Below are 57,671 nucleotides of genomic sequence, written 5' to 3' on the forward strand. Positions count from 1 at the left end.
AGAGGATGCATAATAACCGAAACGGAACAGCTAAATTCGGTTTTTGAGGTTTTACCGGAAGTTGATTTTGAAACTCAAATGATTGTATTTGTTTTTTATTCAAAGACAAGACATTGGAAAGATCGTTTTTGGGGAGTTAAACAAGAAGGCGACAATTTAATCGTCATAATAAAGGAAGAGCGTTATAAAAATTCTGTTAGCTCGAACCCTGACTGGGCTCAAACGGTAATTGGATTGGTTTTAGACAAACTGGACGTTAACAAGGTTACAGTGGAAATTATTAAATAGCAAAGGAACTGAAAAGGGAGACTCTTAATAAATAATAATAAATATATCTATCACTGTATTTTGTAAAACGCTTGACATCGCGTTTTGCGGTGGGTATAATAAAACAGCCTATGCAAATAGGTGAATTTTTGATATCGACAAAATAAAGTGAGGATATAGACTATGAAAAGAACTTATCAACCCAAGAAAAGACACAGAAGCAAAGTCCACGGTTTCCGTGCGAGAATGGCGACCAAAGGCGGAAGAAACGTCCTTGCGAGAAGACGTGCGAGAGGCAGAAAAGTTCTTTGCGCGTAAAGACGTAAATGCATAAGCAGAACAGGCTCCAAAGTTCCAGAAGTTTCGACTATATTTATAAGCACGGCGCCTCGTTTAAGGACGGGCTTCTCGTGCTGTTCGTCGTTAAAAGCAAGATCAAAGAGCCGAAGGTCGGATTCTCGGTCGGGAAAAAAGTCGGAGGCAGCGTCCGAAGAAACAAGACGAAACGCCGCTTGAAGAACGCCCTTTACAGGGTGTTTACCCGCGTCAAGAAAGGGAATAATTACGTCGTCGTCGCGCGCTCCGGAAGCGCGGACGCCTCGTTTAAAGCTCTTTTTGAATCCCTCGTTTCGCTGTTTACGCAAGCGGGATGCCTTTCCGAAAAAACGGAGGTAATCGATGAATAAAGCGGCCAAATCGCTTCTCGGTTTTTATAAATCGAGCATATCGTCCGCTCTTCCGAATCGCTGTATTTACACCCCGTCTTGCTCGTCCTACACCTATCAGGCGATCGAAAAGTACGGAATTTTTCGAGGCATTATCAAAGGTTTTCTGCGTATTTTGCGTTGCAATCCACTCGCCAAAGGCGGGTTCGATCCCGTCAAAGAGAATTATAGAGGAAAAGCCAAATGGTTACTGTAACTGCGTTTTTCGTTTCAAGCGCGCCCACGATCACGAACTGGATCGGAAAATTGATCTTTCTGATGTATAAAGGCATCGGAAATTTCGGTTGGACGGTCGTCTTGTTTACCGTCGCGCTGAAACTCATTTTGTCTCCTTTGGATATTTGGCAAAAGCGCACGACGATGAAAAACAATCGTGCGATGAAGCTCATCCAGCCCGAACTCGATAAACTCAAAAAGACCTATGCGTCCTCGCCGGACGTCCTCCAACAAAAGCAAATGGAGCTTTATAAGAAGCACGGCTATTCGATGACGGGCGGCTGTTTGCCCGCTCTTTTGACGCTTGTGATCTTCTTCGTCGTCTTCTCCGGGTTCAACGCCGCCGTTCGTTATGAAAACGAGACGATCGTCTATAACCTGACGACGGAGTATCAAGCCGCCGTCGCTGCGGATCCCGACATTTCGTCCGAGGAGCTCGACGCAAAAATGGTCGCGGCGTATAACAAAGAAAAGCAAAGCTGGCTTTGGATCAAGAACGTCTTTATGCCGGATACCTACGCGAACCCCGTCCCCACCGAGGAAAAATTCGTCGGCAGAGGTCTCGGTCAGATCAACGCGAAGCTTCCCGAAGAGACCAAGGGGCTGAATCTCAGACATTCGCGCTATAACGACGGATACGACGCCGTCTTAAAGCCCGCGATGGAATCTTACAACAAGAATAAGTTCTTCGATATGAAGCATTGGAACGGATATTTCATCCTGCCGATTTTGTCGATCGCGCTTTCGATCCTCTCGGTCAAGTTGAGCAAGCAGAATCAACCGATCGCGCCTCAGCAGACGGATGCGAGCGGCAACCCCGATAAAGCGGGGCAGGGGATGATGAAAGCGATGAACTGGTTGATGCCCGCGATGATGGGCGTGTTCGCGCTGTTTTATTCTTCCGCGTTCTGTATCTATATGGTTATGAACTCTTTGATCACGGTCGCTTTCAACGCCGTTTGGAACGTGATCCAAAAGAGGGCGGACGCGGCGGAAGAAGATCGCCGTTTGCAGGCTACGTTCAAGAGATAATTTAATTTAGGCGGCGCGCGCCGCCCGGAGGATATATGATTACTATTGAAAAGAAAGCGGAAAGCGTGGAGGAAGCCGTAAAACAGGGTCTGATCCAGCTCGGAATGGATGAAAGTCAGGTGGATGTCGAAGTCGTCTCCGAAGGCGGAAACGGCGAAGAGGCGATCGTCCGTCTCTCCACGAAATGGTCGGAAGAGGACGGCGTTCTCGATTTCGTCTGCGGGCTTTTGGACAGAATGGATCTCGATTGCTCGCTCGACGTCGAGCCCATCGAATCGGGATACCGCGTAACGATCAGCGGAGAAGACGCTTCTTTCGTGATCGGTCACAGGGGCGAAGTCTTGGACGCGATCCAATATCTCGCGCAGATCGCGATGAACCGCGACAAAGACAGCTACACGAAAGTCGCCGTCGACGCGGAGAATTACAGAGTCAGGCGCGAAACGACGCTCCGCGCTCTTGCGAAACGCCTTGCGGATAAAGCCGTTCGCAATCGTCAGAGAGTCGAGCTCGAACCGATGAATCCTCACGACAGAAAGATCGTCCACGAGACGCTCGCCGATAACGACGACGTCGTTACGTTCTCGACCGGCGTCGAGCCCAATCGCTTCGTTACGATCGATCCGAAGGAGCCGGAAAAGACGTTCGGGACGCAAAGTTCCTTCCGTAAGTACGGAATCAAGACGAGAAGTTTCGGCGCGAAAAGAAGAGGTTTCTAAAATGGACACCATCGCGGCAATTTCGACCCCCGTCGGGGAAGGCGCGATCGGCATCGTCAGAATTTCCGGAGAGCAGGCTTTACCGCTTGCGCTCCGATTTTTTCATTCTCCCCGCATAAAGTCGATCGAAGACGTCGTCCCGAACGATCTCCGCTTGGGGCTTTTTTCGGACGGCGCGATTCAAGAAAAGTGCATGATGGTGTACTTTCGCGCGCCGCATTCTTACACGGGGGAAGATATGGTGGAGTTTCACGTTCACGGCGGCTCGTTCTTGGTCAAAAAGGTGCTGAGCGCGCTTCTCGGAGCGGGCGCGAAAATGGCTGTCCCGGGAGAATTTACGAAGCGCGCGTTTTACGCCGGCAAACTGACGCTGGACGAAGCGGAAGGGGTCTCGGCGATGATTGGCGCGGAGAGCGAGGCGGAGCTGCGCGGCGCGTACTCTTTGATGAGCGGCCGTTTCGACGGGCGCATCGCGGCGCTTGCGGACGAACTCACGAAGACGCTTTCCACGATGGAAGCTTTTTTGGATTATCCCGAAGAAATGGCGGACGAAGCGGACGACGCGCGGGAGCGCGCCCTCGCCGTTCGCGAGAAAATGAAATCCCTTCTTTCCTCGTTTAAGGAAGGGAAACTCGTCAAAGGCGGGGTCACGGTCGCGATCGTCGGAAAGACGAACGTCGGCAAATCCTCTCTTTTGAACGCGATCGTCGGTCACGCCCGCGCGATCGTGACGGACGTCCACGGGACGACGCGCGATATTATCGACGAAACGATGATCCATAAGGGCGTCAAACTTCGCTTTTTGGACACGGCGGGGCTGCGCGAAACGCAGGATCTTGTCGAGCATATCGGCATCGAGCGTTCTCTCGCCGCGGCGCGCGGCGCGGACGTCGTCCTGTACGTCGCGGAAGCAAACGCTGCGACAGATGAAGAGGAGCTTGCGCTGATCCGCAGTTTCTCCAAAAAGGTGATTTCGGTCAGCAATAAGGTGGACGTGTACGGCGTCTCGGAGCAGGGACTGAACGTCAGCGCGAAGACGGGCGAAGGAGTCTCCGTTCTTTTGGATGAGATCGTTCGCGCCGCGATCGGCGATTTCCGCGCGGAAGACGCTTTGACGGAAGAGCGTCACGCGGATTGCCTGCGCCGCGCGTTGAAAGCGCTGGAAGACGCGCTTGCTTCTTGGGAAATGGCGAATGCGGAATGCGTGCTTTTGGACCTTCGGGAATCGATCGGCGCGCTTTCGGAAATATCGGGAAAAGGGGCGACGGAGAGCGTCATAAACGACGTGTTCAGCCGCTTTTGTGTGGGAAAATGAAATACGACGCGATCGTGGTCGGAGCGGGGCATGCGGGCGTGGAAGCCGCGCTTGCGCTCGCCAGACTCGGAAACAAAACTTTAATCGTTACGTTGTCGAAGAAATCGGTTTCGCATATGGCGTGCAATCCGAACGTGGGCGGCACGGGCAAAGGGCATCTCGTTCGCGAGGTGGACGCGCTCGGCGGGCAAATGGGATTGAACGCGGATTCTTCGCTGCTTCAAATCAAAATGCTGAATAAGAATAAAGGCGCGGCGGTGCAGAGCTTGCGCGGGCAGACGGATAAAGAGATCTACCACGAGAATATGCTCAAAACCCTGCTTTCTCAGCCCAATCTGACCTTGCTCGAAGGCGAATGCGAGGATATCCTCGTCGAAGACGGAAAAATCGCGGGCGCGGTCGTAAGCGGGGAGAAGATCGAATCGACCGTCGTCGTCCTCTGCACGGGGGTCTATCTTTCTTCGCGGACGATTACGGGCGAAGAGATCCACGAAGCGGGTCCCTACGGCTTCGAAAACGCGAAAAAGCTTTCCGCGGCTCTCGTCGAAAAGGGGCTTCCGATCCGTCGCTTCAAGACGGGTACGCCCGCGCGCGTGTACGCGGACAGTATAGATTATTCGGTGATGGAAAGAGAAGACGGGGATTACGATATCAACTGCTTTTCTTTTTTGACCAAGGGGAAACTGCTGGAACAGGTCCCTTGCTATTTGACCTACACGAACGCCGAAACGCATCGGATCATCCGCGAGAATATCCATCGCGCGCCGCTTTATAACGGGACGATCCACGGCGTCGGACCGAGATATTGCCCGTCTATCGAGGACAAAATCATGCGCTTCGCGGATAAAGAGCGTCACCAGATCTTTATCGAGCCCGAAGTCAAGGACGGGGAACTTATGTACGTGCAGGGAATGAGCAGTTCGCTTCCGAAAGACGTGCAGGAGCAAATGTATCGGAGCGTCAAAGGACTGGAAAACGTCCGTTTCGCGCGCTATGCGTACGCGATAGAATACGATTGCATCGACCCCTTAGCTTTGACGCCCGCCCTCGAAGTCAAGACCATCAAAAACCTTTTTTCCGCCGGACAGTTCAACGGAAGCAGCGGCTATGAAGAAGCGGCGGCGCAAGGAATCATGGCGGGAATCAACGCCGCGAGAAGACTGAAAGACCTTCCGCCCGTCGTCCTCGGGCGCGATAAGGCGTATATCGGAGTTTTGATCGACGATCTCGTGACGAAAGGCACGAACGAACCCTATCGCATGATGACCGCGCGCGCCGAGTACCGCCTTTCGCTCAGGCAGGATAACGCGGATAAACGTCTGACTCCGCTCGGGCGCGAGATCGGACTCGTTTCGGACGAAAGATGGGAGAGTTTCCTCGAACGAAACGAAAAGAAGGATGCGATCTCCGAGGCGTTTAAGGCAAAAGTCCCGATGAAAGAAGTCGCGGCGCTCTTCGCGGAAAAAGGAGAATCGTCCCCCGTCGGAATGACGATCGAAGATATGCTCAAACGCTCGTTTATTTCCGCGCGCGATATTTTGCGCTTCCTGCCGGAGAATCTTCGCGACGAAGACCTCGCGGAAGAGGTTGCCGTGGACGTCAAGTACGGCGGTTATCTCGTCAAGGAAGCGGCGCACCGCGATGAAATGCGGAAAATGGAAGAAAAGAAATTGCCCGAAGGAATAAACTATCTTTCGATGGGGAATCTTCGCATCGAAGCGCGCCAAAAGCTCGACAAGATCCGTCCGATGACGCTCGGGCAGGCTTCTCGCATCAGCGGCGTCAGTCCCGCGGATATCGCGGTTTTGATCACGTACCTTGTAAAAGGGAACCAATAGCGGCGGTTTTTTATGTTAAAAGATATTTTGGGAAAAATGAAGATCGAGATCGGGGAAAGAGAGGAAAGGCTCTTCGATCTTTACTACGCCAATTTGATCTCTTGGAACGAGAAGTTCAATTTGACCGCGGTCACCGAGCGAAACGAAGTGGACGTCAAGCATTTTGCGGATAGTCTCGCGGCGCTCGACCTTTTCCCGAAAGACGCGCGTCTCGTGGACGTAGGAAGCGGCGCGGGATTTCCCGCGATCCCTTTGAAGATCGTTCGCGACGATCTCGATATAACGATGCTGGACGCTTTGAATAAAAGGGTCACGTTTTTGAAGGACACGCTCGCGGTTTTGGAACTTCCCGGAACGGCGCTGCACCTTCGCGCGGAAGAAGCGGCGTACACGTCGATGCGCGAGAGCTTCGATGCGGCGACGGCGCGCGCGGTCGCGAAGATCAAAATTTTGGCGCAGTATCTTTTGCCTCTTTTAAAAGTAGGGGGTAGGGCGGTTCTCTATAAGGGCGGCGACGTAGAAGCCGAACTCAAAGAAGCCGAAGGCGCGATCAAAGCGCTCGGCGGCGTCGTAACCAAAGCCGAGCGGCGCGATTTCGAAGGGTTCGGCAGAACGATCGTCGTCATCGATAAAGTCTTTTCCACTCCGAATTGTTATCCGAGAAGAAAGATCAAATAAAAGTCTTTTCGGTTCGTCCGCCCCTCCGCTCGGGGCGGAAATTTTTTTCTTTACGGTTTTTTGTAATGCGTGATATAATAAAATTACCATCGAAAGGAGTGGAATCTATGAAGACGATGAAAAAAGTTTTTTTGGTAGTGACGTTCTTGGTCGCGTTCGTTTGTTTGTTCGTTTTGGTCGGATGCGACGACGTGAATATCGATAAGGACGGAAACGACGAAACCGTCGGTATTCGGATCGAAGGCGCCGCCGATTTTACCGAATCCGGTCGGCTGATCGCTAAAACGACGTTTACTTCCGAATCGGAGATCGCTTCCACGATCGAAACCGCTTCGGGCGGAATGGTGACGGCGAATATGCTTTCCGACAGCGTCGTCGTGCAGGATAGCGCGATTTATAAAATCGAATTGACGGGGATCCCGAGCGGGACCGACGCGCGCGCCTATCTCGAACGCGTAAAAAGAGAGTACGCGGCGTCGCTCGGGAGTTGGACGGCTTTCCCCAATTCTCCCGCTTTTTACTCGACTCAAAACGGGAAAGACGTCGTCGTTTTTCTCGATTCTTCGGTCGATAATGCCGAAATCGACGTCTACGTTCTGTACTTTGAATCGGGGGCGGTCAGCGCGATCGCGGCGAGGTTCGACGATCAGAGCGGAAACGGCGGCTCGGGCGAAAACGGTTCTTCGAGCGGTGGCAACGGTCAGCAAGGCAACGGAAGCGTAATCGTTGACGGGAGCGGTAAGACGAACCAAGGCGGCAACGAGGGCGGCGGTGAAAACGGCGGTGAAAACGGCGGCGAAAACGGCGGCGAAGACGATCCGAACGGCGAAGGCGACGAAAACGGGAAAGACGATCAACCGCCCGCATACGTTCGCTACACGATTGTTGACGTGGACAAAGAGGGAAATCAATCTAACTATATGTCCGATACCGTATCGTACGGTGCGGAGTTCGCTTTCGATTGGTGTGATTACGTGGTATTCCGCGACGCGGAATTCAAGGAGGAGATCGACCCCAATGAAAAGATCGAGATGACGAGCGATCTGACGGTCTATCGCAGAGATAATTGCGACAAAGTCCCCGTCTTCGTCAACATTCATTTCGTCGTCAACGGGATAGAAAGGACGGATATCGTCGGTTTTCGGACCTTTTTTAGGGGTCAGATCGTGACCTCGTCCAATCTCGGCGGCAAAGAGTATGAGTACTATCGAGGCGCCAATGGCGAAAAAATGTTCGCCTCGGGGCTGGACGTGATCCGCGAGGAAGACGATAAGCTCAATATTTACGGTTACCGTGAGGATCCTTTGTATCACAAGGTGACCTTCAAAATCGGGGGAAAGGAGCTCGGGAGCGGTTTGGCGTACGAAGGCACCATATTCGGGCGCTACTCCGCGATCGATTATCTCGGCGGGGCGACGCAGTATGAGATCTTGGACGATCCGATCAACGTTGTAACCGACGGAGCGGGCGACTTCATCGTCAGCATTAACGATTACAGAGTCTATCATTATTTCCCCATCACCGTGCATTGCTGTTACGAAGGGGATGTAAAATACAGTTACGTCGATTACACCGGATCGGACGGCGAAGAGGTCGAGATCAGCAAAGAGATGAATTTGTACACCGACGCCGGATGCAAGTCCCGCTTCGTTGGTTACATTACAAGCGCCGCTACTTTCTATTCTCCCATCACGGTTGATCTGTCATAAAGAAGATCGTATTCCGTTTTTTTTGCAATAAACGAAAAGGCGACGGTTTCCCCGTCGTTTTTTTTCTGAATTCGGTCAAAAGTTTTTGGGTTTGATCTCGGAAGGTTTTCTTTTCTTGTCTTTACAGTTTCTTCAAAAAAAACTTTGACAAGGTCCTGTTTATGTGATAATATTATATAGCATTTCCGAGATTGGCATGGAGAAGTACCCAAGAGGCTCAAGGGGCTCCCCTGCTAAGGGAGTAGTACGTGTGAAGCGTAGCGAGGGTTCGAATCCCTCCTTCTCCGCCAGTTGGGAAAAGCTCGCTCTTAACGGAGAGATTCGAACGAGAGCGTTAAGAAAACAACAAGGGGTTTTGTTGTTTTCAGCGATTGACCGAAGGAATGCGAAAAGCATATAATTAAGAACGATCGTTTGCTTTGAGCATTGCGAGAACGAGATCCCTCCTTCTCCGCCAAATGAGGCACGCACGAAACTCGGCAGGTAGGATTCGAAAAATATGGATAATATCGGGGTGTAGCGCAGTTGGTACGCAATCGTGAGGTTACCTCGGTTAAACGCTTATAAGAAACGGTTCGCGTTTCTCAATAAGCGACTGCGGCGTGTTCCCTTCGGTCATATGCGCGCAGCGCGCTCCCAACCTAAATAAAAAGCGGTATCTGGGAGCGTAAAAGAAAAACTGAATAAACTATATCGGGGTGTAGCGCAGTTGGTAGCGCGCATGGTTCGGGACCATGAGGCCGGAAGTTCAAGTCTTCTCACTCCGACCAAATCTATTGCAGTGATTGATACGAAAGTCAGTCACTGCAATAGTTTTTTTATGCTCGAAAACGCCCCTGTCGCAAATATCGTTTCAAGGACAAGGGTGCTTCTGCCAAACGCTCTTCTGCGGTAGGCGTTTCTGTTACGCCTGAATACCGCTTTCCCGGCAATTTGCCGACGATAGGTGGGTTCATCGTTTCATACCGTTTCATAAAGAAAAAGCCTGGAAATACTGACTTTTCAGTACTTTCGGGCTATCGTTCTATTAAACCATTCATAGAGTTTTGGTGATCTCTTTTCCGTTCTTGAAAGCGAATACGGGCCGTTCGTCGGCGCAGACCGTGACGTGGTCGACTACGCTGTTCCAGAGGTTCTCCGTGAACTCGAGTTCTTCGGTATGCCCCGTGCAGAGGATGGCGGTGAACCGCCTGATCTCCTCGGACTCGGCGAAGCGTATCTTCTTCGTTTCGGAGAGGGCGTCGAGTTTCTCTTTCGCTGCCTCGAACTGCTTTTCCAAACGGGCGAATTTGCTTTGGTACTCAGCCTGGTCGAGCGCGGTGACGGCGTTCTCGGCTATCATCCGTTCGATACGTACGGAGAGCGTCTCCTTTTCATCACTGAGGGCGTCGCATTCCGCGCCTATGTCGGAGAAGTCGGCAAGCGCGTCCGACATGAAGATGCAGTCCTCAAGCAGGGCGTCGCTCTCGGCGAAGAGTTTACCGACTGCCCGAAGAAACAGTTTCACGATCTCCTCTTCGGTAAGGTGGGGCGTTTTGTAGCGTCGTTCACCTTTGTACTTGCCGTTACACTGCCAGATGGTACGGCGGTACTTGTCGGTGCTGTGCCATACCTTGCTGCCGTAGAAGTCTCCGCAATCCCCTCAGACCAGCTTTGCCGAGAACGGGCTGAGGCTGTTGTGATGCTTGCTTTTCGCTTTCCACTTCGCCATCTCGCCCTGGACCATTTCCCATTCGCCCCTGTCGATGATCGCTGGGTGGCTGTTCTTCACGTAGTACTGAGGGACTTCGCCTTCGTTGAGTTTCATCTTCTTCTGTAAGAAGTCTACGGTGAATTTCTTCTGAGAGGAGCGCGTCGCCCTTGTATTTCTCGTTCGTAAGGATGCTCTCCACCGTGGACGTCTACCAGACCGTCTTTCCGCGGGGTGTGGGAACGCCCATCTTCATCAGTCGTTTCGTGATGGCGTTGAGCGTTTTGCCTTCCATGAAGAGTTTGTAGATCAGGCTGACGGTCTATTCTTAAAAGTCCCTTTAGGGCAAAAACTTGACAAAAAAATGCTCTATAGAGGGTTTTATGAAACGACCGGCATTGACCGTCAGCCGGGGATCTAAGGTTCGTCTTTCAGCCGTAATCCGTAAACGAAGCTGCCTTTTTCCGTTTTCCGGCGTGTGAACCCAACGAGGTCTATCGCGGCGTAAAAGTCGGTGGTGGAGCGTGTGTGTTCGTCGGTCCTGGTGCAGTAGGCGCGATACGCGGAATACAGATCGCCGGACTTTCGCTGAAGCGGTCGTCGAAATCGCAACGCTCTCCAAGGAATTTATCCAGCTAGTCGCTGTTCTCCCTGTAGAGCGCCGTGGCTTCTTTCACGCATTTCGGCTGGACGGTACGGAAGTTGTCCGCGATGACCTTCTCCGCACCCTCTATCATCCAGGCGAGGACGGCGGGACCTGCATTCTCGAAGATGTGGTCGGCGTAGTTCTTGACGTCGCCGTTGCCTTCTATCTTCGCGTTGAAAGGGACCACGATGAGACGTCGCAAGGTGCCGGGGTCGTTCGCGCCTACTTTCGGCATATGGTTCGTGTAGAGGACGAGCGTGTGGCAGGGCGTGAACGCGAACGGGTCTTTGTACTTCTTCTCCGCGAAGATCTGATCCGTGGAGCAGAACTGTTTGACTACCGAGGTGTTCAGTCTCATGCCTTCCTCCAGTTCGGCCGCTATCAGCAGACGCTTGCCTTTCGTCTCGGCGAGTTCCGGCTTGACGTTCCGCTTGTATCCGACCGCCAGCGCGTCCGCCGATATGTTTCCGCTGTAGGAGCCGAAGGCACGGGACAGTATGTTCCAGAAGGTCGATTTGCCGTTTCTGCCGTCGCCGTGGGCGATGATGAGCGCCTCGACGTAGACGTGACCGATGACGGCAAGCTCGGCCATGTGTTGCACGTAATCCTCGAGTTCGGTATCTCCGCAGAAGAAGGTATGCAGAGCGTTTTCCCACAGGTCTCTGCCTTTTTCACCGGGAGCTACAGCAGTGCATTTGGTGACGTAGTCTTCCGCTCTGTGTAGAAGTTCGGCTCCAGTCCGTAAGTCGACGGTGCAGTCGGGCGTGTTCAGCAGAAAGTCGTCCGTGTCTCCGTCTGGGATGACGATTTCCTGCGGCAGTTCCCATGGGTCTTGATAGGTCAGTTTCATTTCGGTTCCTTTTCGCCCGAAACGGAAAAGAGCCGGAACGCATTACGACCACAGATAAAAGAGCCTGATCACGGAAATAGGGCGCAGTTATCCAGGGGTACCCCCGTTCCCGTCCTTGCGGATGGTGAATAGGTATGTATCCCGACCCTATACGTAATCAGGCTTTCGATATTATGTTTTATATTTGAGCGGAGCAGACGCTCCGGTACTCACGAGAAACAGACGCCTCTACAGGTAGCTCACGGGAAAGGCGAAATTGAACTCCCTCAGCCGAAAAAAAGACCCTTCATAGGTAGTTCACGGGAAGGGCAAAAATTAAGCCCCTTTTTGCGAAAAATATTTTTGCCCTCACAGGTAGTTCACGAAAAAGGAGAAATTAAACCCCCTCTAGGCGAAAAAGGCAAAAAAACAACTGCTCTCGACTTTTTGCCGAAAGCAGTCCAAAACGGCGACGCGATTATTAGTTGTTATTAGCAGTTGTTAGTAATAAAACACAATAAATATAGATAAAAGGACTTGATTTATTCATCTTGTTGTGCTATAATATTGTGATAGATATGGAGGTATCAAAATGCAAGAAGAAAAATGGGTTTCTATGGAAGATCTCTGCAAACATCTTGGATGTAGCCGTGATACAATAAAGAAGATGATAAAACAACAAGGGCTTCCTTCTTACAAGATAGACAGAAAATGGAAGTTTAAAATTAGCGAAGTTGACTCGTGGATGCGCGATAATAACAGGGTTATACTCGCAGAACACGAGGTGAAAGATTAATGGCAAAAAAACCTTTTACGTATATTTCCTTGTTTAGTTGTGCAGGCGTCGGCTGCTATGGCTTTAAGCAAGCAGGATTTCAATGTGTAGCAACAAACGAATTATCTCCTCGCCGTATTGCTGTTCAAAAGTATAATCATAAATGTGATAGGGGCGAAGGATATATTTGTGGCGACATTACGCTTGATCGCACAAAGCAATTAATTTTTGATGAGATTAAATGGTGGAAAGAGAATAAGCATGTTTCTGAAATTGATGTCGTAATTGCCACTCCTCCGTGTCAAGGGATGTCTATATTCAATCACAAGAAAAATGATCGAGATATCGAACGTAATTCATTGGTCATTGAATCCCTAAAACTTGTAAAAGAAATTCAGCCAAAGTTTTTTGTGTTTGAAAATGTCCCGGCATTTATGGATACCGAATGTATTGTTGACGGTGATCAGCGATGCAGCATAGGTGATGCTCATCAACTTCTTCTGGCCGATGACTATTTCTATTACGCTGATACTATCAATTTTAAATATTATGGTTCCAACTCGAGCAGAACAAGGACGCTTGTTATTGGTGTTCGTAAAAACCTGGTTCAGTATATTTCACCAATTGAGCTTTTCCCCAATAGAAAAGAAGAACACACATTAAGAGAAGTTATAGGCGATTTGCCTTCATTATCAAAAATGGGCGAAATATCCGATTCGGACATCTACCATTCTTTCCGAGCCTATCCTAAATATATGAGAGATTGGATTACGGGATTAAATGAAGGGGAATCTGCATTTGACAATGCTGACCCCGTAAAGCGCCCATATAAGATAGGAAAAGATGGTAGCATTATTCAAAATGTTAACAAGACTCGCGATAAATACAAACGTCAAGTTTGGGAGAAGACAGCTCTTTCTGTTCACACGCGCAATGATCAGTTAGCAAGTCAAAACACAATACACCCTTCTGATGATAGAGTATTCAGCATTAGAGAATTAATGAGAATGATGACCATTCCGGACGATTTTGAATGGTCAGATTTGTCGTGCGCTGTATTGTCAGCCTTGCCTATAGAGAAAAAAAGAGCGTTCTTAAAGAAAGAAGAAACTAACATTCGGCAGTGTATAGGAGAAGCAGTGCCAACTGCCATATTTAGAAGTATAGCCGAAAACATCCGGGCGTTTTTATCCGTCAAGCATTATTCTGATGGTCATATTCGCACAATAATTAAGAACAATTCTTTAAATAATGTAGACATATTGCTTGAATATATCAAAAATAGAGGCGTGGTAGGTTGTCAAAGCGAAGAGCTGTCTGTGTCGACTTTATCAAGAGTAGCCGAATTGTCAAATAATGCTCGAGTAGAGAATGCTGCGTATTATACTGGCAAAGATACTTTGACAGAGGTTTTTCAACACCTTCCCAATTTTGAAAAAGATGACATTCGCATTTTAGAGCCTGCGGTAGGTTCTGGTAATTTCATTCCGTTTCTTATCAAAAAATATGCGTACGCCAAAACCGTTACAATCGATGTAATGGATACTGACGAGGATGCACTTAAAATATTTAATGCCCTCCTTCAGCTCCAAGTTGTTCCACGAAATGTGTCTATCAATGTAATTCAAGACGACTATATAACCCATGATTTCAGCGGTTTGCATTACGACTTAATCATTGGCAACCCGCCATATCTCAAGCTTTCAACAAAATCATCGAATTTGGGAAACTATCGGAAACTGCTAAATGACGATAGTGGCAATAATCTTGCGGGTTTCTTTATTAGTAAGAGTTTGAATATGGGTGACTATGTAGCATTAATTCTGCCAAAAAACATCCTTTGCAACGCTGAATATCAGATTACCCGGACAAGAATAGCAAACAAGAGAATTGTAGCTTTGATAGACTTTGGCGAAACAGGTTTTAGGGGGGTTCATATCGAAACCATTTTTATGGTCATAAACACCCTAAGCCATCCTGGGAAACTATTAGTTAAATCGATTCCTCGAAAAGAACAATTACAGCAAAAGCAGCGGTATATTACGGACAAAAAATTACCCAATTGGGTTATATACCGTAACGATTTATTTGATAGTGTATTGCAGAACAAAAGGTTTTCGGTTTTCTCTGCCTTTAGAGATCGTCAAATCACAAATGGTTCCGCTTCTGAATGTGATGGAATATGGGTGATTCGATCAAGGAACATCCCAAGAGACGGCAAAACCATTCTGCACATAGACGGATATGATATGTATATAAAGCAAGAAGAGGTTAAGGATCAGGAGGTAATTAAGTTTCTTGATAGAGATGATGTCTATTTGGTGCCAAATATGACCTATTATCCGAGGATGATCAAGAAGCCTCGTGGGATTTTGACAAATGGATCTGTTGCTATTCTCATTCCAAACGAATGTGTAATTGTTAGCGAGTCGGATGTTGAATATATTGCAAGCGCAGAATTTGAAGAATTCTATAGGATAGCGCGAAATCACGCAACAAGATCGTTGAATATTGACAACGTATCTGTCAAATATTTCTGCGTTAGCAAATGAAATGTAGTCGCTGGTTGCATTATAACCCGCGACTACATTTTTTGAATATTTGAAAAATATAAAAGAATAATGCCGAAATATATTGACAATTAAAATTTTGCGCTGTAAAATTAATACAAATCAACGCACGGAGGATAATAATATGGCAGAAACTAAACGCGAAAGATTTGTAAGGATTGTAGAAAACAGGACGAACAAGATTCTTGATATGCTTCGTCTGTTAGCAAACTGTGCAAACAAATCGAATTATGATTATAATGATGAGGATATTAAACAAATTTTTTCAGCCATCGATAAAGAGGTTAAGGCTGCAAGGAACGCTTTTTTAGGTATTGACTCAAAAGAGGAGCGGTTTTCTCTCAAAGAAAAGGAATAAGGGGATAAAGATATGGACAACAAATCTCTTGCCATAGCCTTGGCAGCTTGCGAAAAAGAGGAAGAAATCATTTGTCTTCTTAAAGCAGAGGGCCTTTGGGATGATCCTACTCGATGGAGAAACTTTGGAGACAATGAAAACAACTGGTCAACTATTGGTAATCAGCAAAGCGATGCTGATGCTGCCTTAGTTGAAAAAATAGTTAACTCTGTAGATGCATTGCTCATGAAAGAGTGCATGGTACGAGGCATTTCTCCTTCTTCGGACAAAGCACCTCGAAGCATCGCCGATGCATTGGAGAATTTTTTTGAAATCAAAGGTGGAAAAATTCAAAATTTGACCGAAACACAAAGAACAAGTCTCGCTCAAAAAAACATCATATTAGCTGCTACCGGGGAAAAGGATAGCCCTGATATTGTAATAGTTGATCGAGGCGAGGGACAAACGCCCCGGAAAATGCCTGATACCATATTGAGCATTAACAAGTCAAACAAGCTTAAAGTTCCGTTTGTCCAAGGAAAGTTCAATATGGGAGGAACAGGTGCTCTTTCTTTCTGTGGCAATGAGAATTTTCAATTGATAATCAGTAAACGCTGCCCTGACATCAAGGAAGATGATGATACTCATGATTTGTGGGGCTTCACAATTGTTCGGAGAGAGAGACCATATGCAGGAACAGGACTTCGCAGTTCAAAATTCACATATTTAGTTGGGACCGATCAAAACGTATTGAGCTTTGCAAGTGACCCGTTACCGATTATTCCTACGTCAGAAGGCAAAATGGATGACATGGAATATGGTATGTTCTGTAAAATGTTTGAATACAATTTGCCGAGCAGAATGAAAACGAACATCAACATGGGTCTATATGCACGGCTTTCTATGCTATTGCCAAATCTGGCATATCCCGTTTATTTGGACGAATGCAGGGATTACAGGGCTCATACATTACATCGTACACTGTCTGGTTTGAATGTGCGCTTAAGTGATCAGTTTGGCCAGGAAGATAGCAGTATTGAAGAAAAAGTGCCGGTTAGTTTTGCCATTAACGGTCAAAAAGTGGATGCTGTGGTCTATGTTTTTAAATCCAAAACGAGGAGTGGAACCAAACTGGATATGTCCCAATATCGAGGGACAGAGGGTGTCCTCATAACTCAAAATGGGCAAACACACGGCAATTACGATAAAAAATTCTATAACAGAACTTCCGTTGGATTGAGCTATCTGTCTGAATACCTCCTCACAATTGTTGATTGCTCCGGCATTGATGAGGCCACCCGTGAAGAGCTATTTATGAATTCGCGCGACAGAACGCGTAGTAGTAGTTTTGCAAATAAGCTTGAGTCTGATTTGGAAGAATTTTTGAAAGAGAACGAAACACTAAAGCAAATTCAGGCTAAACGTAGAGAAGAAGCGATTAGCGATAAACTTGACGATGAAAAGCCTTTAGAGGATGTCCTCTCCAGCGTGTTTAGAAGTAGTTCTGTCCTTTCAAAGCTGTTTATTTTGGGCGAAAAGTTAAAAAATCCAATCAATTTGGGACCTGCAGCCGAAGCAGATGCTTTCGAGGGAAAGTATAATCCCACTTTTTTCACTATCATTCGCACAAAGAAAAACACAGAAGTCCCGTTTAAACGAGGGGCACAACTGGGTCGTAAATGTAGGATACGCTTTAAGACTGACGCGTGTAACGATTTCTTTACTCGGGAGAAATATCCCGGAACTTTTTCTCTTTCCAGGGATGGCGGTCCTTGTGAAGATCACTTTGTAAACCTTAGAGACGGTATTGCGGCTCTAAACTTTGAACTACCTGCCGACGCAAAAGAAGGCGATGAACACACCTACATTTTTACTGTAACTGACACAAATAATGACAATCAATTTGAGGAATCATTCGTTATCACAGTTGTTCCTGCTCAAGAAACAACTGGCGGTGGCGGTTCCAGAACTCCTCCAGATGATGGAGAGAAAGGTAAAAACACATTCACTCCTGCCGGGATCAGTCTGCCTAATGTAATAGAAGTTACCCGCGAAGAATGGGATAATCATAACTTTGACAGAGAATCGGCACTTGATATTGTACGAGCCGAAGACGATGTGTGGGATTTCTTTGTCAATATGGAGAATATTCATCTTGAGTCTGAGATAAAACCGATTGCAAAGAACGAAGCAAAGATGAAACTTCTAAAAGCGCGTTACAAGTACAGTATGGTCCTCATCGGGCTAAGCATCTTGGGATACGATAAGAACCATCCTAAAGACAAAGCCGAGCAGAAAGGTGAAGATGACATTCAACAAACCGTTCGACTTATGACAGCGATGGTTTCTCCGGTAATTCTCCCGATGATAGCTGTTATGGGCGATGATTTGGGTGAAATAATTGACTGAAGCTGTTAGATTCAAGTTGTATTGCTTAAAAAACGCGCCCTTTGAACCCCGAGTATTCATCGTATCAGATGCCGGGTTCAGTCACAAAAGGATCGCAAGATGAGCGATCCTTTTTTTGTATTTTAGCTTGTCTTGATGAAGGAAGATATAAGGAAAAGAATAAAGACATAAAAAACACGGCGCTGAAAGGCCGTGTTTTAAGAACTTTGAACAGTTGTCGATTCGATCGCGTCGGCTGCGTTACTTGCGATAGGTCGCCGGGCTGAACAAAACGATCAACGGGAAGATCTCCAATCTGCCGAACAGCATTTCGAGCGAAAGGACGATTTTGGAGAAAGAAGAATATCCCCCGAAGTTTGCCGCAGGACCGACGAGGTCGAAGCCGGGACCGATGTTGCTGATGCAGGAAAGAGACGCGGAGAAATTCGTCAGGAAGTTTCCGAAGCCTTCGATAGAGACGAGCAGGGTGCAGGCGATGAGGATCGCGACCCAGGTCACGAAGAATACGCGCACGCTGTTTATAATGCCGCTTTCGACGGGTGCGCCGTCGAGCTTGACCGTTATGATTTCGCGCGGATGCACCATTTTGCGAAGATCCGCCGCGGTGGATTTAACGAGGATCAAGATCCTTGACATTTTCATACCGCCCGCCGTGGAGCCCGCCATACCGCCCATCGTCATCAGGAAAAGCAGGATGACTTTCGAAAGGGTGGGCCAAGAATTATAGTCGATCGAAGAAAAGCCCGTCGTCGAAGACAAAGAGAGGACTTGGAAGGAAGAATGACGAAGCGCTTCGCCGAAGGAACGGATCGCCGTTTCCGCGGAAAGGTAGACGTTGACCGCGATCGCAAGCATACTGACGACGACGACCGAGACGTAGACGATCGCTTCCTCGCTCTTCAAGGCTTTTAGGACGTGACCGGTCAGGAGCAGGAAGTACAGATTGAAATTCAGAGAGAATAAGAACATAAACGTCGAAACGACGATCTCGATGTAAAGGCTGTTGTACGAAGCGATGCTCGCGTTGCGGACGCTGAATCCGCCCGTTCCCGCGTTTGCGATCGCGGTCGTGATCGCGTCGAAGATCGGCATTTTCCCGATCGCGAGGAAAGCGAATTCGATCAAGGTCAGCGCGATATAGATCCCGTACAGGATGCGCGCGGTGTGCCCCATCTTCGAGGTAAGTTTGCCGACGGAAGGTCCGGTCGCCTCGGCGCGGAAAACGTGCATCATTCCCGAATTGCTCTTCGGAAGGACGGCGAGAATGAAGACGAGGACGCCCATTCCTCCGATCCAGTTCGTAAAGGAGCGCCAGAAAAGGACGCTGTGCGGCAGGCTTTCGATGTCGGAAAGGACGGACGCGCCCGTCGTCGTAAAGCCCGAGATCGTCTCGAACAGGGCGTCCACGTAGTTCGGGATCGCTTTGGTCAAGACGAAAGGCATCGCGCCGACGAGGGACATCGCGAGCCAAGAAAAGGCGACGATCGCGAAGCCTTCTTTCGCATAGATATTGTTTTCCACGCCTTCGGTCTTCAAGAGGAAAGAGGGAACGGACAAAAGGAGTAAAACGGCGATCGGGATCGCGAATCCGAGGAAGGTGGATTCGCCGTAGATCGCGGCTACAATCAAAGGAAAGAGAAGCATAACGGCTTCCGCGATCAAGATCTTTCCGAGAGTTTTAACGACCGTTTTCCAGTTCATAATCAGCGTAAAATCTGTTTGAGTTCGGCGACTTGCTTTACGGCGGTGACGACGAGGACTTTATCTCCGAGAAGGAGAGCCGTGTCGCCCGAGGGGAGGATGAATTCGCCGCCGCGGACGATCCCGCAGAGAAGGACGTTCGCTTTGATCTTCAATTCTTTGATGGGAACGCCGATCTTCGGGAAATCTTCGCCGACGGTAAATTCGATGGCTTCGGCTTTGTCGTGGATGCGATAGAGCGCGTTGATGCCCGCGCCGTCTTCGACTTGGTGCGCGCGCACGAATCGGACCAAGTGATCCGCGATGACTTCGCGCGGGGAAAGGACGGTGTCCAGCCCGAGCTTCATGACCATTTTCGCAAGCGGGGTAGACGTGATCTTCGTGACGACTTTCGCGCCGCCGAGCGAGGTCGCGTAAAGGGAGACGACGGCGTTTTCTTCGTCCACGCCCGTCAAGGTGACGATGGCGTCCGCTTCGCGAATGCCTTCTTCATCAAGGACGGCGGTATCCGTCCCGTCCGCGCAAATGACGGTGGCGTGGGACAGCGCTTCGTCCAAATAGCGGCAACGGTCCTCGTTGATTTCGAGGATCTTGACTTTGACGCCGTTTTCGAGAAGTTCTTTCGCGAGATAGTAAGAGATATTTCCGCCGCCGACGATCATGACGGATTTCGCGCGTTGCTTGAAGATCTTCATCTTTTTCGAAAAATCGAGAAGTCCCGTTTCTTCCGCGGCGACGTGGACCAGATCGCCTTCTTCGATCACGAAGTCGCCTTTGGGGATCACGACTTTTCCCGCGCGGGAGACGACGGCGAATAAGAGCGCGCCGCCCGATTTTTTCGCCGCGTCCATAACGGTCAATCCCGCGATGGGGCTGTTCGGCGCGATGCGGAATTCCGTCAGCGCGACTTTTCCGGATTCAAAAGAATCCGTCGAAATGGCGGAAGGAAACTTTAAGATCTGGGCGATCTCCATCGCCGTCCTGTGTTCGGGGTTGAAGATCATATCGACGCCGAGCTCGGACGTCAAACTTTCGAGGGATTTTAAGTACTCGGGATCGCGCGCTCTCGCGACGACGTGTTTCGCGCCCATCTTTTTCGCGAGGACGGAAGAAAGGATATTGAGCTCGTCGCGCAAGGTGCAGGCGAAAAAGCAATCGGCTTTATCGACTTCCGCTTCTTCGAGAACGCTTCTGTCGAGACAGTTGCCGACGACGCCTTTCGCGTCCGACTTATTGACGAGGTCTTCGACCGTGGCAAAATCTTCGTCCACTACCGTTACGTCGTGATTTTCTTTAATAAGGCGGGTCGCGAGCGCTCCGCCGATCTTTCCGATACCAACGATGACGACTTTCATAATAGTTGTATTTTACAACAATTCCTTTTTCCTGTCAATTACAGCGAAGCAATGACTTGAACGGGCGGCGAAAACTCCGTCTTTTCGCCCGTCTTCCTTAATATACGCGCGCGCGTTCGAGCGCATAAAACAAAATTTTGAAAAATCGTTTGACAGTTCGTGGGAATCGTGGTACGATACACTTACAACAGAATAATCATTCAAAGGCTGTGACGAAGTCCGTCTTGATCGAAAACTTCTTTCAGAGATCCGGTGGTTGGTGCGAACCGGTAGAAACGATCGTAGATTATCCCTTCCGAGCCGAAACCCGAAAGCTTTGTCGTGCTCCACGTCGGCGGCAGTAAAAAGAGCGAGTAGGCGTTTCCGTGACGCTGCGTTAATGCTAAGGGATTGATAGATTCCGAAAAAGAGAGGCGAATTTCGGTTCGCAATTTGAGTGGTACCGCGGGATAACACCCGTCTCAAAGCAGATGTTTTGAGGCGGGTTTTTGTTTTTCCTCGAAACGGACGCGCTATCAGCGGTGCCGCAGCGCATGGATCGCTTAATAAAACGGGAAACCGATGCGCAAAACCAAAAGGAGGAAAAAAGTATGACTACCAACCAAAACCGAAGGCTTTCGGAGATCGCAGAGCGCATCAAGGAGCTTCGTGAGATTTTCGGTTATTCCGAAGAGGAAATGAGCGAAAAGACCGAAGTCACGATCGCCGAGTACTCGATGTACGAGCAGGGGCAGCTCGATTTCCCGTTTACCTTTCTTCACAAATGCGCCCTTGCGTTCGGGATCTCGATCACCGATCTTCTCGAAGGTCAAAGCGCCCACCTTTCGAGCTATACCGTAACGAGAAAAGGAATGGGAATGGAGACCGCGAAAGAGCCCGGCATCGACATCCAAAATCTCGCGCCGCTTTTCCGCAGCAAGATCGCCGAACCCTATTACGTCCGCTATGAGTACGACCCCTCTCTTCAAGAGCTTCCGATCCACCTGACGAAGCATTCCGGGCAGGAATTCGACTTCGTTATGAGCGGGAAACTCAAAGTGCAGGTCGGCGAGAACGTCGAGTACCTCGAAGAGGGCGACAGCATTTATTACAACAGTTCCACTCCGCACGGAATGATCGCCGTCGGCGGAAAGGATTGCGTCTTCCTCGCGGTCGTTCTCCCCGGCAAGGATCAGGAAGAGACCGTGATCCGCGACACGCTGAACCCGAATAAGACGGTGTCCGAGCCGGGCGTCGCTGCCGATTTCATCACCGTAAAAGAAGATGATCGCGGCTATCCGCTGTCGATCGATTTCCATAACGACGACGCGTTCAATTTCGCGTTCGACGTCGTGGATAAGATCGCGGATAAGGATCCGAATAAACTCGCGATGCTTCACGTCAGCCGCGATAAAGTCGAGCGCCGCCTGACCTTCCGCGATATGAAGAGGGCGTCCAACCGTTGCGTGAATTACTTCAAATCGCTCGGGATCAAGAGGGGTGATCGCGTCCTTCTCGTCCTGAAACGCCACTATCAATTCTGGTTTGCGATCCTCGCGCTTCATAAGCTCGGCGCGATCGCGATCCCCGCGACCTGCCAGCTTTTGTCTCACGATTTCGAGTATCGCTTCCAGGCGGCGGGCGTTTCCGCGATCGTCTGCACGGCGGACGGAGCCGTCGCGGAGCAAGTCGAGATCGCCGAAAAGACTTCGCCGACCTTGAAGATCAAAATGCTCGTCGGCGGCAGCCGCCCCGGTTGGCATGATTTCGACGAAGAATATCCGCTGTTCAGCACGCATTACGCGAGACCCAAGGACGCGCCCTGCGGCAACGATCCGATGCTGATGTTCTTCACTTCGGGGACGACCGGATATCCGAAGATCGCGGAGCATTCCTATAAGTACCCGCTCGGTCACTATATGACGGCGAAGTATTGGCACGGCGTCAGCGAAGGGGGATTGCATTTTACGATCTCCGACACCGGCTGGGGGAAGGCTCTTTGGGGCAAACTGTACGGGCAATGGCTTGCGGAAAGCGCGGTCTTTACTTACGATTTCGACCGCTTCGACGCGAGCGACATCCTGCCGATGTTCGCGAAGTATCATATCACGACGTTCTGCGCGCCGCCGACGATGCTCCGCATGATGATCAAACAAGACCTCTCGAAGTACGATTTTTCCTCGCTCCGTCATATGACGACGGCGGGCGAAGCTTTGAACCCCGAGGTCTACTATCAATTCGAAAAAGCGACGGGATTGCAGACGCACGAGGGCTTCGGTCAAACCGAGCTGACATTGATGATCGCGAACCTGATCGGCGCGCCGCATAAAGTCGGTTCGATGGGTCGCCCCGTCCCCGGTTACGACGTTACGATCCTTTCTCCCGACGGGACTCCCGTTCCGGACGGCGAGACGGGCGAGATCTGCGTAAAAGTTTCGGAAAAAGTGCCGCGCGGCTTGTTCCTCGGCTACTATCTGAACGAGGAAAAGACCAAAGAAGTCTTGCACGACGGCTACTATCACACGGGCGACACCGCTTGGCGCGACGAGGACGGTTTCTACTGGTACGTCGGCAGGGTGGACGACGTCATCAAATCGTCGGGCTACCGTATCGGGCCGTTTGAGATCGAGAGCGTCATCATGGAGCTTCCCTACGTCGTCGAATGCGGCGTTTCCGCCGCGCCGGACGAGGTCAGAGGGCAGGTCGTCAAAGCGAGCATCGTCCTGACGAAAGGCACCGAGCCGACCGATGAACTCAAAAAGGAAATTCAGGATTACGTTAAGAAGCACACCGCTCCTTATAAGTATCCGAGGATCGTCGTCTTCCGCGACGAACTTCCCAAAACGATCAGCGGGAAAATACAAAGAAATAAACTATAATTTTCCGGAGAGGTAAAATGGAAAAAACAGATTTGGACGGAAAGATCAAGGAGATGGCGGAAAGGATCCGCGAGCTGAGAGAGATCGAAGGGCTTTCGGTCTCCGATATGGCGGAGAAGACCGGCGTTTCCGAAGAAGAGTACGCGAAGTGCGAAAGAGGGGAAAGCGATTTGAACTTTACCTTCATCTATCGTTGCGCGAAAGCGTTCGGCGTCAACGTTACGGATATCATCGAGGGCTATTCTCCGATGCTGAATTCCTACACCGTAACGCGCGTCGGATCGGGGCAAAAGATCGCTCAGGCGCACGGGATGACCTACTATAACCTTGCGTATGCTTTCCAAAACAGGATCGCCGAGCCGCTTTTCGTAAAAAGCGTTTACGATGCGGATAAAGCCGCGAAGGGAGAGATCGAGCTCACTTCTCACGCCGGGCAGGAATGCGACGTCGTGATCGACGGCGCCCTGATGGTCCAAGTCGGCAGCCATACCGAGGTCCTCTACCCCGGCGACAGCATTTATTACGACAGCGGCACGCCGCACGGCATGATCGCGGTCGGCGGCAAGGACTGCACGTTTTACGCGATCGTCCTGAATCCGAGCGGTGAGCCCATTCCCGAGCTTACGCCCGTCAAAGCGATCGTGGACGAGAACGTCCAAAAGGGCGACGATAAGGATCGCGCCTATAAAAAGTTCATCGACGTCGTCGAGAACGAGCACGGAACGCCTACTTTCATTAAGTTTAAGAACACCGAAAACTTCAATTTCGCGTTCGATATCGTGGACGAGGTCGCGAAGCGCGAACCCAACAAGATGTGTATGCTCCACGTCTCGAAGGATATGACCGAAAGGCGCTTCACCTTCCTCGATATGAAAAAGGCGTCCAACCGTTGCGCGAACTATTTTAAGTCGCTCGGGATCAAGAAGGGAGATCGCGTCCTTCTCGTTATGAAGCGCCACTATCAATTCTGGTTCGCGATGCTCGGACTCAATAAGCTCGGCGCGATCGCGATCCCGGGAACCAACCAGCTTTTGGAACACGATTTCGAGTATCGCTTCAATTCGGCGGAGATCGAAACCGTGATCTGCACCGCGGACGGTGATACCGCGCACCAAGTCGATCTCGCCGCGCCCCGTTGCCCCTCTCTCAAAAACAAACTCATCGTAAACGGGACGAGGGAAGGTTGGCGCAATTTCGACGAGGAATATCCTCTGTACAGCACCCACTTCGAGCGCACGGAGTCTTCGCCGGGCGGCGACGACACGATGCTGATGTTCTTTACGTCGGGAACGTCGGGATATCCGAAGATCGCGAGACATAACTACAAATATGCGCTCGGTCATTTCCATACCGCGAAATATTGGCATAACGTCGATCCGGACGGCTTGCATTTTACGATCTCCGACACCGGTTGGGCAAAGGCGATGTGGGGCAAACTGTACGGGCAATGGCTTTGCGAAGCGGCGACCTTCGTTTACGACTTCGATCGCTTCGACGCGGCGACCATTCTTCCGATGTTCGCGAAGTATCATATCACGACGTTCTGCGCGCCGCCGACGATGCTTCGCATGATGATCAAGCAGGATATTTCGAAATACGATTTTTCTTCCGTCCGTCATATGACGACGGCGGGCGAAGCGCTGAACCCCGAGGTCTATCGCCAATTCGAGAAAGCGACGGGGCTTCAAATCCTCGAAGGTTTCGGCCAGTCCGAAAGCACGATGATCATCGGCAACCTCGTCGGCGCGCCGCATAAGATCGGATCGATGGGTAAGCCCGCTCCGATCTACGACGTCGCTTTGATGGATTCCGAAGGAAAGATCGTCGGCGACGGCGAGACGGGCGAGATCGTCATCAGCCTGAAAAACGGTTCGCCGATCGGTCTCTTTACCGAGTACTACCGCGATCCCGAAAAGACCAAGGAAGCGCGCCACGACGGTTATTACCACACGGGCGATCTCGCTTGGCGCGACGAAGACGGCTTCTACTGGTACGTCGGCAGAGCGGACGACGTCATCAAGTCGTCGGGTTACCGCATCGGACCGTTCGAGATCGAAAGCGTCATTATGGAGCTTCCCTACGTCTTGGAATGCGGCGTTTCCGCCGTTCCGGACGAGGTCAGAGGGCAGATCGTCAAAGCGAGCATCGTCCTGACGAAAGGGACCGAGCCGTCCGACGAACTCGTCAAGGAGATCCAAAATTACGTCAAGCAACATACCGCGCCGTATAAATATCCGAGGGTCGTCGTCTTCCGCGACGAACTCCCGAAGACGACGAGCGGAAAGATCCAAAGAAACAAACTTTGATCTCTTCGTGCGCGCGTCGGTTGACAAGAAAACGTAATAAGTTTTATAATAACAAAATACGCCGAAGGCGGTGAAAAAAAAGGGGAAAACAATGGTCGAAAAGCGAATCACGATGATCTTGGGGCATTACGGAAGCGGAAAAACGAATATCGCCGTAAACCTCGCGCTCGCGCTGAAAAAGGCGGGGAAAAACGTCGCGATCGCCGACCTTGATATCGTCAACCCGTACTTCCGGACGAAGGACAGCCTTTCCGTCCTCGAAGAGGCGGGCATTCGCCTGATCTCCTCCGAGTACGCGAATACCAACCTCGACATTCCCGCTCTTCCGCAAGATATGTATGCGGTGACGGACGATAAGAGTTTGACCTGCGTCCTCGATATCGGCGGCGATGATCGCGGCGCGCTCGTCCTCGGCAGGCTTCGCCCCGGCATCGTGGAAGAGGGAAATTACGAGATGCTCCTCGTTATCAATAAATACCGTCCGCTGACCCAAGACGCGCCTTCGACCATCGAAGTCATGGCGGAGATCGAGGCGGCGGCGAATATGCGTTTTACGGGGATCATCAATAATTCCAACCTCGGCGCGGAGACCACTGCGGAAACCGTTTCGGATTCCCTCGAATATGCGCGCGAGATCTCGAAATTGACTTCGCTCCCGATCGTTATGACGACGGTGAAAGAAGAATTGATCAAAAAGCTGGAAGGAAAAGCGGAAAACCTCTTTCCGCTGACTTTACAGAAAAACTTTATAGAGAGTAAAATTTGAAAAAGGAGATGGCTTATGGCAAAACTGACTTTCAAAACCGACTACTGTAAGGGCTGCGGACTATGCGTGGACGTTTGCCCGAAAGACGTTCTGCGTCTTGCTCCCGACAAGATTAACAAAAAAGGGCATCATCCCGTTGAAGCCGCGAAACCCGATCAATGCGTCGGATGCGGTTCCTGCGCGATCATGTGCCCCGATTCTATTATAAAGGTGGAAAGGTGATAGTATGGCAGATAAAGTTTTGATGAAAGGTAACGAAGCGATCGCCGAAGCGGCGATCAAAGCAGGTTGCAGACACTATTTCGGCTATCCCATCACGCCGCAGACCGAAGTCGCGGCTTATATGGCGAAGAGAATGCCGAAGATCGGCGGGACCTTCCTCCAAGCGGAGAGCGAGATCGCCGCGATCAATATGGTGTACGGCGTGGCGAGCGCGGGATTTCGCGCGATGACCTCTTCTTCCAGCCCGGGTATCTCCCTGAAAGGCGAGGGCATCAGTTACCTCGCGGGCGCGGATCTTCCGGCTCTCGTCGTTAACGTTCAGCGCGGCGGTCCGGGGCTCGGCGGTATCCAGCCCAGCCAATCCGATTATTTCCAAGCGACGCGCGGCGGCGGCCACGGCGACTATCATATGATCGTCCTCGCGCCTTCGTCCGTTCAGGAAATGGCGGAGCTTACCGTCAAAGGGTTCGAACTCGCGGATAAGTACAGAATGACCTCGATGATCCTTGCGGACGGAACGATGGGGCAGATGATGGAGCCCGTTGATCTGAATTTCACCGTCGCTCCCGCTCCCGAAAAACCGTGGGCGACGACGGGAACCAAGATGCAGCGCAAACACAATATCGTGAACTCCCTGTCCCTCGTCCCCGAAGAGCTTGAAAAGCTCAATATCGCGCGTTTCGAGCGTTACGACCTCGTCAAGAAGAACGAGACGATGTACGAAGAGTATATGATGGACGACGCGGATATCGCGATCGCCGCGTTCGGTATCGCCGCGAGAGTCTCGAAGAACGCCGTCAAAGAGGCGAGAAAGAGAGGGATCAAGGCGGGTCTTATTCGCCCGATCACTTTGTGGCCGTTCCCCGACGCACCTTTCAAGAAGGCGGCGGAGCACGTCAAAGAGATCATCTCGGTGGAACTTTCGATGGGACAAATGATCGAGGACGTTCGCCTCGCTTCGGAATGCAAAGTCAAAGTTTCGCTGTGTAACCGCGTCGGAGGTATGATTCCTTCGCCCGAGCAGGTTTTGGACGCGATCGTTAAAGCAAGTAAGAACGGAGGTAAGGAATAATGATAGTTTACGATAAACCGCACGCGCTTTTGGACGTGCCTCTCCATTATTGCCCCGGCTGCACGCACGGTATTGTGCATAAACTGGTGGCGGAAGTTATAGACGAACTCGGCATCGAAGGCGAAACGATCGGTATCGCTCCCGTCGGTTGCTCGGTTATGGCGTACGATTATTTCGCCTGCGATATGATCGAAGCGGCGCACGGAAGAGCGCCCGCGGTCGCGACGGGCGTCAAGAGGGCGGATCCCTCCAAAGTCGTCTTTACCTACCAAGGCGACGGTGACCTCGCTTCCATCGGTATGGCGGAAACCGTGCACGCCGCGGCGAGAAACGAGAACATCACCGTTATCTTTATCAATAACGCGATCTACGGAATGACCGGTGGTCAAATGGCGCCGACCTCCCTCGTCGGGCAGGTCACGCAGACATCTCCTTACGGCAGAGATCCCAAACTTTGCGGTTACCCGATCAAGGTTTGCGAGCTTCTTTCCGAGCTCGAAGGTCCGGAATATTTGGAGCGCGTCACCGTAAACAGCATTCCCCATATCCGCGCCGCGAAGAAGGCGATCAAGAAAGCTTTCCAAAACCAGATCGAAGGGAAGGGCTTCTCTTTGATCGAAGTCGTCTCTTCCTGCCCGACGAACTGGGGTATGACGCCGCAAAACGCGTTGAAGTGGATCGAAGAAAAAATGCTTCCGTACTATCCGCTCGGCGTGTATAAAGACAGAAGCGCAAGCGAGGAGGACAAGAAATAATGAGCACGAGACAATTTCTTTTTTCCGGTTTCGGCGGACAAGGTATCCTTTTTGCGGGAAAATTCATCGCGTATAAAGGCTTGATCGAAGATAAAGAAGTCAGCTGGCTCCCGTCCTACGGCCCCGAAATGCGCGGCGGCACGGCGAGTTGCAGCGTCATCGTTTCGGATGAACCCGTCGGTTCCCCGATCGTCAACACGCCCGACGTCCTCGTCGCGATGAACCTTCCTTCTCTCGACCGTTTCGAGAGCAAGGTCGCGCCCGGCGGCATCATCTTTTTGGATTCGTCCCTGATCGAGCGCAAAGTCGAAAGGACGGACGTTACCGTCTTCGCTCTTCCCGCCACGCAAATGGCGTCCGATAACGGATTCCCGACTTTGGCGAATATGATCATCGTCGGCAAGATCCTCAAAGAGCTCGGGGAGTACAGCGACGAAAGTTTGAAAGCCGCGCTTGCGAAAGTCATCAGCGCGAAGCACGCCGATATGATGGAAGTGAACCGTAAGGCGATCGACCTCGGCGCGAACTATTAAGGAGAGAATTATGGAAATCAAATACGTTAAAACGCAAAATCCCAAGGCGATGCCCCCGGAGGACACGCTCGGGTTCGGGAAATATTTTACCGATCATATGCTTATGATGGATTGGTCTTCGGATCAAGGATGGCACGATCTCCGCATCGTCCCGTTCGCGAATCTTTCGATCCATCCCGCCTGCACCGCGCTTCATTACGGCTCGGAGATCTTCGAGGGCTTGAAGGCGTACAGGAGAGCGGACGGCGAAGTCCAACTCTTCCGTCCGATGGAGAATATCCGCAGAATGAATAACTCCGCCGAAAGGCTTTGCCTCCCCGAGATCCCCGAAGATCTCGCGCTCAAAGCGCTTCTCGCGTTCGTTTCTTCCGAAAAGGCTTGGACGCCGCATAAGAAGGGAACTTCTTTGTACCTCCGCCCCTTTATGTTCGGAAACGACGAGACCCTCGGCGTGCACGCCGTCCATCACGCGACCTTCGTGATCATCGCGTCTCCGGTCGGCAGCTACTACAAAGAGGGCATCAACCCCGTCAAGATCATGATCGAATCCGAAGACGTTCGCGCGGTGCGCGGCGGCACGGGCTACGCGAAGTGCGGCGGTAACTACGCGGCTTCCAACCGCGCCGGAAAGAAAGCCGAAGATAAGGGCTATTCGCAGGTCCTTTGGCTGGACGGCGTCGAAAGGAAGTACATCGAGGAAGTCGGCGCGATGAACGTTATGTTCAAGATTGCGGGTAAGATCGTTACCCCGAAACTCACCGGCTCGATCCTTCCGGGTATCACGAGGAAGAGCTGTATCGAAGTCTTGAAGAAGGCGGGCTATACCGTCGAGGAAAGGCTTCTCTCCGTCGAAGAGCTCGGCAACGCGCTTAAAAACGGGACGCTCGAAGAGGCGTGGGGTTGCGGAACGGCAGCCGTCGTCTCCCCGATCGGCGAACTCTGCTATAAGGACGTGAAGTACACGATCAACGGCGGAAAGATCGGCGAAGTAACGCAGAAATTATACGACACGTTGACCGGCATCCAATGGGGTGAGATCGAAGACACCTTCGGCTGGACGACCGTCGTAAAATAAGGAATAATCAAAAAAAAGGAGCAAAAGTATGAATCAAGTGAAAATAACGGCAAGGCTTTGCGGAAATGAGAACGAACTGACGTTCAAAGAGAAATTCGAGATCGCGCGCTTGCTGGAAAAGCTATGCGTGGACGTTATCGAATTCCCCGCTCTATCGGGAAATAAAGAAGACGCCTTGCTAATTCGTACTTGCGCGTCCTTTATCAAAAACAGCGTTCTTTCCGTCCCCGTGCTCTCCGCGGCGCAGGCGGACGAAGCGGCTGCGTGCCTTTCGGGCGCGAATAACGCCGCATTGCGCGTCGAGCTCAGCGTCTCTCCCGTCGGGATGGAATATTTCCACCACAGAAAGGCGCCGAAGATGCTCGAACTCATCAAAGAACTCGTTTCTTACGCCGCGTCCAAGGCGAAGAAAGTGTATTTCTGCGCGCTCGACGCGACGCGCGCCGAAGAAGAATTCTTGAAGAGCGCGCTTCTCGCGGCGGAAGAAGCCGGCGCGAAAGCCGTCTATCTTTCGGACGACGCGGGCGAAATGCTCCCGGACGAGTTCGCGCTTTTTGCGGAAAAATTCGGAAAGGTCGTCGGCGTTCCGATCGGCGTCGCCGTCTCGAATAAGAGCGGATTTGCGCTTTCTTCCGCGGTGCTTGCGGTCAGAAAAGGCGTTAAAGCCGTCAAAACCGTGCTTTCGGGCGACGGGATCTCTCTTCAAGCGTTCGCGAACTGCATCAAAAACAGCGGCGCGAGAAACGGGATCGCGCTCGGCGTTACCTATACCGAACTCAATCGTATTATCGCGCGCGTAAACGGCATTTCGGACGGCGGCGAGGGCTCGGCTCCCTCCAAAGCCGAACTCGGCGACGCGCCTTTCGTCAATTTGGACGAAAACGATAATAAGGAAGCCGTCACGGAAGCGGCGGCGAAACTCGGCTACGATCTTTCAAACGAAGATCAGACGAAAGTGTACGAGGAATTCCTGCGCGTCGCGAATAAGAAAAAGAGAGTCGGCGCGAAAGAACTCGACGCGATCATCGCTTCGGCGGCGCTTCAAGTCCCCGCGACGTACAAGCTCGTCAGCTATGTGATCAATAACGGCAACATCATTCATTCTTCCGCGCAGATCGCCTTGCAAAAGGGCAATGAGACGCTCGCGGGCATCTCGATGGGTAACGGACCGATCGACGCGGCGTTCCTTTGCTTGGAAAGCATTTTGGGGACGCATTACGAGCTCGACGATTTCGAGATCCAGTCGGTGACCGAAGGAAAAGAGGCGATGGGCTCCGCGCTCGTCAAACTCCGCAAAGACGGGAAACTCTATTCCGGCAAGGGTATTTCGACCGATATCATCGGGGCTTCGATTCGCGCCTATCTCAGCGCGGCGAATAAGATCGCATACGAGGAGGAATAACGATGAAACTTTCATTTTCCACGAAGGGTTGGCATCACTCCTCCTTCGATGATTTTTGCGACTACGCCTGCGATCTCGGATTCGACGGCGTGGAACTTCATAACATCCATAATAAACTTTTTACCGATAAAGACGGCGCGTTTCACGATTACGCCGCGGCGGCGACGCTTCGCAAACTGTACGAGAAGAAATTGTCGCTTCCCTGCATCGACGCGATCTGTGACGTTGCGACGGTAAACGGAAGGGAAGAAGCGATCGAAGAGATCGGGAAATGCGCGGAGATCGCGCAGAATCTTCATATCCCCTACGTCCGCGTTCGCGCCGAAGCGCACGAGGATGAGGCGCAAGCGGACGAGCGCGTTCGCTCGTTGATCGCGGAAGTCCTTCCGATCGCCGAAAAAGCGGGCGTGACCATCGTTATGGAAACCGCGGGATTGTACGTCAGCAGCGCGCGTCTTCGCGATCTTTTGCAAAGCTTTGCCTGTGATTCTTTCGCCGCGCTTTGGAATTTCTCCGCCGCTTACTTCGGTTCGGGCGAGGCTCCCGAAAAAGTCATCGAGAACCTCGGCGCCTACGTTAAGCACGTTCACTTGAACGACGCGAAAAAGACCCGAGACGGCGCGATCGAGTACTCTCTCCTCGGAGAGGGCGATCTCCCCGTCAAGGATATGATGGCGGCGCTTTCTTCCGTCAATTACGACGGATTTATTTCCCTCGTCTGGCATCCGGATTGGTGCGGCGAACTCAAAGACATCGAGATCATTTTCGCGCAATTCGTCGGCTTTATGAAGCAATTCGGCGACACGGCGAAAGGAGAGAAGTCTTTATACTGGAATCGCAGACATACCGGTAAATTCGTCTGGAAGAAGGAAATCTTGATCGACGAGACTTTCCCCGCCGTCCTCGACAGAATGTGCGAAGAGTTCCCCGATCAGTACGCATTTAAGTACACGACCCTCGATTACACGAGGACCTACGTCGAGTTCCGCAGAGACGTGGACGAATTCGCCCGCACCTTGATCGCGCTCGGCGTCAAAGCCGGATCGCACGTCGCCGTTTGGGCGTCCAACGTCCCACAATGGTATATCGCGTTTTGGGCGACCGTTAAAATCGGCGCCGTCCTCGTGACGGTCAACACGGCGTACAAGATCGCCGAGGTCGAATACCTTTTGAAGCAGTCCGACACGCACACGTTGATCATGACCGAAGGTTCGAAAGATTGTCATTACGGCAAGATCATCGCGCAGCTTTGCCCCGAGCTTTCGGAAAAGAAACCTTCCGATCCGTTGCACGCAAAGCGTCTTCCTTTCCTCAGAAACGTCATTACCGTCGGCTATCGTCAGCCCGGTTGCTTAACTTGGAGTCAAGCGATCAAACTCTCCGAAAAGGTCAAGCAGGAAGAGGTCTTGCGTATGGCGGCGGCGGTCAATAAACACGACGTCTGCAATATGCAGTACACGTCCGGAACGACGGGCTTCCCGAAGGGCGTCATGCTGACGCACTACAATATCGTAAATAACGGCAAGTCGATCGGCGACCGTATGGATCTTTCGACGGCGGACAGAATGATGATCCAAGTCCCGATGTTCCATTGCTTCGGAATGGTCCTCGCGATGACCGCGACGATGACGCACGGCGGCACGCTTTTGCCCCTGCCGTACTTCTCGCCGAAACCCGCGCTCGCTTGCATCAATAACGAGCATATCACTGCGTTCCACGGCGTCCCGACGATGTTTATCGCGCTTCTCGAACACCCCGATTTCCCGAAGACGGACTTCTCGTATATGAGGACGGGCATTATGGCGGGTTCGCCTTGCCCGATTTCCGCGATGCAACAGGTCGTCGAGAAAATGAATATGAAAGAGATCACGATCGTCTACGGGCAGACCGAGGCTTCCCCGGGTTGCACGATGAGTTCGACGGACGATCCGATCGAGATCCGCGTCGGGACGGTCGGCAGACCGCTTCCCGAAATCGAGTGCCGCATCGTAAATCCCGAGACGGGCGAAGATTGCCCCGACGAAGTTACGGGCGAATTCTTGGCGCGCGGCTATAACATTATGAAGGGATACTATAAGATGCCGAAAGCGACCGCGCAGGCGATCGATAAGGACGGCTGGCTCCACACGGGCGACCTCGCTTGCAGGACGAAAGAAGGGAACTTCCGCATTACGGGCAGGCTCAAAGATATGATCATTCGCGGCGGCGAAAACATCTATCCGAAAGAGATCGAGGAATTCATTTACACCCATCCGAAGGTCTCGGACGTTCAAGTCATCGGCGTCCCGGACGAGTCCTACGGCGAAGAGATCATGGCGTGTATCATCCTGAAAGAGGGTGAGACGATGACCGCGGACGAGATGAAAGCCTATATCGGCGCGAATATGGCGCGCCATAAGGTCCCGAAGTACGTCGATTTCGTTACGTCCTTCCCGATGAACGCCGCGGGCAAGATCTTGAAGTATAAAATGCGCGAGGACGCGATCGCGAAACTCGGGCTTCAAAAAGCGAACAGCATCGAAACGGCTTGATCGTTTAAAGGAAAATGCTTTGCCGCTCTCTTTTCGGAGTGCGGCAACTTTTTAAGAAGGAAAACGTTAGACTATGGGGATCATCATCCTTTCCGTTTGCACGGTCGCGCTGTTTATTCTCTCGGTGCTTTTGAAGCCCGAGATCAAAATCGGAAAAATCAAGTTCGATAGCTTTTTTCTGTTCCCGCTCGTCGGCGCGATTCTTTGTCTGTCGCTCGGATATCTCCCGCTTTCCGATCTTATGTCCGCGCTGTTTTCGAAAGGGGAGATGAACCCTTTGAAGATCCTCGTTTTGTTCTTCTCGATGACCGTTATGAGCCTGTATTTGGACGAAGCGGGGTTTTTCCGTTACCTCGCGGCGAAGAGCGCGGGGTCGTCCGGGAAGCTCGGGTTTTTCATCCGAATCTACGCGCTCGTCTCCATTCTGACGATCTTTACTTCGAACGACGTCGTGATCTTGACCTTTACTCCGTTTATTTGCGCCTACGCGAAACGGCTTCGAATTTCGCCGTTCCCGTATCTTATGATGGAATTCGTCGCGGCGAACACTTGGAGTATGCTTTTCATCGTCGGCAATCCGACGAATATTTATATCGCCGCCTCGCTCGGCACGGATTTTTTCCATTACTTGAAGATTATGTTTCTCCCCGCGATCGCCGCGGGCGGCGTTTCTTTTCTCGCGCTGTTGCTTTTGTTCAAAAACGAATTGAAGGAGCGCGCCGAACTCGCGCCGATCGAAGAGAAGATCGAACTCGATAAACCCCTCGTCGCGCTCTCTTTGTCCGCTCTCGGGTTATGCGTTCTCGCGCTCGTCGTCAGCTCCTTCCTGCCAAACGTTCAAATGTGGTATATTTCGCTCGGATTCGCGCTGCTCTTGACGGTGGTCGTCGCCGTCGTCCGCCTCGCAAGAAAGGAAAAAGCGAAGTATTTGTTCGCCGCGTATAAAAGGCTTCCGTATGCGATCGCGCCTTTTCTCGTGTCGATGTTTATCCTCGTCCTTGCGCTGAAAGAGCAAGGAGTAACGGCTAGAATCGCTTCTTTGATCCCGAATGAAGGGGAGATCTTTTCCTACGGCGGCATCTCCTATCTCGCCGCGAACCTTTTGAATAACATCCCGATGAGCGTCCTTTTCGCGGAGATCTGCCCGACTGCGGGCGCGAAGTTCGCCGCGATCGTTTCTTCGAATCTCGGCGCGCTCCTAACCCCCGTCGGCGCGCTCGCCGGCATTATGTTTACCAAGATCACCGCGACATACGGCGAAGAGATCAAGGTTTATAAATTCGTCCTTTGCGGCGCGGCGGTCTCCGTTCCCGCGCTTGCGGCGTCGCTCGGCGCGCTTCTCGTGACGCTGTAATCGTCGACTATTACCATTATCTCCGACATCTTCCCAAACGAACCGCTGTTTTTCCGACTTTGTCGGAAATTTTTTTCTGTGAAATTTTTTGAAAAAATATGTAAAAAAAGGATTGACAAGCAATACTATGCATTGTACAATATGACGCATAAGGCAGTATGACGAGGCCGCCGAAGTGCGACCTTGGAAGAAGGAAAGGAAAATGTTTTGGAGAGTGCTGAAAAAAGACTTAAAACGTAAAAAGACGATGAACGTGATCTTGCTTCTGTTCGTGATCTTATCCGCGACGTTCGCTTCGGCGTCGCTGAATAATATCATGGCGGTAACGGGCGGAGTGGAATCCTTTTTCGACGTCGCGAACGTTCCCGACTTGTATCTTTCGATCCCCGAATCGTCCGATATGGATCAAAGGGTAAAAGAGATCCCCGGCGTCCGCGAAGTTAAGGTCGAGCATTACGTTATGATCATGAGTTCCAAGCACTTCGCTTTGAACGGAAATGCGCTCGACAACTTCATCAATCCGGCGTTAATGCTGTCCGACGCGGAAATGGGAATCAACTATTTCGATGAGAACGATCGCTTGATTCGCGAGGTGGGGAAGGGCGGCTTTTACGCCACCGCGCCTTTTACGCAAAACAGAAAAGCGGAAAAAGGCGAACGCTACGAAGTGACGCTCGGCGATAAAACGATCTCTCTGACCTACCTCGGCAGATTCAAAGGCGCGCTTTTCAGCAACGAGGAAACTTCCTCTCCTTATTTGATCGTAAACCACGAGGACTTCGCCGAGTTTGCGACCGCGGGCGGCGCGACTTTCGGCGAATTGATGGTAAAAAGCGCCTACGTTTACACGAGCGATCCCGAAGCGGTCATGGAATTCGTCAAAGAGGACGAGAGAATTTCCTTTGCGACGAGAAAGGAAATGAAGAGTCTGTATCTTTACGATATGCTCGCGGCGTATATCCTGATGGCGATCAGCATTCTTCTGATGCTAACGGCGTTTTTCGTCCTTCGCTTTACGATTGGGTTCACGATGAGCGAGGAATTCCGCGAGATCGGCGTAATGAAAGCGGTCGGGATCAAAAACGGAAGCATTCGCGGGCTTTACTTGATCAAATATCTCGCGCTTGCCCTCGTCGGAACGATCATCGGATATTTCCTGTCGCTTCCGCTCGGAAAGATGATGATGCGGACGGTTACGGAAAATATGGTGGCGGGCGGCGCGAACAGCCGCGCGATCGGGCTTGTCGGCGCGGGCGCGGTCGTCCTCGTAATCCTGCTGTTCTGCTATGCTTGCACGCGTAAAGTCAACAAACTCTCCCCGATCGACGCGGTCAGAAGCGGCGAAACGGGCGAGAAATTTCGCAAGAAACGTCACTTGCGTCTCGGGCGTTCGAAGCTTCCGGAAAGCTGTTTTATGGCGGTAAACGATATCGTTTGCGCGCCGAAGCGATTCTCGGTCATAACGATCATTTTCGTCCTCTGTATGCTGATGATGACCCTTTTGTCGAATTTCGCGGCTACGCTGAGAAGCGACAAGATCTATCGCTTTTTCGGGGTCCCGGAAAGCGACGTCACGATCAGCGACGTGGAATATTTCCAAAGCATTTTTTCCGATCCGAGTTCTTACCGTGAAGTCCTCGCGGACACCGAAAAACTGCTGGAAGAAAAGGATCTTCGCGGAACCTGCACGATGAGCTTCGGCGCGGCGTACGAGACGACCTTTAACGGGAAAAAATCTTCGATCCTCTATTGGGTGACGAAAGGCGAGACGAAGGATCCCTTCCGCTGCGATAAAGGAAGAGCTCCGGCGCGCGCGGACGAGATCGCGATGACTTCCTTTGCCCTAAAAGAGCTCGGCGCGTCGATCGGCGATAAAGTGACGGCGACTCTCGGAAATCGGGTCTTCGAATTTACGATCACGGGGACTTTCTCGACCTTCCAAGGCGCGGGCTACGCGGCGACGCTATGGCGCGATTTCGAGCTCACGAGCGATATGCAGGCGTATTCCTCATTCGGCGTCCAGATCCTGTTTGACGGCGACCCGAGCCGAAAAACCGTCGAACGGAATATTCGCATTCTGCGCGAGGCGATCGGCAGCGATAAGGTCTGCACGACCGCGGATATGATCAAAACCATGACGGGCGTTTCCGACACCTTGAACCTCATAAAGAAAATGATGATGATCCTGACCGCGATCGTAGGCGGGATGATCGTCGTCTTAATGGAGCGTAGCTTTATATCCAAAGAAAAGAGCGAGATCGCGCTTTTGAAAGCGGTCGGGGGCGGAAACGGCAGTATCGTCCTCAGGCACACGCTGCGCTTCGTAATCGTCGCCCTCGTGGCGATCGCGCTGTCCCTCGCGGTTTTGATGCCGCTCGGCGATCTAATGATGGATGCGATCTGTTCGCTCATCGGCGACGTCTCGGGGCTTAAATGCGATTTCGTCCCGCTCGAAATCTTCGCGGTCTGTCCCGCGATCCTCCTCGGAGTTTCCGCGCTCGGGGCGTTCCTGACCGCGCTTTACACCAAAACGATCAAAGCATCCGATACGGCGAGTATCGAATAGGAGAAAAGAATATGAATACCGTTTTACAATCCAAGGCACTTTGCAAATCTTACGTTTCCGATCATCACGCGCACGACGTCCTGAAAAACGTCGACCTGACGATCCGAGAGGGCGAAATGGTCGCGATCATGGGGCCGTCAGGCTCGGGGAAAAGCACCTTGCTTTACTGCGTCTCGGGAATGGACAGACCTTCGTCGGGTTCGGTCGTCTTCAACGGACGCGAGATCGACAAACTCAAAGATAAGGAACTCGCGGTCGTTCGACTGGACGAAATGGGCTTTATTTTTCAGCAAATGTATATGATGAAAAATCTGTCCGTTCTCGATAATATCATCCTGCCCGCCGTTAAATCCAAAAAAGGAAAAGAAAGCCGCAAGGCGATCGAAGCGCGCGGCAAAGAATTGATGAAAAAACTCGGGATCGAGGACGTGTGGGATAAAGACATAAACGAAGTTTCCGGCGGTCAGCTCCAACGCGCGTGTATTTGTCGCAGTTTGATCAATAACCCGAAACTGATCTTCGCGGACGAACCGACGGGCGCTTTGAATCGCGCGAATTCGGACGAGGTGATGCGCGAACTGCTCGCGATCAACGCCGGCGGAACGACGATCCTTTTGGTTACGCACGATCCGAAGGTCGCCGCCAAGTGCGGTCGCGTCCTCTATATCGTGGACGGCGAGATCGTCGGCGAAATAGAGCCGGGTCGTTTCGAAGGGGGAGAGGAAGCGCTCCGCGAGCGCGAAAAATCCTTAAACGATTGGTTGATGGAGCGGGGCTGGTAAAACCCGTTTTCGATAGGCGTTCGAAGAGAGGCGAGAGCGGAGTTTTCCCTTTGCGCCTCTCTTTTTGATAGACCTTTTTCGGGAAAGCGGTATATAATAAAAATATGATCGATTTGACAGCGGGAAAGCCCTATAAAGTTCTGTTGAGGTATATCTTGCCTCTCTTTTTGAGCATCGTCTTTCAGCAGGTCTATAACATTGCGGACAGCGTCGTGGCGGGGCAATATATCGGCGAAGAAGCGCTCGCCGCGGTCGGCAACAGCTACGAAATCACTCTCGTCCTTTTGGCGTTCGCGTTCGGTTGCAATATGGGATCTTCGATCGTAACGGCGAAGAATTTCGGCGCGAAAAACTATACCGAAATGAAAAGCGCGATCCGAACTTCGCTTCTTTCGACCCTCGTCGTGACCCTCTCTTTGATGCTTGCGGGGTTTTTATCCGCGCGCCCGCTTCTCCTCGCTTTGAACACGCCCTCGGAGATCCTCGGCGACAGCCTCGCTTATCTTTATATCTACCTCGCGGGGCTTTTATTTCTCTTTTTCTATAACGTTTCGACGGGGATCTTCGCCGCGCTCGGCGATTCGATCACGCCTTTCATCTTCCTCGTCATCTCCTCGATTGCGAACGTCTTTATGGATATCCTGTTCGTCGCCGCGTTCAAAATGGGCGTTCGAGGGGTCGCATGGGCGACTTTTATCTGTCAAGGCGCAAGTTCGATCGCCGCGTTCTCCGTCCTTGTCTATCAGCTTCGCAAGGTGAAGACGCCCGAAAAACCGAAGTTTTTTTCCAAAGCGGCGCTCAAAGATTTCCTGCTCGTCGGGATTCCGAGCACGTTGCAGCAAAGTTTCGTCTCGGTCGGAAATATCGTCCTGCAAGGCTTGATCAATTCTTTCGGCACGCCGACGATCGCGGGTTACTCCGCGGCGGTCAAATTCAATAATTTCGCCGTTACGAGTATGCACCAAGTCGGAAACGGCGTCTCGAATTACACCGCGCAAAATCTCGCCGCGAAAAAACCGGAGCGAATAAAAAGCGGCTTCCGTTGGGGCTTTTTGATCGCGTCTTCGATCGGGCTTTTGTTCTTCTTCGGTTATTTCTTTTTCAATCGGCAATTGATGCTTCTGTTCTTGAAGAAAAAGAGCGCGGAAGCGATCGGCGTCGGTCACGATTTCCTTTCGATCGTCTCCCCGTTTTACGCGATCATCGCGGTAAAGCTCGTCGCGGACGGCGTCCTGCGCGGCGCGGAAAAAATGGCGCGCTTTATGGTCAGCACCTTTACCGATCTCGCGCTCCGCGTCGGCTTGGCGTTCGCGCTTTCCTCGACCGCGCTCGGAGCCAAAGGCATCTGGTGGGCGTGGCCGATCGGATGGGGCGTCGCCCTCGTTATGTCCTACGTTTTCTATCTTACGGTCGTTCACAAATCGTCGAAAAAAGGCGAATTGTCCGTTTAATAAAAAGAATCAATAGTTGAAAACAATTAAAGAAATCGAATGTTTGTCAGATTGTTTCGGAAATGCCTAAAAAGTAGTCAGCCGAAACGCCGAACGCAAGAGACATTTTTTTCAATATGTCATATCCCGGTTTTGCTTTTCCTTTGAGCCATTCGCTGACTTGACTTTGTTTGACGCCGATTTTCAGCGCAAAAGCCGTTTGCGTCAACTCTTTTTGAAGAAGGAACTCTTCCAATATGTCTTTGAACTCCAATTCTTCCATATCGTTATTGTATAGAAAAATCTATGGCAATGCTTGACATATAGAATATTCTATACTAATATATAGCGGATCAAACGTGGAGAGGGCACATTGAACGTTTTTCGAGTTTCGTTTATAGGACATAGAGAAGTGGAACGATTTTCGGATGTAGAAGAGCAAGTATCGAAACTTGTAGGAGAGCTGATCCGAACGAAAGAATTCGTCGAATTCTATATCGGCAGAAACGGAGAATTCGATCTGCAAGTCGCTTCAATCATTAAAAGAGAGCAACGGAACTATGGCTATGATAACAGTTCGTTGGTTTTGGTACTTCCGTATCCGATTTCCAATCTTGATGATATGGAATCGTACTATGATGAAGTTTGGTATCCTTCCGAATTACAAAATGTTCATTATAAAGCGGCGATCGGAAAGAGAAACGAATGGTTTGTTAAGAATTCGGATGTACTTGTCGCTTATGTTGAAAAAGAAGAGGGAGGTGCATATCTTTGCGCGAAAAAGGCGTTGAAAGACGGCGTCGAGGTTAAGTGGATCGGGAAGGTTTCAGAATGCGACAAGTTGTTTTCGGAAACGATAAAGCAAATTTGATAAAGGTGTCGAAACAAAAATGTATGATTGACAAAAGAAAAAACGGCGAACTGATTCGCCGTTTTTTTATCGTTCGTTAAACGTTTTTGCTTACTTGACCAGCCCTCTTTCGAGAAGGAGTTGCGCGATTTGGACGGCGTTGGTCGCCGCGCCTTTGCGGATGTTATCCGCGACGACGAAGAGGTTGCAACCGCTTTCGACGCTGAAATCGAGGCGGATACGCCCGATATAGACTTCGTCGTGATTTTCGGCGTAGATCGGCATCGGATATTTGCCGTTCTTATCGTCGTCCACCAAAATGACGTTCGGGAAAGAGGCGAGCGCTTCTTTGATCCCTTCCAAGGTGCAGGGCTTTTCGAATTCGAGGTTGATGCTTTCGCTGTGACCGTGGAAGACGGGGACGCGAACCGTCGTCGCCGTGACGCGAAGGTCGGGTCTGCCGAGGATCTTCCTCGTCTCGTTGATCATCTTTTCCTCTTCCTTGGTGTAGCCGTTATCGAGGAAGACGTCGATCTGCGGAATGACGTTCGCGAAGATCGGGTAGGGGAACTTCTTGGGAGCGATGCCTTCCGCGCCGTCCTTCAAATCGTTGTAACCTTGGACGCCCGCGCCGCTGACCGCTTGATAGGTCGAATAGACGACGCGCTTGATTCTGTACTTATCGTCGAGGGGTTTCAAAGCGAGCATCGCTTGGATCGTGGAGCAGTTCGGGTTCGCGATGATGCCGTGATTCCAAGTAACGTCGTCCGGGTTGACCTCGGGGACGACGAGAGGAACGTCTTTATCCATTCTCCACTGGCTGCTGTTATCGACGACGATCGCGCCTTGCGCGGCGAAGATCGGAGCGAAGGTCTTGCTGACCGAACCGCCCGCGCTGAACAGGGCGATATCGACGTCGACCTTTTTGACGTTCTCTTCCGTCAATTCGATGACGGTGTGATCCTTGCCCATAAAGTTGATGACTTTACCCGCGCTCTTCGCGCTTGCGAAAAGGTAGTAGTTTTCAACGGGGAGCTTGCGCTCGGTGAGCACTTCCAAAAATTTGTTACCGACCATACCGGTCGCGCCTACGACGGCAAGATTGATTTTTCTCATATTTCCTCCGAAATTCGTAGCGTTTTCCGCGCTATTCTCAATAAATGCTATCAAAAAAACTTTTCTTTGTCAAAGAATTGACTTATATTTACTTTGATATTTTGAAAAATTAGTGTAAAATAGCGATAGGAGTTACTATGAGCAGAGTCGATTTGTTGATGAAATTATCCCTTGAAAAAGACCAGCGCACGAACAGCGGCGAGGTCAACCAACATTCCGTTCGCCACGCGACGAGCGTCTTTTCCGAAAACCTTCGCCGCATCTTTTTGACGAACTTGATCTACGTCCTCATCTTTGCGCTCCCGTTCTTGTTCCTTGCGTTTATCGCGCCCGCCCTCGTCAAAAATTGGGTTTTCGCCCGCGGGGATTACAACTTCGTCGGGCAGATCGGGATCGGCTATCCCGGCGTCGTCAACACGATGGCGGAAGGCTATAAAGTTCTGTTCGGTCATTATTTCAAGATCTACATTCCGATCCTTTCCGCTTCGATCGTTTTGATGTTCGTCGGTCTTTCGGGATTGTTCCACTGCTTGCGCGGTTATATGTGGGGCGAGAACGTTCGCCCGGTCAAGAGCTTTTTCCGCGGCGTCAAAAAGCTTTGGAAGCCTTTCTTGATCACGGGCGTTTCCTTCGGCGCGTTTATGTGCGGCGTCCTGTACGGCGCGGTGTGGCATATCTCCCTTTTGAAGCAGGGCGCGGCGAACGGCGGGACGTGGGTCCTTTTTATCGGCGTCATTCTTCTTACTTGGCTTGCGGTCTCCGTCTTGGTCTATTTGCTTCCGATGTTCGCCTGCTATCGCTATAAGTACGCGGACGCTTTGAAAAACAGCTTGATCATCGCCCTCGTAAATTGGCTGCCCTCGCTCTTTACCGCGGCGTTTACGATCGGCGTTTTCTGCCTTTCCCTTGCGAACGTCGCGTTTAATTACATCGTCCTCATTCTTTTGTTCCTGGTCGGATTCGGCTTCCTCGGCGGGATCTGGACGAGTTCGGCGCAAAAAGCCTTCGCGAACTTTATCGCTCCGCAATACGAGAGCGCGAATTCGGGCGGCAAACTCAGAGTCGAAGCGCGCCGCGGCGTAAACCCCTATAAGGCGAAGAAAGCCAAGGATAAGGCGAACGCGGACACCGCGATCGGAAAGGCGAGCCAAATGAGAGTGCAATCTTCCGAAGGCGCGGAAGCTCCCAAGAAAAAGAAAACCCAAACGAAGTACGTTTCGTACAAAAGGAAAAAATAATCATGGATTCGATCAATAAGGCGCTCGTTTTCGGCGGGCAGGTCAAGGTCGTCGCGTTCAAGACGACCGATCTTGTTAACACGGCGATCTCCCTTCACTCTTTGACGCCCCTTGCGGCGGAAGCGCTCGGCAAAGTTCTGACGATGGGCGCGTATCTTTCCAACGAACTCAAAGGCGAAAAAGAGAAACTCAGCGTCCATATCACCGATAAAGGACTTCTCGGTTCGATCATCGTCGCGGCGGACGCGGGCGGTTTCGTTCGCGGTTACGTCGAGCATAAAGACGCGTCTCTTCCCCCTCTCGGAAACGGAAAGCAGAATTTGTTCGAGGGGATCGGCAGCGACGGATTTATCACCGTCATCAAAGATCTCGGGCTCAAAGATCCCTACGTCGGAAAGACCGAGCTCGTTCGCGGCAATCTCGAAGAGGATTTCGCTTGGTATTTTACCCGCTCCGAAGGCTCTCCGACCGCGCTTGCCTTGAACGTAACGATCGGCGCGGACGGGAAGTGCGAATCCGCGGGCGGCGTCCTCGTCCAACCGATGCCGAATTGCCCGGAGCATATCCTCGTCGTCGTCGAAGACATCGTCTCGCAGTTCGCGGATATCGGCGAAGTTCTGAAAGTCAAAGACCCCGCCGAAATTTTGAAAGACTATTTCGGGCATTTCGAGATCGAGTATTTCCCCTCGACCCATCCCGAGTATCGTTGCAAGTGCAGTCGGGAGCAAATGTCGAACGCTGTCATCGCGCTCGGAAGAGCGGACTCCGTCAACCTTTTGATGGAGCGCGGCGAGATCGAAGTCCTGTGTCATTTTTGCGGCACGAAGTACATATTCAACAAACAAGACGTAATCGATATATGGAGGCGCTATGATAATAAACTTTGACCAAACTCCCGAAAGCTATTTTCGTCTTTCCGAGAATGCGCTCGGAAAAGGGGAGTTGATCAAAGCTTTGCAGTATTGCGAAAAGGCGCTCGAAGGCAAGAGAACGGCGGAATATCGCCTGACGCTTGCCGAGATTTTTCTCAAAATGAGAAGAAACAGGGAGGCGATGGACGCCGCGCTTTCCGTCCTTGCGCAGGGGTCGGAGCATAAAGCCGAAGTGTTTGACTTAATGGCGAAAGCGACGACCGCCGACGGAAAACTGTACGATTCCCTTTTTTACGTTATGGGCAAAGCCGAGCTCGAAGGCGACGACGACACGCTGGACGCGATGGACGAAGTCGTGGACGATTTGATGGGCTCGTTTTCCGAACCGAAAAATCGGTTGTTCCTCGTCGGGAAAGAAGAAAAGAAAAACTATGCGCGCGAGATGGATAAAGCGACGTTCTTCTTCTCCGCCGAGCAGTTCGAAAGAGCGAAAGAAACCGCTCTCGGGATCCCCGAAGGCTCCGATCTGTATGAAGACGCGCAGAATATCGTTTTGCGCTCCGAGACCCGTATGGGCGATCTCTCTTCCGCTTACGAGACCGCGAAAAAAGCGGTCGAACGCGATCCGAAGAACGGCTTCGCGTTGTACGTCCTCATCGAGCGTTGCGGCGACAAGAGCTTCGTTCCCAATCTCTTAAACGTCGGGACCGCGCCTCCCGATCTTTATTTCTCCATCGAGGCGGCGGATTTCGCGAAGGAAAGCGAGATCGCGACCGAGCTTGCCGATCGCCTGCTCAAAAGCGTGCCGTATTCGCCCGAAGCTCATTTCGTGGCGGCGGGAGCGTATCTGAACGCAGGAGACAAGAAGCGTTCGCTCGACATTTTGAAGACGCTTTTTTCCTTTTATAAGAGATATCCCGCCTCGCTGATCCTCAAAAAATGGTCGCGCTTTTCCGAAGTCGAGCTGATGCTCGGGGGACCGCTCCCGGATCGAGTGATCGACGCTCTCTGTTCCTACGTCAAAAAATTCACGAAACGCGCCGATCTCTTTACGAACGAGTTTTTATCCGACAAAGATTTTCGCGCGTCCGTTCGTCTTTTGCTTGAAGACGGAGGGACGGACGCCGCGTACAGAGCATGCGCGATCCTCGGCGACAGCGACTCTCCGAAACTCAGGAAATTTTTAGAAGATCGCTTGATCAGCACCTTCGTGGATCAAAACGTCAAGCGCGAAATTCTCTCGAAACTTTTGCTGAAAAAGCATAAAGGGAAAATCTGTCTCGTGCCGAGCGCCGTCCTCGTCAAGCTCGATTGTCGTAAGCCCGCGCATTACGAAGAATATCCCGAGCCGTTGAAGGTCGCTTATGCGGAAGTTTTGTCTTTCATAACCTGCGTTTTCGATTTCCGTTGCGTGAAAGAACTTTCCGCGTTGACGGAAGAACTCTTCGAGCGCGATCTCGCGACCGAAAAGGATCCCGCGGTCATTGCCGCCGCGCTCGCCCGCGTGATCGTCTCCGAAAACGAGATGCCCTTCGCGAAGCGTCCCGGAATGGCGGAAAACATCGTTCGCGACTTTTTCGAACTCGGCAAAACGCAATACGCCCGAATGCTTAGGCTCGTCTCGAAACTTGTTTGAGATCGTTTGCGTTTGATTCCCCGTCGGCGGTTTTGTCGGGAAGAGCCGGCAAAGGATCGTTTTTTATAGAACAGCCCCCGCGTCGCGCCGTCGTCACGGGGATTTTTTTATGCGGGAAGAAAAACCCGTTTTGTCCGCTCCCTTTTTTGCATATCATTTTTTATGAAAAGTTTTTTTCGGGCGATGAAGACGGCGTGTCTGTTCGTCGGATCGGTCGTCGGGGCGGGATTCGCCACGGGACGGGAGATTGCATTGTTTTTCGGCGGCGGTTCGGCTTGGAACGTCGGGATCGCGGCGGCGTTTATGGGCGCGGCGGCTTTTTTGTTTCTCGAAACGGGGGCAAAGGGATCGGCGATCGATCCGCGCGTTCGAACGGGTGCGGACGCCCTCGTCGCGGTCTCGTCTTTCGTCGTATACGCGGCGATGATCGCTTCCGCGGAAAGCGTCCTTTTCGGTCTTTTCGGGAAAAAGGGGCTTTCGCTTTTCGTCGCGTTTTTTTGCGCGATCCTTTCCCCGAAAGGCGTGGGGTGGGTCTCGCGATTGAATTTTCTTGCCGTTCCCGCGCTCGCTGTGATCGTGATCTTCGTCGGCGCGAAGACTCCGTTTTCGGCGCGTTTCGATTCGATCCGTCCTTTTTCCTCGGTGGCGTACGGAGCGATGAATATGCTTTTTTCGGGCGCGCTTATGGCGGAAGAGGGGAGAAGTCTTTCGAAAAGAGAACGGTGCGTCGCGGCGGCTTTGTGCGGCGGCTTGATCTTCGCGCTGCTCCTTTTTATGTTTCGCGCCGCTTCTTTTTCTCCTCGGAGCGAGATGCCTTTTCTCGTCGCGGCGGAAAGGGCGGGGATCGGGGCGGTCGCGCCCGTCGCGCTCCTTCTTGCGATCGTAACGACGATGATCGGTTGCGATTATCTCGTAACGGGGAAATTGAATGAAACTCTCGGCGATCCCGTCCTTTCTTCCGCGCTCGTCCTGCTGTCGGGCTTTCTGCTGTCGCTCGTCGGGTTCGCTCCGATCGTTCGGACGGCGTATCCCGTCGTGTCGTATCTCGGGATCGCGTTCACTTTCGCCGCCGCGGTCTTTCTCCCCGCCTTTCGGAGCGGTGGCTCTTTTCGCTTTCCGAAAAAGCAACTGAAAGGAAAGGGTTGAGTTTTTCTCCGATAAGGTTTATAATACGAAATATGAAGTACGTCAAACTGACTTGGGATTACATAAAGGAGAAGCATTTCCGCATTCTCGCGCTTACGTGCGTCGTTCCCGCCGTCGCGCTTGCTCTTTTGAAAAGTTTTTCCACGACGGCGAGTTATTTCGTAAATTTCAGCCGCGAAACGAGCGATTCTTTCGCCCAAATTTTCAGGCTCAGCACCCGCTTCGGTTGGCAAAGCGTTTTGCGCGGCGTCGCGAGCATCGTGATCATCGCGCTCTTTTCCTCGTATCTGGTCGGCGTCGTCATCCGTCATATGCGGACGGGGCGGCCGGATCTTTCCCACGCGTTCACCCGCATAAACGAGAATTTTCTCGCCGTGATCCGTCTCGTCCTCTTAACGGGCGTGTTGATCCTTTTGTTCGGGCTTTTGAATTCGACGTTCGTCTTCCTTTGGAGCAAAGTCGCGAGAAACGTGATTTGGCTCGTCTTCCTTTTAAGTTTTCTGACGATGGCGGGGCTGTTCTTCATCCTGATCGGCGCCTTTTCGTATACCGCGCTGTGGGTTCCCGCGATGGTCGTCACGGGGCAACCCGCGCTTCCTTCTCTCGCGACTTCGATCCGAGAGACCAAAGATCACGGTTTCGCGTCCTTTTTCGTGGGAGTTTTGCTCCCGTTGATCCCGGGATTCGCGATCGAATTCCTGACGAGTTTCGTCGGGAATCCCGTCTTGACCGTGATCGGTGATTTCGTATTTTATTTCGTGGTGCTTGCGTATTATCCCGTCTTTTCCGCCGTCGCGTATTACGACGTAAACGGATTGGATCGTGAAGATCTGCTGCGCGCGAATCGGATGTAGGAGGCTTTATGGCGATCAAACACACGACCGGGATCTTTATCTCGAAATTCGGCTTGGTATATAAGATCATAGTTTATTTTTTGATCGTCGTCCTGATCGTCGGGGCGATCTCGTTTTCGGTCGCGCATCCCGCGCTCAAAAGTCTCTTTGAAAAGGTCGGCGACACGGGTTTCGTCCAACACGCGAAAAGCGGCATCGGAAAGCTTGTCCGCGGAAACAGCGATTTTTTAGTCGAATTTCAAGCCGCCTACGATTCTTTCGAGGAACTTGCTTCGACTTTGAGAAACGAAAAAGCGGAGTGGGCGAAGTTGACCGTTACGTTCTTCGTCTCCTTTGCCGTCATAACCTATTTGCTTGCGTTGAGCTTCTTGCCGTTTTCGGATATTCTCCGAAATTTTATGAGCAGTAAATCGGAGTACGGTTTTATGAGCAACCTCGTCGCAAACGGCGGGCGCGCCGCGCTGTACGCGCTGTTCTACACGCTCGTCGTCTTTACTTCTCAGATCGCGATCACCGCGCTTTCCGTCTTCGTCTTTTTGAAACTCGTGCCGAAGATCGGCGTGCTCGCGCTGACCGTCGGCTATTTGATTTTGACCCTGCTTTCGGGCTTGAAATCGACGATCTTCTCGGGCTGGCTCCCCGCGACCGTGACGGAAAACGTCTGCGTTTTCAAAGGCTTCGTCGTCGGGATCCGCGCGATCGGAAAGAAGTTTTTGCGTTCGTTCTGGACGTTCGTCTTTTTGAGTTGGATCATGACCTATTTGATCCTTTCGTTCGGCATTCTGACGTTCGGCGTCGGGTTCATTATCGCGGTCCCGTCCCTTTTCATTATGTATCGGATCGTTGAGCTCGTCCTCTATTTCGACGTTTGCGGTTACCGCTATTACGTCGACGAGCAAACTGTCCGTTGATCCGTCTTTCGGTCGAAAAGATTGAATCCCGCGTGATTCCTTCCGGGTGCGCGGGATTTTTTTACGGGGAGCGACCCTGTTTTTTCCTTGCGGAAAAACGGCGGGCGCGCATATTGACAAAATTTTCGCCAATATGTTATTATATATAATTATAAAACGCACATCCCGCGCGAGGCGCCGATATTCGATCAAGGAGAATACCATGAAAAAAGTTCGCTTTTTATTCGTACTGATTTTTCTGTTTTTTTGTACGGCGATTTTGATTTCTTGCGGCGGGATCACTTTTTTCAAGAACACAAATACGAAACCCGAAGAGAAAACCCTCGATTTTACGACGGTGTACGCGATGGCGGAAGACGCGGGCTACACGGGAACGATGGAAGAGCTCGTCGCTCTTTTCAAAGGAGACAGCGCGTATCAAATCGCGGTCGCGAACGGGTACAGCGGCAGTGAGCTCGACTGGCTTGCTTCTCTTTCCGGCGCCGCGGGTAAGGACGGGAAGACTCCCGCGATCGGCGCGAATAAGCATTGGTACGTCGGCGGCGTGGATACCGGCATTTGCGCCGAAGGGAAAGACGGCGTCTCTCCGACAATCGAGATCAATGCGGACGGCTACTGGGTCATCAACGGAATCGCGACGAATAAAAGAGCGGTCGGGATCGCGGGCGAAGACGGAAAGGACGGCGTAACGCCGACGATCGAGATCAACGAAGAAGGCTATTGGGTCATTAACGGCGTCGTGTCGAACGTCAAAGCGGCGGGCGAAAAGGGCGCGGACGGCTTGATGCCCGAGATCACGATCAATGCGGAAGGTTACTGGGTCGTCAACGGCGTCGCCACCGATAAAAAAGCGGTCGGGACCGCGACGGGCGAGACGATCGTCCCGACGATCGGCGACAATCATCATTGGTACATAGAAGGCGTGGACACCGGCGTCCTCGCGGAAGGCGTAAACGGATCGAACGGCGCGGATGGCGCAAACGGTAAGTCCGCTTACGAACTCGCCGTGGAGAACGGCTACGTCGGAACCGTCCAAGAATGGCTTGCGTCTTTGGTCGGCGCGGCGGGCGAGAACGGAATCGACGGGACGAACGGTAAAGACGGAAAAGACGGAAAAGACGGCGTAACGCCGACGATCGAAATCAACGAGCAAGGTTACTGGGTCATTAACGGCGTGGTGACGAACGTCAAAGCCGCCGGCGTGGACGGTAAAGACGGCAAGGACGGTAAAGACGGCAAGGATGGAACGAACGGGATCAACGGTAGCGACGGCGCGAACGGAAAATCCGCGTATGAACTTGCCGTGGAGAACGGATACACGGGTACCGTTCAAGAATGGCTCGCGTCTTTGGTGGGTGAAGCGGGCGTAAACGGATCGAACGGCGCGAACGGTGCGGACGGAAAATCCGCGTATGAAATCGCGCGCGATCACGGGTACACGGGTACCGAAGCGCAATGGCTTGCCTCTTTGGTCGGAGCAACGGGCGCGACGGGCGCGGCGGGGCAAAACGGAATTAACGGAAGTAACGGCGCGGATGGAAAGTCGGCGTATGAACTCGCCGTGGAAAACGGCTTTAACGGCTCGCTCTCCGAGTGGCTGGACAGCTTGATCGGCGCAGACGGCAAAGACGGACAGGACGGCAAAGACGGAACGAACGGAATAAACGGCAGCAACGGCGCGAACGGCAAATCCGCTTACGAACTCGCGGTCGAAAACGGCTTTAACGGGTCTCTTACCGAATGGCTTGCGTCCTTGGTCGGTGCGACGGGCGCGGCGGGGCAGAACGGCAAAGACGGAAAGGATGGAAAAGACGGGGTCGACGGTACGAACGGAACCGACGGCGCGGACGGGAAGTCCGCTTACGAAATCGCGTGCGATCACGGGTACACGGGAACCGTTCAGGAATGGCTTGCTTCCTTGGTCGGCGCGACGGGCGCCGCAGGGCAGAACGGACAAAACGGGACGAACGGCGCGAACGGAAAGTCCGCGTATGAACTCGCACTGGATCACGGCTATACCGGAACCGAAGCGCAATGGCTCGCTTCCTTGGTCGGAGCCGCGGGTCAAGACGGAAAAGACGGCAAGGACGGTAAGGACGGCGTAACGCCGACCGTCGAGATCAACGCGCAAGGCTATTGGGTCATCAACGGCATTCAGACGGCTGTCAAAGCGGTCGGAACGAACGGAACGAACGGGACGAACGGCGTGAACGGACAAGACGGGAAAGACGGAAAAGACGGCGTCTCGATCGTCAGCGTCGAATGGAATGAAAACAAAGAACTTTTGATCACCTTATCCAGCGGAACGGTTCTGAACATCGGGCAGATTCCCGCCGCGGAAGGCGACGTCCTCGATTATTATCCCTTGGATAACGGAACGTGGGGCGTAAAAGCGGGCAAAGGCTATTACCTTTCGAGCGTCGTGATCCCCGCGTCTTACGAAGGCAAGGCGGTCACGAAGATTCTGCCTTCCGCTTTCGAAGGCGACCGCAATCTCGAAACGATTTCGATTCCTTCTTCGATCGTCGAGATCGGTGAAAAGGCGTTCTTCGGTTGCGAGAACCTCGCTTCTCTTTCGATCCCCGCGAGCGTAACGCGGATCGACGATTGGGCGTTCCGCGATTGCATGGGACTCGAATCCATCGAAGTGGCGGCGGGTAATTCGACCTTTGCGGTAAACGAAGGAAAACTTATCAACGGCTTGACGAATAAACTCGTCGCTTGCGTCGTCGGTTCGGTCTATTATTCGCTCGTGATCGATAATTACGTCGGCGTCGGCGAAGAAAAGACGGTTTCCGTCATTTCCGATTATCTGACTGCGAACGACTTTACCTATTCCGTTTCCGACGAAAGGATAATCTCTTTCCTCGGGAACTCGTATCAAGGATTGAAGGAAGGCACCGTGACGATCTACGTTACCTTCAACGGCGAGACCGAAACCAAAGAGGTCACCGTCAAGGAAGTCCGTTATTTGTCCTTTGATTTGGACGGCGGCTCGGCGGTCGATCTCCCCGATAGAGTCTATGCGGGGACGACGGTCGATCTCCCCGTCGGCACGAAAGACGGCTATCAGTTCGCGGGTTGGTTCGTCTCGTCCTCTTTTGCGGGCGATCCCGTGACCACGCTTTCGGATCAAAATGCGAACGTTACTTCGTTGTACGCCCGCTTCGATAAGCTCTACACCGTTACTTTCCGCTATACGCGCGGCGGTAATCCCTATTTTGCGACCGTCGAATCGACGTATATCGGCGGGTACACGCTTTTGCATCCGACCTATGATTCCGCCGTCGAATATTTCAGCGGCTGGTTCCTGGACGAAGATTTCGTGGACGAAGTAACGGAGATCCCCGAAGGTTTCGGCACGGATCTCGAACTTTACGGTGCGTTCGTCAGCGCGACTTCTCAGATCACTCTGACCTTCGTCGCGACGGGCGGGACGATCTCGGGTGACAGCGTCGTCGAATGCCTGCCCGGCTATGATTCGTATCCGACCGCGACGCACCCGCACTTCGAATTCGGCGGCTGGTATCAAGACAGTAACTGCACGATCCCCGCTTCGCCGCGCGCATTCAGGACGCAGACGCTTTACGCCTATTTCTACGAGGTAACGGCGGTCGATTCGATCTCGATCGATTTCCCCGAAGCGGAAGTCGTCCTCGGCGGAACGGCGACTCTTCCCTACACGCTGTATCCCTCTACGGTCACCGTCCGAGCCGTAACCTTCGAATCGAGTAATCCGAGCGTCTTGACCATCGACGAGAACGGCGTTATGACGGCGCACGCCGTCGGTTTCGCGACCGTTACCGTGACTTCGCTTTCGTCCTCCGGCGCGTCCGCGAGCCTTGAAATCGAAGTCTTTACCGAACCGAACACGATCTCCGCGGCGTACGACACCGATTCCTTCGTTATGGTCGGGAACACGATCACGCTCAGCGCGAACGCGCACGTTCGCCGCGTCGACGATCCGACCCTGACTTGGACGAGTTTGGATCCCGCGATCGCGGCGGTTTCTTCGGACGGCGTCGTAACGGGCATTTCGGACGGGTACGTCCTGATTCGTGTCAGCACGGAGGAAAAGCCGAGCTTACATTTCGACATCGGCGTAACGGTCTATGCGGCGGATAACCCGCTCCGCTCGATCATCGAGTCTAACCACAGCGTCGTTGGAAGCGTAAAGAACCTCGGCATCGGAGCAGGCACTCCCGCGTATTACGTCGACTTGTACGAAAGCATCAACGGCGCACTTTTCAATAATACCTACGAGATCCTCCGCACCTACGAGACCAAGGCGAATAACAATACGCAAAACCACGGCGCGGCGAGATCCTCTACCGAATTCATCACCGTCCACTATACGGGCAATATGGCGTCGAGCGCGGGTGCGAAGAACAATTCGAGCGCGCTTGCGAACTCCACGAGCGCGAGCATCCATTACGTCGTCGGTAACGATGGAATCTATCATAACCTGAACGACAGCAAGATCGCCTATCACGCAGGCGACGGATCGAGAACGGTTGCTTGGTCGGCTACGGGCGTGTACGTTCAGGAAGGGGATCCCGAGTGTCCGGTTTGGGGCGTCTCCGGGACGAAGTTTACGATCAACGGCAGGACGACGACCGTTTCGCTTCCCTCCGACGTTCCTTCCGCGAAGAGGTCGGCGGCGTACTTCAACGATATGGGCTTTGGTTATAAGATCGTAAACGGGCAATACTATATGAACGCGACTTGGTGGTGTACCTCGCAAGTCTCGGCGGGTCGTATCGTTAACCACGGCGGTAACCGCAATTCGATCGGTATCGAGACCGCCGTCAATAAGGGCAGCGATCTCTGGCTGACTTGGCATTACACCGCGCAACTCGTCGCGAGACTGATGATTACCTACAATCTTCCGATCGAGCGCGTCGTCGGTCACCACTTCTTTACCGCGAAGGATTGCCCGCAACCGCTCCTTGAAAACGAGCTTGAACTTTGGTGGAGATTCATTGAGTGCGTCAAGACGGAATACGCGATCTTGACCGAGCTCGAAGGCGCAACCGTGTCGATGGCGCTCGTCGGCGAGTACGAGAACGTTACCGAGAACGGTCGCGTGACCGCGGGAACGAGTACGGACGAGTTTATTACCTACGACGTGACGGTGACGACCGCGGGCGGCGTCTCCACGACGGTTCGACTGACTTCTCTTCTGAAAGCGGAATAACCCTCGGAAACGCGCGGCGATCCGCCGCGCGCTACGATTTGATTTTTTACTTTCGATATGCATCTCGGAAAGGAGAAACCTATGAAAAGACGGATAACGATCTTTTTGATTGTCGCGACGGTTTTCGCTCTTGCGAGCGGGTTGTTTTCCTGCGACAAGAATAAAAGCGAACTCTCGGATCCCGAATTTCAAGCTCCTTCGCTCGTCGCGACCTACGGGCAGACGCTTTCCGACCTCGATCTTCCTGAAGGTTTCGTTTGGCAGGATCTCGAATCGACTTCGGTCGGAGAGATCGGAGAGCATACCTTCCTCGCTTCCTATCATCCGAAAGATCTCGCGAAGTATAAGATCGTGAGCGGCGTCCGAATCCTCGTGACGGTCGAAAAACGCCCGACGGACGTAGAGCCGCCGGATCCGATCCTCGCCGTCTACGGCGATACCCTTCAAGATCTTGCGCTCCCCGAGGGCTTTTCTTGGCAAGAAGATCCGAGCACTTCGGTCGGAAGCGTCGGGGATGCCGTCTTTTACGCGACCTATACTCCCGAAGATCCCGCGCATAACGAGATCGTTCGCGATTTGGCGGTCACGGTTCTCGTGGGAAAAGCGACTTACGACCTGTCGGGCGTCGTCTTCGACAGTAAAGCGGTCGTCTACACGGGCGAACCGATCTTCCTCTCGATCCGCGGGACGCTTCCCGAAGGCGTGACGGTTTCTTATGAAAACAACGGGCAAACGGAAGTCGGCGCGTACGTCGTTAAAGCGGTTTTTAAGGGGGACGAGGCGAACTATAATGCGATCGAGGATTTGACGGCGAATTTGGTCATCACGCGCGGAGAATAAGAGGAAAGAGCGGTTTATCTTCCGTCGAGTTCCGCGTCGCTTCGCCGAATCACGAGAATAAAAAAGGGTTTTACCGAAAGAAAGGTAAAGCCCTTTTTTTTGTATTCGTTCATCGCGCGGATCTCCGCAAGCCCGTTTTCGCGCTTCGTTTACGCGATCCGAAGATCGGATGCGCGGCGCTAGCGAAGCGGGGCAGGTCGCATCCTCGCTTTATTTGACGATGAGGATGATGAAGCGATGCCCCGTCGCGCTTCCGTAGGTCAGCGTCTCGCGGATGAAGTAGACCCTGCCGCTGTAACCCGCGCTATTCAGCGAGGAAGAGACTTTGCTCGAAGCGGTGTCCAAAGAGGCGCAATAGGATGATTCGATAAAGAAATCGAAGGTGAACGTCACCGTGGACGCGCTTTGAATTTGCGGCAAAACGACCGCGATCAGGTCGCCGAATTCGGCGTCGCTCGAAATTACGAGGTCGTTGGAAGAGGACGCGGGCGCCGTCCCGTAATGGACGAACGAGAAGGGATTGGATTGCGTGATCGCCGCGCAACTCGATTCCGCATAGTTATCGGCGGTATAGCCGAGAGGATCGGTCTTCGTCGCGTCGCTGATCAGGAAGCTTTCGAGGTTCAGGATCTCGCAATTAGAAGAATCGGTCGGGATCACCGATTCGAGGTTTGCGTGCGTCGTGTCCAAAACGAACCATTTCTTAACGCCGCTTCCGTCGTCAATCCAAACGCGGTTCCAAGCGTGTTCGTCTCCGATGACGCGGATGCATTTGATGTCTTCGAGACCCGCGAGGATCGAAACGGCTTTTGCGATGCCGTCGCAGATCGCTTTCTTATAGATAAAGACGCCTTCGACAGACCACGCCGTGCAATGCGCCCATTCGAAAGAAGCTTGATCCGAAGCGTCGGAAGCCCCGTAATCGTAGCCGACTTCCTCGACCATCCATTGCAGGATCGCATACAACTTTTGAACGTCGGTCATTTGATCGGTTATGATCGAGCGATTGATCTCTTTCGCGATATTCAGCATCGCTTCCGCGGCGGATCCCGAAACGGGGATGGGTTTATAGCCGTGGGAGAAGGCGTAAAAGAGTTGATCCGAGGTCGTTACCGAGACCGTGTTCGAACGGGATAGATAGGGGAAATCGTTAAACGAGCCGCTTCTCGCCGCTCCGACGGGGGCGATCCTCAAAAAGTCTTGTTGCGGGTAAATACGGGAATCGTAATCGTCGGGAGTTATGGTGTTTACTTTGCTGAACGAGAAGTCGGCGTTGTCGGCGCAGTTTACGCGGAAATAGCGGATCGTCGAGCCCGAAGTCATCGTGTAAAAATTCGGTACCCACGTCTGCGCGGTCATAAGCGCCATTGCGGATTCCAAGATCGATGAATAGTTCGAAGTCGTCGCGCCGGGATAGGAGAAGTATTTGTTCGTCGTGATCATATTGAAGACCATATAATCGAGGAACATCGCGAGTTCTTTTATAGATCCGATCTCGATCAAGGTCGAGGAATTGTTGCCGCGCGAAGAGAATTCCGTGGTGTAATCCAAGAGTTCGTCTCGCTGGCAGGCTTTGCAGGTATAGGCTTCGTAGACGTGGCTTCCGAGCGCGCCGCCCGCCGAAGAGGAGAACGCGTCGCTGCAACGGGAACAAGCGTAATTATCCTGCGCATATTCGATGCAGGTCGCGGGAGTCGTGCTCGTCAAGACGTAATCGTGACCGAGCGCGGGAGTCGCCGCATAGGTCGAATAATCGCAGAGCGAGCAGGTCTGATAAGCGGCGTAGCCCGGAGACGTGCAAGTGGCGGGTTGCGCGCTATGCGAGACCAGCTGATGCGGGGAGGTCGGGCAGGAGGAGATGGCGAGATCTCCCGTCTGGTTACTTCCGTTGTTGCTGAAAATAATCTGCGTCGCTCTCTTGTCCACGTCGATGAAATACCACCCCGTGTGGGTCGAGTCCGCGGTCATCGCCGTTCCCGGCCAGCCGCCGAGATAAGGCGTGTTTCCGTCTCCCCAAGCATAGGCGTAAACCGAGCCCCATCCGTTTTCGTTATGATAATAGACCGTATTGGTCGTGGATTCCGCGGGGTAATCCGCCGTCCAAACTCCGTCCTTATAATAGGGCGAGGAGAAGGAGATCGTCAGATCGTCCGTTTGCTGGCTTTGGTTTGAACCGTTCGAGAAGATGATCTTTTCGGCTTTGGTGTTGACCGAGACGGAGAACCAATTTTCGTGCTCGCCGACCGCGGTCATCGCCGTTCCCGCCCAGTCGCCGAGATATTTGGTCTCGTTTCCCGAAGTCCCGCTCCAAGCATAGGCTTTGACCGAATTCCAACCGTTCGAGTTATAGTAGTAGATCGTCTCGAAAGTGTCGACGCCCGCGGGCGCGCTCATCGAAGCAACGCTGAGTATGCGAGAGCTTCCGATCGACGACGGGGTAAACGCCGCGGACTCTTGCAGGACGGTCGAGACGTTCGTCTCGTCGCAGCGCAGGAGCTTGAAGGACGAGACCGTCTTCGAGAGATTGCGGACGCTATCCCAGTTTATG

Annotated in this window: 45 protein-coding genes, 2 tRNA genes, 1 pseudogene and 1 other annotated feature (1 of these 49 running past the window's edge); of the genes and pseudogenes, 39 read left to right on the forward strand and 9 right to left on the reverse strand. The window is 52.1% G+C overall.

Annotated elements, in window-relative coordinates; genetic code table 11:
- The 12 genes from K5753_01785 to K5753_01840 form a co-directional block, all read left to right on the forward strand.
- Positions 1–288 (forward strand): hypothetical protein (locus K5753_01785; protein ID MCR4725935.1); only part of this gene is annotated, 288 nt, incomplete at its 5' end.
- A 162-nt stretch (positions 289–450) separates the two neighbouring features.
- A complete protein-coding gene (gene rpmH / locus K5753_01790) occupies positions 451–585 on the forward strand; it encodes a 50S ribosomal protein L34 (protein MCR4725936.1) in 135 nt (44 codons plus the stop codon).
- A gap of 8 nt (positions 586–593) precedes the next feature.
- Complete coding sequence (gene rnpA / locus K5753_01795) at positions 594–953, forward strand: ribonuclease P protein component (GenBank protein ID MCR4725937.1); 360 nt, start codon at positions 594–596, stop codon at positions 951–953.
- Positions 946–1,188, forward strand: a complete 243-nt coding sequence (yidD, locus tag K5753_01800; GenBank protein MCR4725938.1) for a membrane protein insertion efficiency factor YidD — start codon at positions 946–948, stop codon at positions 1,186–1,188. The genes rnpA and yidD overlap by 8 nt, the downstream gene beginning before the upstream one ends.
- A complete protein-coding gene (locus K5753_01805; GenBank protein MCR4725939.1) occupies positions 1,176–2,240 on the forward strand; it encodes a YidC/Oxa1 family membrane protein insertase in 1,065 nt (354 codons plus the stop codon). The genes yidD and K5753_01805 overlap by 13 nt, the downstream gene beginning before the upstream one ends.
- Positions 2,241–2,275: 35 nt before the next feature.
- On the forward strand, positions 2,276–2,959 hold the full coding sequence (locus K5753_01810) for a protein jag (protein MCR4725940.1): 684 nt from the start codon (positions 2,276–2,278) through the stop codon (positions 2,957–2,959).
- A gap of 1 nt (position 2,960) precedes the next feature.
- Positions 2,961–4,274, forward strand: a complete 1,314-nt coding sequence (mnmE, locus tag K5753_01815) for a tRNA uridine-5-carboxymethylaminomethyl(34) synthesis GTPase MnmE (protein MCR4725941.1) — start codon at positions 2,961–2,963, stop codon at positions 4,272–4,274.
- Positions 4,271–6,112, forward strand: coding sequence for a tRNA uridine-5-carboxymethylaminomethyl(34) synthesis enzyme MnmG (gene mnmG, locus K5753_01820; protein MCR4725942.1), 1,842 nt, complete (start codon positions 4,271–4,273; stop codon positions 6,110–6,112). The genes mnmE and mnmG overlap by 4 nt, the downstream gene beginning before the upstream one ends.
- A gap of 12 nt (positions 6,113–6,124) precedes the next feature.
- Positions 6,125–6,790 (forward strand): 16S rRNA (guanine(527)-N(7))-methyltransferase RsmG, encoded by a 666-nt coding sequence (rsmG, locus tag K5753_01825; protein MCR4725943.1) that lies wholly within the window; start codon positions 6,125–6,127, stop codon positions 6,788–6,790.
- Between the two features lie 107 nt (positions 6,791–6,897).
- Entirely contained in the window at positions 6,898–8,499 is a 1,602-nt protein-coding gene (locus K5753_01830; protein ID MCR4725944.1) for a hypothetical protein, read from the forward strand.
- Positions 8,500–8,697: 198 nt separating this feature from the next.
- Positions 8,698–8,789: transfer RNA gene (locus tag K5753_01835), tRNA-Ser, on the forward strand.
- A 404-nt stretch (positions 8,790–9,193) separates the two neighbouring features.
- A tRNA-Pro gene (locus K5753_01840) sits at positions 9,194–9,269 on the forward strand.
- A 266-nt stretch (positions 9,270–9,535) separates the two neighbouring features.
- Here K5753_01840 and K5753_01845 read toward each other — a convergent pair.
- The 4 genes and pseudogenes from K5753_01845 to K5753_01860 form a co-directional block, all read right to left on the reverse strand.
- The gene (locus K5753_01845) at positions 9,536–10,006 is read right to left on the reverse strand and encodes a hypothetical protein (protein MCR4725945.1); all 471 of its coding nucleotides are present in this window, start codon (positions 10,004–10,006) and stop codon (positions 9,536–9,538) included.
- Positions 10,007–10,141: 135 nt separating this feature from the next.
- Positions 10,142–10,306: a recombinase family protein gene (locus K5753_01850; GenBank protein MCR4725946.1), complete on the reverse strand. Its 165-nt coding sequence runs from the start codon at positions 10,304–10,306 to the stop codon at positions 10,142–10,144.
- Positions 10,307–10,400: 94 nt separating this feature from the next.
- Positions 10,401–10,484, reverse strand: a complete 84-nt coding sequence (locus K5753_01855; GenBank protein ID MCR4725947.1) for a hypothetical protein — start codon at positions 10,482–10,484, stop codon at positions 10,401–10,403.
- A gap of 122 nt (positions 10,485–10,606) precedes the next feature.
- A pseudogene (locus tag K5753_01860) lies at positions 10,607–11,685 on the reverse strand (DUF5906 domain-containing protein).
- A 571-nt stretch (positions 11,686–12,256) separates the two neighbouring features.
- On the opposite strand from K5753_01860, the gene K5753_01865 reads away from it, so the two are divergent.
- The 4 genes from K5753_01865 to K5753_01880 all read left to right on the forward strand — a co-directional run bounded on the left by K5753_01865 (position 12,257) and on the right by K5753_01880 (position 17,755).
- The gene (locus tag K5753_01865) at positions 12,257–12,460 is read left to right on the forward strand and encodes a helix-turn-helix domain-containing protein (protein MCR4725948.1); all 204 of its coding nucleotides are present in this window, start codon (positions 12,257–12,259) and stop codon (positions 12,458–12,460) included.
- A complete protein-coding gene (locus K5753_01870) occupies positions 12,460–14,991 on the forward strand; it encodes a DNA cytosine methyltransferase (GenBank protein MCR4725949.1) in 2,532 nt (843 codons plus the stop codon). The genes K5753_01865 and K5753_01870 overlap by 1 nt, the downstream gene beginning before the upstream one ends.
- A gap of 142 nt (positions 14,992–15,133) precedes the next feature.
- Complete coding sequence (locus K5753_01875; protein MCR4725950.1) at positions 15,134–15,367, forward strand: hypothetical protein; 234 nt, start codon at positions 15,134–15,136, stop codon at positions 15,365–15,367.
- A gap of 12 nt (positions 15,368–15,379) precedes the next feature.
- Positions 15,380–17,755, forward strand: coding sequence for a hypothetical protein (locus tag K5753_01880; GenBank protein MCR4725951.1), 2,376 nt, complete (start codon positions 15,380–15,382; stop codon positions 17,753–17,755).
- A gap of 240 nt (positions 17,756–17,995) precedes the next feature.
- On the opposite strand, the gene K5753_01885 is transcribed toward K5753_01880, so the two are convergent.
- Positions 17,996–19,456, reverse strand: a complete 1,461-nt coding sequence (locus tag K5753_01885) for a TrkH family potassium uptake protein (protein ID MCR4725952.1) — start codon at positions 19,454–19,456, stop codon at positions 17,996–17,998.
- Positions 19,457–19,458: 2 nt separating this feature from the next.
- Positions 19,459–20,811: a Trk system potassium transporter TrkA gene (trkA, locus tag K5753_01890; protein ID MCR4725953.1), complete on the reverse strand. Its 1,353-nt coding sequence runs from the start codon at positions 20,809–20,811 to the stop codon at positions 19,459–19,461.
- 200 nt (positions 20,812–21,011) lie between these two features.
- Positions 21,012–21,278: a binding site (T-box leader), on the forward strand.
- A gap of 123 nt (positions 21,279–21,401) precedes the next feature.
- Here trkA and K5753_01895 point away from each other — a divergent pair.
- The 14 genes from K5753_01895 (at position 21,402) to K5753_01960 (ending at position 40,484) form a co-directional block, all read left to right on the forward strand.
- Entirely contained in the window at positions 21,402–23,669 is a 2,268-nt protein-coding gene (locus K5753_01895; GenBank protein ID MCR4725954.1) for an AMP-binding protein, read from the forward strand.
- A 17-nt stretch (positions 23,670–23,686) separates the two neighbouring features.
- Complete coding sequence (locus tag K5753_01900; protein MCR4725955.1) at positions 23,687–25,975, forward strand: AMP-binding protein; 2,289 nt, start codon at positions 23,687–23,689, stop codon at positions 25,973–25,975.
- A 91-nt stretch (positions 25,976–26,066) separates the two neighbouring features.
- Positions 26,067–26,741 (forward strand): P-loop NTPase, encoded by a 675-nt coding sequence (locus tag K5753_01905; GenBank protein ID MCR4725956.1) that lies wholly within the window; start codon positions 26,067–26,069, stop codon positions 26,739–26,741.
- A 15-nt stretch (positions 26,742–26,756) separates the two neighbouring features.
- Entirely contained in the window at positions 26,757–26,963 is a 207-nt protein-coding gene (locus K5753_01910; protein MCR4725957.1) for a ferredoxin family protein, read from the forward strand.
- 4 nt (positions 26,964–26,967) lie between these two features.
- On the forward strand, positions 26,968–28,035 hold the full coding sequence (gene vorB, locus K5753_01915; protein ID MCR4725958.1) for a 3-methyl-2-oxobutanoate dehydrogenase subunit VorB: 1,068 nt from the start codon (positions 26,968–26,970) through the stop codon (positions 28,033–28,035).
- Positions 28,032–28,790: a 2-oxoglutarate oxidoreductase gene (locus K5753_01920; protein ID MCR4725959.1), complete on the forward strand. Its 759-nt coding sequence runs from the start codon at positions 28,032–28,034 to the stop codon at positions 28,788–28,790. Before vorB ends, K5753_01920 begins: the two co-directional genes overlap by 4 nt.
- Positions 28,790–29,323 (forward strand): 2-oxoacid:acceptor oxidoreductase family protein, encoded by a 534-nt coding sequence (locus K5753_01925; GenBank protein MCR4725960.1) that lies wholly within the window; start codon positions 28,790–28,792, stop codon positions 29,321–29,323. The genes K5753_01920 and K5753_01925 overlap by 1 nt, the downstream gene beginning before the upstream one ends.
- Positions 29,324–29,333: 10 nt before the next feature.
- Positions 29,334–30,398, forward strand: coding sequence for a branched-chain amino acid aminotransferase (locus K5753_01930; GenBank protein MCR4725961.1), 1,065 nt, complete (start codon positions 29,334–29,336; stop codon positions 30,396–30,398).
- A 28-nt stretch (positions 30,399–30,426) separates the two neighbouring features.
- Positions 30,427–31,800 (forward strand): hypothetical protein, encoded by a 1,374-nt coding sequence (locus tag K5753_01935; protein ID MCR4725962.1) that lies wholly within the window; start codon positions 30,427–30,429, stop codon positions 31,798–31,800.
- 2 nt (positions 31,801–31,802) lie between these two features.
- Positions 31,803–34,331: an AMP-binding protein gene (locus K5753_01940; protein MCR4725963.1), complete on the forward strand. Its 2,529-nt coding sequence runs from the start codon at positions 31,803–31,805 to the stop codon at positions 34,329–34,331.
- 73 nt (positions 34,332–34,404) lie between these two features.
- Positions 34,405–35,685, forward strand: a complete 1,281-nt coding sequence (locus tag K5753_01945; GenBank protein MCR4725964.1) for a hypothetical protein — start codon at positions 34,405–34,407, stop codon at positions 35,683–35,685.
- A gap of 202 nt (positions 35,686–35,887) precedes the next feature.
- A complete protein-coding gene (locus K5753_01950; protein ID MCR4725965.1) occupies positions 35,888–38,251 on the forward strand; it encodes an FtsX-like permease family protein in 2,364 nt (787 codons plus the stop codon).
- Positions 38,252–38,262: 11 nt separating this feature from the next.
- Positions 38,263–39,033 (forward strand): ABC transporter ATP-binding protein, encoded by a 771-nt coding sequence (locus K5753_01955; GenBank protein ID MCR4725966.1) that lies wholly within the window; start codon positions 38,263–38,265, stop codon positions 39,031–39,033.
- Between the two features lie 104 nt (positions 39,034–39,137).
- On the forward strand, positions 39,138–40,484 hold the full coding sequence (locus tag K5753_01960) for an MATE family efflux transporter (protein MCR4725967.1): 1,347 nt from the start codon (positions 39,138–39,140) through the stop codon (positions 40,482–40,484).
- 46 nt (positions 40,485–40,530) lie between these two features.
- Here K5753_01960 and K5753_01965 read toward each other — a convergent pair whose 3' ends face one another.
- Complete coding sequence (locus K5753_01965) at positions 40,531–40,746, reverse strand: helix-turn-helix domain-containing protein (protein MCR4725968.1); 216 nt, start codon at positions 40,744–40,746, stop codon at positions 40,531–40,533.
- Positions 40,747–40,875: 129 nt separating this feature from the next.
- Between K5753_01965 and K5753_01970 the strand changes: the two genes are divergently transcribed.
- The gene (locus K5753_01970; protein MCR4725969.1) at positions 40,876–41,334 is read left to right on the forward strand and encodes a hypothetical protein; all 459 of its coding nucleotides are present in this window, start codon (positions 40,876–40,878) and stop codon (positions 41,332–41,334) included.
- A gap of 90 nt (positions 41,335–41,424) precedes the next feature.
- On the opposite strand, the gene K5753_01975 is transcribed toward K5753_01970, so the two are convergent.
- Positions 41,425–42,429, reverse strand: coding sequence for an aspartate-semialdehyde dehydrogenase (locus K5753_01975; protein ID MCR4725970.1), 1,005 nt, complete (start codon positions 42,427–42,429; stop codon positions 41,425–41,427).
- Between the two features lie 137 nt (positions 42,430–42,566).
- Between K5753_01975 and K5753_01980 the strand changes: the two genes are divergently transcribed.
- The 8 genes from K5753_01980 to K5753_02015 all read left to right on the forward strand — a co-directional run bounded on the left by K5753_01980 (position 42,567) and on the right by K5753_02015 (position 55,123).
- The gene (locus K5753_01980) at positions 42,567–43,667 is read left to right on the forward strand and encodes a hypothetical protein (protein MCR4725971.1); all 1,101 of its coding nucleotides are present in this window, start codon (positions 42,567–42,569) and stop codon (positions 43,665–43,667) included.
- A 2-nt stretch (positions 43,668–43,669) separates the two neighbouring features.
- The gene (locus tag K5753_01985; protein MCR4725972.1) at positions 43,670–44,554 is read left to right on the forward strand and encodes an Hsp33 family molecular chaperone HslO; all 885 of its coding nucleotides are present in this window, start codon (positions 43,670–43,672) and stop codon (positions 44,552–44,554) included.
- A complete protein-coding gene (locus K5753_01990; GenBank protein ID MCR4725973.1) occupies positions 44,538–46,175 on the forward strand; it encodes a hypothetical protein in 1,638 nt (545 codons plus the stop codon). The genes K5753_01985 and K5753_01990 overlap by 17 nt, the downstream gene beginning before the upstream one ends.
- 162 nt (positions 46,176–46,337) lie before the next feature.
- Complete coding sequence (locus tag K5753_01995) at positions 46,338–47,321, forward strand: hypothetical protein (GenBank protein ID MCR4725974.1); 984 nt, start codon at positions 46,338–46,340, stop codon at positions 47,319–47,321.
- A gap of 32 nt (positions 47,322–47,353) precedes the next feature.
- Positions 47,354–48,175, forward strand: a complete 822-nt coding sequence (locus tag K5753_02000; GenBank protein MCR4725975.1) for a hypothetical protein — start codon at positions 47,354–47,356, stop codon at positions 48,173–48,175.
- Between the two features lie 8 nt (positions 48,176–48,183).
- Positions 48,184–49,086 carry a hypothetical protein gene (locus K5753_02005; protein MCR4725976.1) on the forward strand — a complete coding sequence of 301 codons (903 nt, stop codon included), beginning with the start codon at positions 48,184–48,186 and terminating at the stop codon, positions 49,084–49,086.
- A gap of 202 nt (positions 49,087–49,288) precedes the next feature.
- Entirely contained in the window at positions 49,289–54,283 is a 4,995-nt protein-coding gene (locus tag K5753_02010; GenBank protein MCR4725977.1) for an N-acetylmuramoyl-L-alanine amidase, read from the forward strand.
- An 81-nt stretch (positions 54,284–54,364) separates the two neighbouring features.
- On the forward strand, positions 54,365–55,123 hold the full coding sequence (locus K5753_02015; protein ID MCR4725978.1) for a hypothetical protein: 759 nt from the start codon (positions 54,365–54,367) through the stop codon (positions 55,121–55,123).
- A gap of 210 nt (positions 55,124–55,333) precedes the next feature.
- On the opposite strand, the gene K5753_02020 is transcribed toward K5753_02015, so the two are convergent.
- A protein-coding gene (locus K5753_02020) for a starch-binding protein (protein MCR4725979.1) crosses the window boundary here: on the reverse strand, positions 55,334–57,671 show its end. It continues 5,936 nt past the right edge of the window; only the last 2,338 of its 8,274 coding nucleotides appear in the window; its start codon lies off the right edge, out of view; the stop codon is at positions 55,334–55,336.

Source organism: Clostridia bacterium, from assembly GCA_024685775.1.
In the GTDB taxonomy this organism is placed as follows: domain Bacteria; phylum Bacillota; class Clostridia; order Christensenellales; family CAG-1252; genus CAG-1252.

What these genes read in the sequence shown, in the direction of transcription:
- K5753_01960 (MCR4725967.1), top strand. Translation starts at nt 39,138, where the DNA reads ATGATCGATTTGACAGCGGGAAAGCCCTATAAAGTTCTGTTGAGGTAT.
- K5753_01830 (MCR4725944.1), top strand. Translation starts at nt 6,898, where the DNA reads ATGAAGACGATGAAAAAAGTTTTTTTGGTAGTGACGTTCTTGGTCGCG.
- rsmG (MCR4725943.1), top strand. Translation starts at nt 6,125, where the DNA reads ATGTTAAAAGATATTTTGGGAAAAATGAAGATCGAGATCGGGGAAAGA.
- K5753_01975 (MCR4725970.1), bottom strand. Translation starts at nt 42,429, where the DNA reads ATGAGAAAAATCAATCTTGCCGTCGTAGGCGCGACCGGTATGGTCGGT.
- K5753_01885 (MCR4725952.1), bottom strand. Translation starts at nt 19,456, where the DNA reads ATGAACTGGAAAACGGTCGTTAAAACTCTCGGAAAGATCTTGATCGCG.
- K5753_01950 (MCR4725965.1), top strand. Translation starts at nt 35,888, where the DNA reads ATGTTTTGGAGAGTGCTGAAAAAAGACTTAAAACGTAAAAAGACGATG.
- K5753_01980 (MCR4725971.1), top strand. Translation starts at nt 42,567, where the DNA reads ATGAGCAGAGTCGATTTGTTGATGAAATTATCCCTTGAAAAAGACCAG.
- K5753_02005 (MCR4725976.1), top strand. Translation starts at nt 48,184, where the DNA reads ATGGCGATCAAACACACGACCGGGATCTTTATCTCGAAATTCGGCTTG.
- K5753_01930 (MCR4725961.1), top strand. Translation starts at nt 29,334, where the DNA reads ATGGAAATCAAATACGTTAAAACGCAAAATCCCAAGGCGATGCCCCCG.
- K5753_01940 (MCR4725963.1), top strand. Translation starts at nt 31,803, where the DNA reads ATGAAACTTTCATTTTCCACGAAGGGTTGGCATCACTCCTCCTTCGAT.
- K5753_01805 (MCR4725939.1), top strand. Translation starts at nt 1,176, where the DNA reads ATGGTTACTGTAACTGCGTTTTTCGTTTCAAGCGCGCCCACGATCACG.
- K5753_01865 (MCR4725948.1), top strand. Translation starts at nt 12,257, where the DNA reads ATGCAAGAAGAAAAATGGGTTTCTATGGAAGATCTCTGCAAACATCTT.
- K5753_01850 (MCR4725946.1), bottom strand. Translation starts at nt 10,306, where the DNA reads ATGAAACTCAACGAAGGCGAAGTCCCTCAGTACTACGTGAAGAACAGC.
- K5753_01995 (MCR4725974.1), top strand. Translation starts at nt 46,338, where the DNA reads ATGAAAAGTTTTTTTCGGGCGATGAAGACGGCGTGTCTGTTCGTCGGA.
- K5753_01905 (MCR4725956.1), top strand. Translation starts at nt 26,067, where the DNA reads ATGGTCGAAAAGCGAATCACGATGATCTTGGGGCATTACGGAAGCGGA.
- K5753_01925 (MCR4725960.1), top strand. Translation starts at nt 28,790, where the DNA reads ATGAGCACGAGACAATTTCTTTTTTCCGGTTTCGGCGGACAAGGTATC.
- rnpA (MCR4725937.1), top strand. Translation starts at nt 594, where the DNA reads ATGCATAAGCAGAACAGGCTCCAAAGTTCCAGAAGTTTCGACTATATT.
- K5753_01910 (MCR4725957.1), top strand. Translation starts at nt 26,757, where the DNA reads ATGGCAAAACTGACTTTCAAAACCGACTACTGTAAGGGCTGCGGACTA.
- K5753_01900 (MCR4725955.1), top strand. Translation starts at nt 23,687, where the DNA reads ATGGAAAAAACAGATTTGGACGGAAAGATCAAGGAGATGGCGGAAAGG.
- K5753_01955 (MCR4725966.1), top strand. Translation starts at nt 38,263, where the DNA reads ATGAATACCGTTTTACAATCCAAGGCACTTTGCAAATCTTACGTTTCC.
- K5753_02000 (MCR4725975.1), top strand. Translation starts at nt 47,354, where the DNA reads ATGAAGTACGTCAAACTGACTTGGGATTACATAAAGGAGAAGCATTTC.
- K5753_01880 (MCR4725951.1), top strand. Translation starts at nt 15,380, where the DNA reads ATGGACAACAAATCTCTTGCCATAGCCTTGGCAGCTTGCGAAAAAGAG.
- K5753_01945 (MCR4725964.1), top strand. Translation starts at nt 34,405, where the DNA reads ATGGGGATCATCATCCTTTCCGTTTGCACGGTCGCGCTGTTTATTCTC.
- K5753_01895 (MCR4725954.1), top strand. Translation starts at nt 21,402, where the DNA reads ATGACTACCAACCAAAACCGAAGGCTTTCGGAGATCGCAGAGCGCATC.
- rpmH (MCR4725936.1), top strand. Translation starts at nt 451, where the DNA reads ATGAAAAGAACTTATCAACCCAAGAAAAGACACAGAAGCAAAGTCCAC.
- trkA (MCR4725953.1), bottom strand. Translation starts at nt 20,811, where the DNA reads ATGAAAGTCGTCATCGTTGGTATCGGAAAGATCGGCGGAGCGCTCGCG.
- K5753_01985 (MCR4725972.1), top strand. Translation starts at nt 43,670, where the DNA reads ATGGATTCGATCAATAAGGCGCTCGTTTTCGGCGGGCAGGTCAAGGTC.
- K5753_02010 (MCR4725977.1), top strand. Translation starts at nt 49,289, where the DNA reads ATGAAAAAAGTTCGCTTTTTATTCGTACTGATTTTTCTGTTTTTTTGT.
- K5753_01875 (MCR4725950.1), top strand. Translation starts at nt 15,134, where the DNA reads ATGGCAGAAACTAAACGCGAAAGATTTGTAAGGATTGTAGAAAACAGG.
- K5753_01965 (MCR4725968.1), bottom strand. Translation starts at nt 40,746, where the DNA reads ATGGAAGAATTGGAGTTCAAAGACATATTGGAAGAGTTCCTTCTTCAA.
- mnmE (MCR4725941.1), top strand. Translation starts at nt 2,961, where the DNA reads ATGGACACCATCGCGGCAATTTCGACCCCCGTCGGGGAAGGCGCGATC.
- K5753_01990 (MCR4725973.1), top strand. Translation starts at nt 44,538, where the DNA reads ATGATAATAAACTTTGACCAAACTCCCGAAAGCTATTTTCGTCTTTCC.
- K5753_01810 (MCR4725940.1), top strand. Translation starts at nt 2,276, where the DNA reads ATGATTACTATTGAAAAGAAAGCGGAAAGCGTGGAGGAAGCCGTAAAA.
- yidD (MCR4725938.1), top strand. Translation starts at nt 946, where the DNA reads ATGAATAAAGCGGCCAAATCGCTTCTCGGTTTTTATAAATCGAGCATA.
- vorB (MCR4725958.1), top strand. Translation starts at nt 26,968, where the DNA reads ATGGCAGATAAAGTTTTGATGAAAGGTAACGAAGCGATCGCCGAAGCG.
- K5753_01870 (MCR4725949.1), top strand. Translation starts at nt 12,460, where the DNA reads ATGGCAAAAAAACCTTTTACGTATATTTCCTTGTTTAGTTGTGCAGGC.
- K5753_01935 (MCR4725962.1), top strand. Translation starts at nt 30,427, where the DNA reads ATGAATCAAGTGAAAATAACGGCAAGGCTTTGCGGAAATGAGAACGAA.
- K5753_01855 (MCR4725947.1), bottom strand. Translation starts at nt 10,484, where the DNA reads ATGGAAGGCAAAACGCTCAACGCCATCACGAAACGACTGATGAAGATG.
- K5753_02015 (MCR4725978.1), top strand. Translation starts at nt 54,365, where the DNA reads ATGAAAAGACGGATAACGATCTTTTTGATTGTCGCGACGGTTTTCGCT.
- mnmG (MCR4725942.1), top strand. Translation starts at nt 4,271, where the DNA reads ATGAAATACGACGCGATCGTGGTCGGAGCGGGGCATGCGGGCGTGGAA.